44 protein-coding genes, 2 tRNA genes and 1 pseudogene (1 of these 47 running past the window's edge) are annotated in these 57,671 nt (G+C 54.5%); 11 read left to right on the top strand and 36 right to left on the bottom strand.

All coding sequences use genetic code 11. The features are described from left to right. Together QT231_RS14755 and QT231_RS14750 are read left to right on the top strand one after the other, a co-directional pair. A pseudogene (locus tag QT231_RS14755) lies at positions 1-427 on the top strand (IS5 family transposase); it begins 310 nt to the left of the window's first position. A gap of 748 nt (positions 428-1,175) precedes the next feature. Next, the gene (locus QT231_RS14750; RefSeq protein ID WP_308337612.1) at positions 1,176-2,105 is read left to right on the top strand and encodes a hypothetical protein; all 930 of its coding nucleotides are present in this window, start codon (positions 1,176-1,178) and stop codon (positions 2,103-2,105) included. 9 nt (positions 2,106-2,114) lie between these two features. Here QT231_RS14750 and QT231_RS14745 read toward each other — a convergent pair whose 3' ends face one another. From QT231_RS14745 to QT231_RS14715, 7 genes are all read right to left on the bottom strand, one after another. Next, positions 2,115-2,345, bottom strand: coding sequence for a DUF4351 domain-containing protein (locus QT231_RS14745; protein ID WP_308337611.1), 231 nt, complete (start codon positions 2,343-2,345; stop codon positions 2,115-2,117). A 98-nt stretch (positions 2,346-2,443) separates the two neighbouring features. Then, the gene (locus QT231_RS14740; protein ID WP_308337610.1) at positions 2,444-3,241 is read right to left on the bottom strand and encodes an HAD family hydrolase; all 798 of its coding nucleotides are present in this window, start codon (positions 3,239-3,241) and stop codon (positions 2,444-2,446) included. A 131-nt stretch (positions 3,242-3,372) separates the two neighbouring features. Further along, positions 3,373-5,088 (bottom strand): N-acetylglucosamine-specific PTS transporter subunit IIBC, encoded by a 1,716-nt coding sequence (nagE, locus tag QT231_RS14735; protein ID WP_308337608.1) that lies wholly within the window; start codon positions 5,086-5,088, stop codon positions 3,373-3,375. Position 5,089: 1 nt separating this feature from the next. Further along, the gene (gene ptsP / locus QT231_RS14730) at positions 5,090-7,678 is read right to left on the bottom strand and encodes a phosphoenolpyruvate--protein phosphotransferase (RefSeq protein WP_308337607.1); all 2,589 of its coding nucleotides are present in this window, start codon (positions 7,676-7,678) and stop codon (positions 5,090-5,092) included. 50 nt (positions 7,679-7,728) lie between these two features. Beyond that, entirely contained in the window at positions 7,729-8,748 is a 1,020-nt protein-coding gene (locus tag QT231_RS14725) for an SIS domain-containing protein (protein WP_308337606.1), read from the bottom strand. Beyond that, the gene (nagA, locus tag QT231_RS14720) at positions 8,748-9,851 is read right to left on the bottom strand and encodes an N-acetylglucosamine-6-phosphate deacetylase (protein WP_308337605.1); all 1,104 of its coding nucleotides are present in this window, start codon (positions 9,849-9,851) and stop codon (positions 8,748-8,750) included. Before nagA ends, QT231_RS14725 begins: the two co-directional genes overlap by 1 nt. 8 nt (positions 9,852-9,859) lie before the next feature. Then, positions 9,860-10,594, bottom strand: coding sequence for a GntR family transcriptional regulator (locus QT231_RS14715; protein WP_308337604.1), 735 nt, complete (start codon positions 10,592-10,594; stop codon positions 9,860-9,862). Between the two features lie 255 nt (positions 10,595-10,849). Between QT231_RS14715 and QT231_RS14710 the strand changes: the two genes are divergently transcribed. Beyond that, a complete protein-coding gene (locus QT231_RS14710; RefSeq protein WP_308337603.1) occupies positions 10,850-12,790 on the top strand; it encodes an exoribonuclease II in 1,941 nt (646 codons plus the stop codon). A gap of 88 nt (positions 12,791-12,878) precedes the next feature. On the opposite strand, the gene rfbC is transcribed toward QT231_RS14710, so the two are convergent. The 7 genes from rfbC to QT231_RS14675 all read right to left on the bottom strand — a co-directional run bounded on the left by rfbC (position 12,879) and on the right by QT231_RS14675 (position 20,642). Then, positions 12,879-13,427, bottom strand: a complete 549-nt coding sequence (gene rfbC / locus QT231_RS14705; RefSeq protein WP_308337602.1) for a dTDP-4-dehydrorhamnose 3,5-epimerase — start codon at positions 13,425-13,427, stop codon at positions 12,879-12,881. A 3-nt stretch (positions 13,428-13,430) separates the two neighbouring features. Then, complete coding sequence (locus QT231_RS14700; RefSeq protein ID WP_308337601.1) at positions 13,431-14,777, bottom strand: NAD(P)-dependent oxidoreductase; 1,347 nt, start codon at positions 14,775-14,777, stop codon at positions 13,431-13,433. A gap of 7 nt (positions 14,778-14,784) precedes the next feature. Continuing rightward, positions 14,785-15,561 (bottom strand): glucose-1-phosphate cytidylyltransferase, encoded by a 777-nt coding sequence (rfbF, locus tag QT231_RS14695; RefSeq protein WP_308337600.1) that lies wholly within the window; start codon positions 15,559-15,561, stop codon positions 14,785-14,787. A 15-nt stretch (positions 15,562-15,576) separates the two neighbouring features. After that, positions 15,577-16,677, bottom strand: coding sequence for an NAD-dependent epimerase/dehydratase (locus tag QT231_RS14690; RefSeq protein ID WP_308337599.1), 1,101 nt, complete (start codon positions 16,675-16,677; stop codon positions 15,577-15,579). Positions 16,678-17,221: 544 nt separating this feature from the next. Then, a complete protein-coding gene (locus QT231_RS14685; RefSeq protein WP_308337598.1) occupies positions 17,222-18,844 on the bottom strand; it encodes a methyl-accepting chemotaxis protein in 1,623 nt (540 codons plus the stop codon). Positions 18,845-19,055: 211 nt separating this feature from the next. Continuing rightward, complete coding sequence (locus QT231_RS14680; protein ID WP_308337597.1) at positions 19,056-20,156, bottom strand: PHB depolymerase family esterase; 1,101 nt, start codon at positions 20,154-20,156, stop codon at positions 19,056-19,058. Positions 20,157-20,225: 69 nt separating this feature from the next. Continuing rightward, entirely contained in the window at positions 20,226-20,642 is a 417-nt protein-coding gene (locus QT231_RS14675) for a CopG family transcriptional regulator (protein WP_308337596.1), read from the bottom strand. 201 nt (positions 20,643-20,843) lie between these two features. Here QT231_RS14675 and QT231_RS14670 point away from each other — a divergent pair, with 201 nt between their 5' ends. Then, on the top strand, positions 20,844-21,962 hold the full coding sequence (locus QT231_RS14670) for a glycosyltransferase family 1 protein (protein WP_308337595.1): 1,119 nt from the start codon (positions 20,844-20,846) through the stop codon (positions 21,960-21,962). After that, entirely contained in the window at positions 21,940-22,965 is a 1,026-nt protein-coding gene (locus QT231_RS14665; protein ID WP_308337594.1) for a lysylphosphatidylglycerol synthase transmembrane domain-containing protein, read from the top strand. Before QT231_RS14670 ends, QT231_RS14665 begins: the two co-directional genes overlap by 23 nt. A 75-nt stretch (positions 22,966-23,040) precedes the next feature. Here the strand turns inward: QT231_RS14665 and sucD are convergent, their stop codons facing one another. The 9 genes from sucD to sdhC all read right to left on the bottom strand — a co-directional run bounded on the left by sucD (position 23,041) and on the right by sdhC (position 34,911). Further along, on the bottom strand, positions 23,041-23,913 hold the full coding sequence (gene sucD / locus QT231_RS14660; RefSeq protein WP_308337593.1) for a succinate--CoA ligase subunit alpha: 873 nt from the start codon (positions 23,911-23,913) through the stop codon (positions 23,041-23,043). After that, positions 23,913-25,079 (bottom strand): ADP-forming succinate--CoA ligase subunit beta, encoded by a 1,167-nt coding sequence (gene sucC, locus QT231_RS14655; RefSeq protein WP_308337592.1) that lies wholly within the window; start codon positions 25,077-25,079, stop codon positions 23,913-23,915. The genes sucD and sucC overlap by 1 nt, the downstream gene beginning before the upstream one ends. Before the next feature lie 179 nt (positions 25,080-25,258). Next, the gene (gene lpdA, locus QT231_RS14650) at positions 25,259-26,698 is read right to left on the bottom strand and encodes a dihydrolipoyl dehydrogenase (RefSeq protein WP_308337591.1); all 1,440 of its coding nucleotides are present in this window, start codon (positions 26,696-26,698) and stop codon (positions 25,259-25,261) included. A gap of 135 nt (positions 26,699-26,833) precedes the next feature. Next, a complete protein-coding gene (gene odhB / locus QT231_RS14645; protein WP_308337590.1) occupies positions 26,834-28,417 on the bottom strand; it encodes a 2-oxoglutarate dehydrogenase complex dihydrolipoyllysine-residue succinyltransferase in 1,584 nt (527 codons plus the stop codon). A 38-nt stretch (positions 28,418-28,455) separates the two neighbouring features. Further along, a complete protein-coding gene (locus QT231_RS14640) occupies positions 28,456-31,290 on the bottom strand; it encodes a 2-oxoglutarate dehydrogenase E1 component (RefSeq protein ID WP_308337633.1) in 2,835 nt (944 codons plus the stop codon). A gap of 388 nt (positions 31,291-31,678) precedes the next feature. Next, positions 31,679-32,389, bottom strand: coding sequence for a succinate dehydrogenase iron-sulfur subunit (locus QT231_RS14635; protein WP_308337589.1), 711 nt, complete (start codon positions 32,387-32,389; stop codon positions 31,679-31,681). A gap of 27 nt (positions 32,390-32,416) precedes the next feature. Then, positions 32,417-34,189: a succinate dehydrogenase flavoprotein subunit gene (gene sdhA, locus QT231_RS14630; protein WP_308337588.1), complete on the bottom strand. Its 1,773-nt coding sequence runs from the start codon at positions 34,187-34,189 to the stop codon at positions 32,417-32,419. A 3-nt stretch (positions 34,190-34,192) separates the two neighbouring features. Continuing rightward, positions 34,193-34,540: a succinate dehydrogenase, hydrophobic membrane anchor protein gene (sdhD, locus tag QT231_RS14625; RefSeq protein WP_308337587.1), complete on the bottom strand. Its 348-nt coding sequence runs from the start codon at positions 34,538-34,540 to the stop codon at positions 34,193-34,195. Next, on the bottom strand, positions 34,534-34,911 hold the full coding sequence (sdhC, locus tag QT231_RS14620) for a succinate dehydrogenase, cytochrome b556 subunit (protein WP_308337586.1): 378 nt from the start codon (positions 34,909-34,911) through the stop codon (positions 34,534-34,536). Before sdhC ends, sdhD begins: the two co-directional genes overlap by 7 nt. A gap of 504 nt (positions 34,912-35,415) precedes the next feature. Between sdhC and gltA the strand changes: the two genes are divergently transcribed. After that, positions 35,416-36,702 (top strand): citrate synthase, encoded by a 1,287-nt coding sequence (gltA, locus tag QT231_RS14615; protein WP_308337585.1) that lies wholly within the window; start codon positions 35,416-35,418, stop codon positions 36,700-36,702. 618 nt (positions 36,703-37,320) lie between these two features. Here gltA and QT231_RS14610 read toward each other — a convergent pair. The 3 genes from QT231_RS14610 to gltX all read right to left on the bottom strand — a co-directional run bounded on the left by QT231_RS14610 (position 37,321) and on the right by gltX (position 39,190). After that, a tRNA-Glu gene (locus tag QT231_RS14610) sits at positions 37,321-37,396 on the bottom strand. Positions 37,397-37,495: 99 nt separating this feature from the next. Then, positions 37,496-37,571: transfer RNA gene (locus tag QT231_RS14605), tRNA-Ala, on the bottom strand. A gap of 134 nt (positions 37,572-37,705) precedes the next feature. After that, on the bottom strand, positions 37,706-39,190 hold the full coding sequence (gltX, locus tag QT231_RS14600) for a glutamate--tRNA ligase (protein ID WP_308337584.1): 1,485 nt from the start codon (positions 39,188-39,190) through the stop codon (positions 37,706-37,708). Between the two features lie 304 nt (positions 39,191-39,494). Here gltX and QT231_RS14595 point away from each other — a divergent pair, with 304 nt between their 5' ends. Beyond that, positions 39,495-40,019 carry a helix-turn-helix domain-containing protein gene (locus tag QT231_RS14595; protein ID WP_308337583.1) on the top strand — a complete coding sequence of 175 codons (525 nt, stop codon included), beginning with the start codon at positions 39,495-39,497 and terminating at the stop codon, positions 40,017-40,019. 5 nt (positions 40,020-40,024) lie between these two features. Here the strand turns inward: QT231_RS14595 and QT231_RS14590 are convergent, their stop codons facing one another. Continuing rightward, positions 40,025-40,621: a hypothetical protein gene (locus QT231_RS14590; protein ID WP_308337582.1), complete on the bottom strand. Its 597-nt coding sequence runs from the start codon at positions 40,619-40,621 to the stop codon at positions 40,025-40,027. 140 nt (positions 40,622-40,761) lie between these two features. Here QT231_RS14590 and QT231_RS14585 point away from each other — a divergent pair, with 140 nt between their 5' ends. Beyond that, on the top strand, positions 40,762-41,574 hold the full coding sequence (locus QT231_RS14585) for a sulfite exporter TauE/SafE family protein (RefSeq protein ID WP_308337581.1): 813 nt from the start codon (positions 40,762-40,764) through the stop codon (positions 41,572-41,574). 55 nt (positions 41,575-41,629) lie between these two features. Here QT231_RS14585 and QT231_RS14580 read toward each other — a convergent pair whose 3' ends face one another. Beyond that, positions 41,630-41,992: a helix-turn-helix transcriptional regulator gene (locus tag QT231_RS14580; protein WP_308337580.1), complete on the bottom strand. Its 363-nt coding sequence runs from the start codon at positions 41,990-41,992 to the stop codon at positions 41,630-41,632. Between the two features lie 17 nt (positions 41,993-42,009). After that, a complete protein-coding gene (locus tag QT231_RS14575) occupies positions 42,010-42,261 on the bottom strand; it encodes a type II toxin-antitoxin system RelE/ParE family toxin (protein WP_308337579.1) in 252 nt (83 codons plus the stop codon). Positions 42,262-42,652: 391 nt separating this feature from the next. On the opposite strand from QT231_RS14575, the gene dusA reads away from it, so the two are divergent. Then, positions 42,653-43,690: a tRNA dihydrouridine(20/20a) synthase DusA gene (dusA, locus tag QT231_RS14570; RefSeq protein ID WP_308337578.1), complete on the top strand. Its 1,038-nt coding sequence runs from the start codon at positions 42,653-42,655 to the stop codon at positions 43,688-43,690. Between the two features lie 46 nt (positions 43,691-43,736). On the opposite strand, the gene QT231_RS14565 is transcribed toward dusA, so the two are convergent. Then, positions 43,737-45,191 carry a catalase gene (locus tag QT231_RS14565; RefSeq protein ID WP_308337577.1) on the bottom strand — a complete coding sequence of 485 codons (1,455 nt, stop codon included), beginning with the start codon at positions 45,189-45,191 and terminating at the stop codon, positions 43,737-43,739. A 205-nt stretch (positions 45,192-45,396) separates the two neighbouring features. Then, positions 45,397-46,428 (bottom strand): succinylglutamate desuccinylase/aspartoacylase family protein, encoded by a 1,032-nt coding sequence (locus QT231_RS14560; RefSeq protein ID WP_308337576.1) that lies wholly within the window; start codon positions 46,426-46,428, stop codon positions 45,397-45,399. Between the two features lie 216 nt (positions 46,429-46,644). Here QT231_RS14560 and QT231_RS14555 point away from each other — a divergent pair, with 216 nt between their 5' ends. Both QT231_RS14555 and QT231_RS14550 read left to right on the top strand, forming a co-directional pair. Next, positions 46,645-47,256, top strand: coding sequence for a TetR family transcriptional regulator (locus QT231_RS14555; protein ID WP_308337575.1), 612 nt, complete (start codon positions 46,645-46,647; stop codon positions 47,254-47,256). 77 nt (positions 47,257-47,333) lie between these two features. After that, complete coding sequence (locus QT231_RS14550) at positions 47,334-48,266, top strand: alpha/beta hydrolase (protein WP_308337574.1); 933 nt, start codon at positions 47,334-47,336, stop codon at positions 48,264-48,266. A gap of 107 nt (positions 48,267-48,373) precedes the next feature. Here the strand turns inward: QT231_RS14550 and QT231_RS14545 are convergent, their stop codons facing one another. From QT231_RS14545 to QT231_RS14525, 5 genes are all read right to left on the bottom strand, one after another. Further along, positions 48,374-49,060 carry a hypothetical protein gene (locus tag QT231_RS14545; protein ID WP_308337572.1) on the bottom strand — a complete coding sequence of 229 codons (687 nt, stop codon included), beginning with the start codon at positions 49,058-49,060 and terminating at the stop codon, positions 48,374-48,376. A gap of 167 nt (positions 49,061-49,227) precedes the next feature. After that, a complete protein-coding gene (locus QT231_RS14540) occupies positions 49,228-52,416 on the bottom strand; it encodes an efflux RND transporter permease subunit (RefSeq protein WP_308337571.1) in 3,189 nt (1,062 codons plus the stop codon). After that, complete coding sequence (locus QT231_RS14535; protein WP_308337570.1) at positions 52,416-53,696, bottom strand: efflux RND transporter periplasmic adaptor subunit; 1,281 nt, start codon at positions 53,694-53,696, stop codon at positions 52,416-52,418. Before QT231_RS14535 ends, QT231_RS14540 begins: the two co-directional genes overlap by 1 nt. Before the next feature lie 77 nt (positions 53,697-53,773). After that, on the bottom strand, positions 53,774-55,243 hold the full coding sequence (locus tag QT231_RS14530) for a TolC family outer membrane protein (RefSeq protein WP_308337569.1): 1,470 nt from the start codon (positions 55,241-55,243) through the stop codon (positions 53,774-53,776). A gap of 248 nt (positions 55,244-55,491) precedes the next feature. After that, positions 55,492-57,423 carry a sigma 54-interacting transcriptional regulator gene (locus tag QT231_RS14525; protein WP_308337568.1) on the bottom strand — a complete coding sequence of 644 codons (1,932 nt, stop codon included), beginning with the start codon at positions 57,421-57,423 and terminating at the stop codon, positions 55,492-55,494. Positions 57,424-57,671 lie beyond the last annotated feature (248 nt).

Here is a 57,671-nt window from a genome sequence, read left to right as displayed (position 1 = left end):
CTGCCACAGAGGAAGCACAAGCCATTGGTAAAAGCCGTGCAGGCAACACAAGCAAAATCACCTAGCCGTTGACGCTTATGGGCTGCCGATTGCCTTCAGGATCACCGGAGGTGAGGTGCATGACAGCACCGAGGCACAGGCGCTGATTGATGAGTTGCCAGCAGGTGGGGCATTAGTAGCTGGCAAGGGGTATGACAGTGAGCGTATTCGTGAGCAGATCGAAACCAAGGGTATGGAGTCGGTCATTCCACGCAGGCGCAACTCAAAAGCAGGCAATAGCAATTTAGACAGAGCGTTATATCGCTATCGTCATCTTGTTGAGAATGCCTTTGCTCGATAGAAGCCGTATCGCGCCATAGCGACGCGCTACGACAAGCTCAAGCGAAACTACGAAAGCATGATGGCATTGGCCTGTGGCTTTTTATGACTGCCCATGTGAAACGTCAACAGACCCAAGAACCCCCAGCAATTTATGCTTGGCGGAGGCTCGTTAGCTTTATTGTAATTAGTGAAAGCTACATTTTCACAACACAACTCCATTAAAAGAAACAAAACAACACAACTTATTGCTAATGTTTTTACCAGGATGCCGATACATTACATAAGATAATTAACTTACCTTAATACACTAGCATCAGACACAATTGAAAACCTACCAATTTTTATTAGGGGAACGGTGTGAAAATTTTTAAATCGGCATTATTAGGGTTAGCATTTGTAGGGGCAAGTATCTCAGTCAATGCTCACGCTACTGATGCTTCCATTACAACTGAAAGCACCCCAGGCCGGATGCTAGTGCTTGGTGGTGAAGGTATTGGAGGAGTAACTCGATCACACCTTCGTCCAGCGAGACACGACTTTCCAAAAGATTCGGGATTGTCGAGTAAAAGAGTTACAACCATAGAGTGGCAAACTACTTGGTATCCTGAAGCAATTGAGCAGAGTGTCGAGCTCTGCTATTTCCGGCCTTATTCTAGAAACCACGTAGGCTGCATACAGGTATCCCCTAACTCTTCGGGTAGCACGACGCACTTCAGTGGCCAGCGGTTTAATGAAGGAACTGAAGTTCAACTTGTATATAGAGCAAAAAGTGCCACAGGAGTTCTCCCTAGGCACGTAGCACCTGCTGGAAAGGATAGGGTCGTTTTTCATTTTAGTTACTGATTGGAGAGGACATGGAAATCCATAGCTCAGGAAATAGTGTAGGGAGTAGGTATCTCACCAATTCCACAATAACGCCTAAAACATATGAAGCTGGCAAAAATGCCAGCTTCACTGAAAATAAAAACACTAACGTCATTAACGATAAGCAAGATCAAGCAAGTAGCACGGTGTCAATAAGTGGTCGTGCTCTTATGATTGCTAAACTGTTTGGCTCTGGTGCCAAAGAGCCGCCAGTGTTGCCAAGCGTTCGCACTAATGGGGATTATCTGGGGGTTTCACCTCAACACTTTTTGACCCATGAGGATCGAAATCTGCTAGCAGATATGTATGAGTTAGCGCAGGAACAAGGGGCAGATTTAAGGTACGTCAGCATGCTAGCAGGGGATCTTGGTTCATATCGACAGCATGATAATGGCAGTATGATGGGGAATTTTAATGACGGTCATCAATACGATAGTGAGGGACGTTTAACCACGGTCAGCTTTACCGATGCAGACGCTACTACGGCTGAACGTATTCAGAATAGCGATGCTATTAGCTCCACGCGGATAGACAAAGGTTTCCTGAGTTATATCCTAGACCCTGGTCACAGTATTGGTCGCAGCAGCAATTTTGAGTTTCTTGAGCAGATGGTTTCTAGATTTTCAACCAATGGCAACAATACCACCCCGCTCGACCCGAAGTTCTCCACCTTTGCTTATAACGAAAACAAATACATCATGCATACGGCGGATGAGGTAACGCTCAATATCCCCCGAGACACTTCCAGCGCTGAAGAAGACACTTCACGCGAAGCGCTCATGGCCGATGCCAAAGACTTACCTCAACGGCTTAACTTAAGCCTGTTAGAAGCTTTTATTGGCAAGAACGATGAAAAACCTTCCGAGCGCGGTTTTTTAACGAAATTGTTTGATTGGTTGAAACCGCCAGCGAATAAGTAAAGCGTAACATTAGTCTTTGAACAGCTCATCAAGGGAGTTGGCGGTCAAGATAGCAGCCGACCACTCCTCCAACTGCTCAGGCGTTGCCTGCCCTAAGCGCTGTTCCTCCCAAACAGGCAGCTCGCCAAATTTGAGGCCGAGTTGCTTGCGCAGGATACGCTGGGCTTCTTTTTGTCGGCCTTCTTGACGACCTTCCAAACGCTCTTTTTTTACCAAGTTCTCTAAGTTCTCTGCCAACATATCTTTGTCCTCCACCAAACTGTTGAGCTGGCTCAGATTGACCTCAGCCCCAAGCCGCTGCAAGTGATTAAGCAAAGAGACCTAAAGAATACGAGTCTCTACAACCCAAACCGCTGTTTCAGCCACTGCGCAACGGCGGCTTCGCCGTGATGGCCAATGCGTTCAGCGCCGGTGACACGGTCAAACAGGTCAGGGTGGGCGTTGGCCATTACCTGGGCCTCTCCTGCTAAATCGAGCATTTCGGTATCGTTAAGATTGTCACCAAATGCTAAACACTCTGCGGGCGTTAAGCCCAACCGTTCCAACAGTGATGACAGCGCCACGCCTTTATTGACCCCGCCCGCCATAATTTCCAGTGAATCAATCGTGGAGTAGGTAATATGCAGCGCGTCGCCGTGGGCGTCATGGGCCTCTCCTTCCAGCTTTTTTAGCGCCTTTGGATCGCCCAGATAAAGCACTTTGCCCACGCCGTTAGTATCCATCTGCTCAGGCGGCACGACTTGATAGCCAAAGCCGGTAGTGGCGTGGAGCGATAAAAGGTGTGGAGCCTCTGCATCAATATGCCAGCCGCTCTCGCGGTAGAGATTCAACCGTACCTGGGGCGGACGCGGCAGACCGATCAGCGTCTTGGCATGCTCGGGCGCGAGGTGATTAGCCGCCAGCAATGCATCTTCAGGATCATGAACATAGGCACCGTTGGTGCTGATAAGATGCGCGGGAATATTTAACTGATCGCGAAACACCTTCATATCGTGGTAGTGGCGACCCGAGGCGAGCGCGACATGATGCCCCTGCTCCACCAATGCCCTTAGCACCTCTACAGTGCTTTCGTGTAGGGAGTGGTCGCTTCCTAATAGGGTGCCATCCAGGTCAGAAACAATCAGCCGAGGTGTCATAGCGCGCTCCATAAGTATGTAACTTTAGCTTAACCGATTCATCCCTGACGCTCCTAGACAGATCGAGATTAAACAACCAGACCGAATGGAAATGGCCGCCCTTACTCCTCTGGGGCGGCCTGATCGCTAAATTAGGGCAATGATAGCCCCAAGGCCACCGAGTTTGCCCGTTCACCGATTAGCACATGGATTACCCCACGCTCCAAACGCTGCACGCCGTGAGCGCCCAGATTAGTCAGGGCCGCCTCGTCTAGCGCAGCGGCATCGGCCAGCTCCAAGCGCAGACGAGTGGAGGCAACTGCCGTCGCGCTGCGCACATTCCGTTCGCCCCCCAAAGCCTGCTGCCAAGCCAGTCTATCCTGAGAGTCAATAGGCGCTACATCGGTTGCTGAAGTTGCTTCGGCATTAGAATTTCCTTGGACGGCCTGCCGCTCAGGTGCTTCCCCGGCAGCGTCTAGTACGGCGCGTATTTCATCAGCTACGCCGTCTGCAATCGGCCCTACGATGACCTGAACACCACCACCTTGAAGACGCAGCAGCCCCCGCGAGCCCAGTGCCTTAAGGGAAGCTTCGTCGATAGCGTCAGGATTCTCTAACACCAAACGCAGCCGAGTGGTACATGCACCAACGCTTTTTAGGTTGGTTGCCCCGCCCAGGGCCGCAACAAAGGCTGGGCCACGGTCACTAGGAGCGTTTTCCGTCACAACGGGCGCGATTATCTCGGGGTCACGGCCCGGCGTAGGTAGGTCGAAACGTACAATCGCCCAGCGGAAAATCGTGTAGTAAATAACGAAATAGGCCAACCCTACCGGCAGCATCAGCCAACCATTGGTAGAAAGCCCGTACGAGAGCGCGAAGTCGAAGGCCCCTGCAGAGAAAGTAAAGCCCAGCTTAACGTCGAGCCAGTGAAGCAAGGCTACTGAGATACCGGTTAATAAAGCATGCAAGCCATAAAGAAGCGGCGCCAGGAACATAAAGGTGAATTCGATAGGCTCGGTAACACCGGTAAGGAAGGCGGTCAACGCCAGCGACAGCAGCAGACCGCCCACCTGGACACGCCGGCCCTTCGGCGCGGCATGGTACATGGCCAGCGCTGCAGCTGGCAGACCGAACATCATCACCGGGAAAAAGCCTGCCATAAAGCGGCCTGCGGTAGGATCACCCGCGAAGAAGCGATTAAGATCCCCGCTTACTACCGCCCCAGACGCCGTCTCAAAGCTGCCAAAAACAAACCATACTAAGCTGTTGAGCACATGGTGCAGGCCGGTGACTATTAATAGCCGGTTGAGCATTCCATAGACGAATAGCCCTAGCTCGCCGGCATCGATCAGCCACTGGCCTAATAAGTCAATGCCATGCTGAATGGGCGGCCAGGTGATCCCAAAGGCGACACCGAGAACCACAGCGGTAAGACCTGTGACAATAGGCACAAAGCGCCGCCCGCCGAAAAAAGCCAAGTAGTCTGGCAATTGAATGGTGTGAAAACGGTTATAAAGCAAACCCGCTATACTGCCGATGATGATGCCCGCCAGCACGCCCATATCAATCTCTGGATTCAGCGAGTTCAGCACCGCATCAAGCACCAGGTAGCCAATCACACCGGCCAGGCCGGCAGCACCGTTACTGTCATTGGCGAAGCCTACCGCCAAGCCGATGGCAAAAATCAGCGCCAAGTTGGCGAATATCGCTTCGCCCGCGCTGGCGATAAAAGCAATATCCAGCAGATCAGGCTGGCCCAAACGTAGCAGCAGGCCAGCGATGGGTAGCACCGCAATGGGCAGCATCAGGGAACGGCCCAGTTGCTGTAGCCCACCCATCAGGCGGGCCCCAAAGGTCATAATAGCCATATCAGCACCTCACTAGGGGAGTTGTTGTCGACGTTGTTATTGGCTGATTTTTATCATCCCGGGCGACCAGCTCAGCGAGGCGCCGACGCACGGCGGCGGCATCAGGGAGGGCCAGCAGGTCGGGGAGTTCAGCCGCCAGGTCGGCGGCGTCCAGGCGACGCAAAGCCGCTTTCACTGCTGGTATGCGTGCAGACTCTACAGAGAGTTCATCAACGCCCAGAGCTACCAACAGAGGAGCGGCTAGGTCATCACTGGCGGCACTCCCACATACGCCTACCGGGCAACGCCCTGCTGCTCCAGAAACAGTAGCCTCAATCAGCCGCAGTACTGCCGGGTGAAGCACATCGGCACGGGCGGCCAGAAACGGATCTTCTCGATCCATGGCCAGCGTGTACTGGGTCAGGTCATTAGTCCCGATAGATAGAAAATCTGCCTCGGCAGCGAGGCTGGCAGCGCAGAGCGCAGCACTGGGTACTTCGATCATGGCGCCAAGACGTGGCCGTTCGTTGAGGCCCAGCTCAGTGGCCAGCGACTCCAGGCGCCGACGTACCTCGCTTAGCTCAGCGGCTTCGCTGACCATGGGTAGCATGATATGCAGCGTTGAGAGCGGCGTGATGGCGAGCAAAGCCCTCAGTTGGGTCTCCAGCAGCTCGGGCTGGCTCTGCCATAGGCGAATACCGCGCACTCCTAAGGCGGGATTGGGTACGTTAGGCAAGCGCAGATAGGGAAGCTGCTTGTCGGCGCCAATATCCAGCGTGCGGATAACGACCGTCCTGCCGCCAAGGGCATCAAGAACCGCCTGGTACTCTGCACGCTGTGTCGCCTCGTCGGGAGCGCTATCGCGCGCCAGAAATAGAAATTCACTACGCAGCAAGCCCACGCCATCGGCACCGTTCGATGCTGCTAGACGCGCCTCTTCGGCACCGCCAATATTGGCGCACACCTCAACCTTACGCCCGTCCAGCGTGACCACTGGCTCATGCGCTTTAGCCCGCGCCTGCTCGGCTTCATACCGGCGATCCTCAATCCGCTCCGCCACCTCAGCCAGTTGGGTAGAACTTGGTTTCAACGCCAGATAACCGGTCTCAGCATCCAGAATGACGCTTTCATCTGAAGCATCGCTAGCTGACTCCAATAGCGCTTGCCCCATGGCGACTAGACAGGGGATGCCCCGCGCCCGAGCCAGTATCGCCACATGAGAAGTGGTGCCACCTCCTGCAAGACACAGCCCCGCGGGGCGCTGGTCGGCAACAGCCACCAGCTCAGAAGGGGTCAAGTCCTCGGCCACCAAAATGGCGCCTTCGGGCAGATCAGGAGCTGCCGCATGATGGTCGTCACTCAGCGACGCCATCACCCGTCGCTGCAAGTCGCGCAGGTCAGCGACCCGGGCAGCCAGCAAGTCGTTACCAGTAGCGGCAAGCCGCTCTGCTTCAGCGTCTAGTGCCTCCCGCCAGGCTTGACCGGCGCTGCGACCATCACCAATATATACCTCTGCCGCTGACACTAGGGCCGGATCCTCCAGCCAGGCGCTATGGGCAGCAAAGATTTCCGCCTCAGCGCCTTGATCTTGGCTCGCCGCCTGAGCTTCGGCTTTCGTTAAATCTTTAGCGACACGGCTTAATGCATGTTTAAGGCGCGGAGCTTCTACGCTCTCCCCTTCGCCGTCGTATGGCACCCCAGGCAGTGGCGGACAATAGATAGCCAGCGGGCCAATCGCTAGCCCCTGGCTGGCCACTAGACCAGCCAACTCCCCCACTCCCAGGGCATTGGTCAGCGCCGACTTGGATTCGGCTGCGATTTGCTCGTCTGCTTCGGGGGTTGTCAACAGCGTCTCAGCGGCGTCCAGAGCTGACTCGCCTCGAGCGCCTTGGGCACTCAGACGTAAAGCGCTTCCCGCCACCAAGCCCAGGTTCATCAACGCACTTAAGCTTTCGGCGCTAGCGCTAGAACGTTCGGTTGCTCCCTCATGGTGTACTTCCAAACTAACACCATACTCCCGGGCGATGGCTCTTAGCCGCGCCGCAGGGCGGGCGTGTAGCCCTGCTGCAAGGGCTAGCGTCAAGTGTCGTTCAACCAGAGGGCCTTGTGTCGGTGCCTCAACCGGCTTCGCTGTGCTGAGAGCGAGTACCAGCAGGTTCTCACCAAGCGCAATCCGCGCGCCTTTGTCATGGTGTGACGGCAGCAGATGCCAGCCCGCGGCCTCCGTAACTACAAGGGGCGTAATCAGCGCAGAGGCCGCTTGTGCTAACCTATCGGCATCAAAGCGACACAGCGGATCACCAGCGCGCACCCTGTCACCCACTGACACCATCAGCTCGATGCCTTGACCCTCTAGCTCGACGGTATCCAGCCCCAGGTGGAGCAATAGCTCCACCCCGGCGTCTGTTCTCAGGGTCAGAGCATGGCGGGTGCGGGCGCACTGCACTATCTCACCATCGCAGGGGGCATGAAGACACTCGCCGAGGGGATCAATGGCGATACCTTCACCCAGAGACAGACCGGCGAAGACCGGGTCGGGCACCTCGCTTAGGGGAACCACAACCCCCTCCACAGGTGACTGCAAGATTAAGGTTTGACTTGGATCGGACATGGGGAAACTCCCGCGTTGTCTTTATTATGAAGCTATTGATTTATTTATCTTTACAGAGTGCAGGTGACCTTATTTAGGTGCTGGGGGCGATCCGGGTCACTGCCTCTGGCCGCCGCTAAGCCGGCCACCATGATGTAGAAGCTCTGGATGACAGATAGCGGCTGCAGAGCCTCGTGGCCTGCCTCCACCACCGTTAATTGGCGCTCAGAGACGTTCTCATCGGCGGCTAACAGAACGCGAGCACCAATGCTTTCAAGCCACTCGGCTAACGCCAGCAACCCAGCCTGCTCTGGCCCTGGAGGCGCAAATATCAGCACTGGATAGTCGGGGCCAATCAGTGCCATGGGGCCGTGGCGTACTTCGGCGCCACTGAAGGACTCGGCCTGAATAGCGCAGGTCTCCTTGAACTTAAGCGCCGCTTCCTGGGCCACCGCCAAGCCTGCGCCGCGACCAATGACCATAAGTCGATCAACCCCCTGCAAGGCCTCAATGGCGGGGGCCCAGTCCTGATCCAGAGCGCTTTCCAGGCGTCCTGGCAGTTCATCCAAGGCACCCAGCAAGCGGCGATCCTCATTCCAGTGGCCAATCAATTGGGCCATGGCGGAGAGCGTGGTCAGATAGCTTTTAGTGGCTGCCACACTCTTCTCTTCGCCTGCATAGAGCGGAACCTCATTGTCGCTAGCCGCGCTCAAAGGTGACTGTGGCGTATTAATCAGCGCTAGTGTTTGAGCGCCAGCGGCCGCCAGTGCTTGCTGAGTGGCGACCAGATCAGGGCTCTGCCCCGACTGAGAGACCGCCAAGGCCAGTTGCCCTCTAACGCGCCAAGGCGCCTTGCTCAATGTGGTCAGGGAGGGCGGCAACGAGGCTACCGGGATGCCGCATTGCTGCATGCAGAGATAGGCAAAGTAGCTGGCAGCATGATCGGAGCTGCCCCGGGCTACCGTCACTACGGCAGAAGGCGGCGTCTGGCGCAGTTGCTCGCCCAATGCGGCCAGGAGGGGGGCATTACGCTGCAACTGACCACGAATACGCACCGGCGCGTTGCGGGCTTCCAAGAGCATCTGGGACATCAGGCATCTCCTTGAATGGCGCGGCCTTCGACGAAGACCGCTTGGAGTTGGAGCTGGGGATCAAGAACAATCAGGTCAGCTGAGGCGCCTTCCTGAAGGCGACCAATACCGCTAATACCCAGGAAATCCGCCGGGTAGCGAGAGAGGCGATCGGAGGCCTCGGCCAGAGAGAGACCTAGGGAGACCAAATTGCGCAGCGCCTGATCCATAGTTAGCGTACTACCTGCCAGGGTACCGTCGGCTAGCCGCACGCCGCCTAGGCACTTAGTGACGGTGTGCTCCCCCAGCCGATAGTCGCCATCAGGCATACCCGCTGCGGCCGTCGAGTCGGTGACCGCATAGAGATTGGGGATACAGCGAAGGGCTGTACGAATGGCGCCTGGGTGGACATGTAACAGGTCAGGGATCACTTCGGCGTACTGAGCATGAGCCAGCGCCGCGCCCACCATGCCAGGCTTGCGATGATGCAGGCCAGTCATGGCATTGAACAAGTGAGCGAAGCCACTAGCACCGTGGGCCAGGGCCTCGACGCCTTCTTCGTAGCTTCCCAATGTGTGACCTAACTGCACCCGTACACCGCGCTCGCTAAGGTGGTGAATCAACGCCAAGTGGCCAGATAACTCTGGGGCCAGAGTGATCAAGCGAATCGGCGCCAGCGCACAGAGTTCGTCCAACTCCTCTGTTATTCCAATTCTTGCATAGGCTGGCTGGGCGCCCAGCTTGCCTGGGTTAATGTAGGGCCCCTCCAAATGCACGCCCAACACCTTGGCAGCTTGGGGTACTGGTGCTTCCATATAGGCAGCGACTTCGCGCAGTGTCCGCCTGATATGGGCGTCTGGCGCCGTCATGGTAGTAGCTAGCAGCCGCGTGGTTCCAAAGCGCACATGGGTGCGAGCCAAGGTAGCCAGTGCCTCGCCTCCCTCCATGACATCTGCACCGCCACCACCATGCACATGTAAATCGATAAAGCCGGGCAGCACGCGGGGATGTTCATTGGTGTCGGGATCTACCGGATCGCCGCTAATACGACTGATACGCCCCTCCTCCCAGTGAATTTCTCCCAATCGCCAGCCCTTGGGGGTATAAAGATTACCGAATTGCATAGCGTCTCCTAGCGAGTCAGCTCGACCATAAAGTCGTAGTAATCGGTGCGGCAGTAAGTAACCGTGAGCTCTGCTGGCGTGCCATTGGCTAAGTAGCCTAGTCGAGTAATCTTAAGCAGCGCCTGCCCCTCGGCTACTTCAGCGAGTGCCGCTAGCTCTGCGTCCGCATTGATGGCTGTGACGTGCTGCAGAGCTCGAGTCACTGATTTACCGCTGGACTCCAGTACCGCATAGAGAGACGTTTCTACTGACAGAGGATCGGGCAGCACTGAGACAGGTAGACAGCTATCTTCTACCGCCATCACCACATCATCGGCCAAGCGTAAGCGCTTCAGGCGCGAAACTTGGGCATCGGCCCCCAAGCCAAGACGCATGCTCTCTTCCGCATTGGGATTTGCAAGCCTGCGCTCTAACCATTGAGAACTTGGCGTAAAACCGCGCTGAGTAAGCAGCTCGGTGAAACTCACCAACCGGGTTAACGACTGATTGAGACGCGGCGTAATGAACGTTCCGGAACCGCGACTACGACGAATAAGCCCCAGCTCAGCCAGACAGTCCAAAGCCTTACGCGCGGTAATACGAGAGACATTGAGGGTATCGGCCAAGTTGCGCTCTGAAGGCAGCGCCTCACCGCTCTCCCAAGTGCCAGTCTCAATGGCATGCTCCAACTGGCGGGCCAACTGTTGGTAAAGAGGTGTCGCGCCCTTAGGGTCAAGGCGCAGCTGGGTAAAGCGTGAATCCATGGATCTCTCCTGAAGACAAACAAGACCAATTAGATACCAATATAGTCAATAATTAATACCATTCAAGTACCAATAATCCACGAACATGTTTTGGTAGGGACACTTTCTTCATTTAATAAGGAGATGACACGACTGGCAGAGGGGATGTAGGTTATTGATAAATTGAGATCAAAGAGAACTTCCCATGGTGACAATTGGCGCAGCCCTTGGGAATCCGTATAGTGGCACCCTAACTCTCGCCAACTGATTGAGCTCATGCTTCAGAACAACGCCATGCTTGCCCAGCTCAAGCAACAGATTCGTCAAACCACCCCCCGTGCTGAAGGGGTGATCAAAGCCACCGACAAAGGTTTCGGTTTTCTCGAAACCGACGACGGTGAATCCTATTTCGTGCCGCCGCCCGCTATGAAGCAAGTGATTCATGGTGATCGCGTGGAAGGTGTGATTCACGAAAACGGTGACAAAAAATCCATTGAGCCGGAAAAGCTGATCGAAGCTGGGCTGGATCGGTTTGTCGCCCGCGTGCAGAAGCGCGAAGGCCGCCTGGCCGTCGTGCCTGACCATCCGTCGATTAAAAATGTTATTAAGGCGCGGATTAAGAACAGCCTTGATGAAGACAGCATTGCTGACGGCGACTGGGTGGTTGCCCGCTTGGTACGCCATCCGCTAAAAGCCGACGACCGCGCTTTCTTTGCCCAGATTGATGAGCTGGTTGCTAAGAGCGATGATCCGGCGGTGCCGTGGCGCGTAACGCTTGCCCGCCATGCGCTGGAGCAAGAGTGCCCCGATGCGGGCACCGACTGGCCGCTGATGGATGAAGGCCTGACGCGCGAAGATTTAACCGCAACGCCCTTCTTCACCATCGATGGTGAGAAGACCCGCGATATGGACGATGCGCTGCACGTCGCGACCCGTTCTGAAGGCGGCTGGCAGTTGAGCGTAGCGATTGCCGATCCCACGGCTTACGTGGCAGAGGGCCATGCGGCGGATTTAGAAGCCCGTACCCGCGCCTTTACCGTTTATCTGCCGGGCCAGAACGTCACAATGCTGCCGGAGCAGTTAGCGGATGATCTCTGCTCGCTGTGGGAAGGCAAAGAGCGCCCCGCGCTGGCCTGTACGCTGGATATCAATGCCGACGGCAGCCTGGGCGATTACCGCTTTTTTGCCGCCAACGTTAAATCCCACGCCAAACTCGCCTATGACAGCGTCTCCGACTGGATCGAGGGTCAAGGCGACTGGGCACCCGCAGATGAGATCGCCGAGCAGCTCACCGCGCTGCGCGATTTGACCGAGGCGCGCACCGCCTGGCGTAACGAACACGCCCTGGTGTTTAAAGACCGCCCCGACTACGTGTTCGATCTCGATCCCGCCGGTAATGTATTGGCGGTGCGTACCGAAGAGCGTCGCATTGCCAACCGCATGATCGAAGAGTCGATGATTGTGGCCAACGCCTGCTGCGCGGATTTCCTGGCCCAGCATATCGGCCACGGTATCTTTAACGTGCACCGCGCCTTTGAGCCGGAGAAAGCCGAAGCTGCGCAAGAGTTCCTGGCAGGCCAGGAGATCGTGGTCGAGCGCGAAGCATTGACCGAGCTTGCCCGTTACACCGAGCTGAAGCGGGCGCTGGAAAGCCGCGATGACGCCTGGCTGGATGCGCGCCTACGCCGTTTCCAGGGCTTCACCAGTATGTCGGCCCAGCCCGGCCCGCACTTTGGCCTTGGCCTGGCTGCCTACGCCACCTGGACGTCGCCGATTCGTAAGTATGGCGATATGGTCAATCACCGCTTGATCAAGCGCGTGCTGAAAGGCGAGCAGGCACCTGCCGAAGCCACCCAGCAGCTGACCGAGCAGCTGACCGAGCGCCGCCGCCTGAACCGTATGGCCGAGCGCGATGTGAAAGACTGGCTCTACGTGCGTTACTTAACGCCCTCCGCGCAGAACCAGGACACCTTTGAGGCCGAAATCATGGCCATCAACCGTGGCGGTATGCGCGTTCGACTGCTGGAAAATGGCGCGACGGCGTTTGTACCTGCCCCCTTGATGCACAGTGACCGCAGCAAAGTGGTCATTGACGATAAAGAGGGGCGTATTCAGATCGAAGGCGAAGAGCGTTACAAGCTTGGCGATCCGTTACGCGTAGTGCTGACGGAAGCGCGAGAAGAGACCCGTTCGCTGGTGGCAAAGCCTGCTGATTGATGGGGCGTCTAGCCATGCATTACCTAAAGGGGCCGCGATCACGCTGCCCCTTTTTTAGTGCGTTGCACGCAACTGGCGTCGCTAACAGTTAAAAAAGCGCTTCGTCTCGCTCACTGATTAAGGGCCAGTTAGCGTCTTTTTCAGATACCACCGTGGGCGGAATGGGCCACTCGATGGCAAGGCGTTCATCGTTATAGCGCAAGCCACTTTCAGCTTTGGGGTGATAAGCCGCCGAGACAAGATAGCTGACTTCAACATCGTCGGTCAGCGTCAGAAAGGAGTGCGCAAAGCCTGGCGGTACATAAAGCTGGTGACGGTTTGCATCGGATAATTCAAACAATTGGTGATGCAAGTAGGTTTCTGAGTCTTTACGGATATCCACGATGACATCGACAATCGCGCCTCGAATGCAGCGTACCAGTTTGGCTTCGGCATGGGGCTGGCGCTGATAATGCAACCCCCTTAGAGTGCCTCGCTGAGCCGAGAAAGAGGTGTTCTGCTGAACAAAGTTACTCAGCAGGCCATGGCGCTCAAACTCCGCATGGCACATGGTGCGGGCAAAAAAACCGCGCTCATCACCATGTGGCTCAAGCGCTATCAGGCGGGCATCCTTGAGGTTCGTTTGATGAAAAAGCATGTTCTACTCCGTGAAAGTAGTCGCGACACCCGATATCGACTCCAGGGCAAACATGGCTTCCTGTTCGGCATACAGGCGGTCGATCAAGCGCCCTGGCGGTATATGCACATCATTAAAGGTCAGCGCCGCATCCTTTTCCACATGGTTCACTAGCTGGCAGCCCAGCGCTAGCCCAATAGGCAACAGCCGCTCCCTACGTATTACCTCGATGTTTTCCGCCACCCCATAGACTTCAAAACCGCCGAGCTCTTCGATGGTCTCGCCCACCTGCAAGGTCTTCTTGGCTATGGCGATGACCCCAACACTTGGGCCCTCTAAGGGAGATAACACCGGATCACGGAACAGCACGGCGCGGGCAACGGAGGTGGGTACTTCGAAATGGCAAAGGTGATAAGGCGTTGTGAAGCAGTAATACGGCCCCTCGCCCAACTTGTAGAGTTCGAGATAGTGCCGCTGGCGTGGGCTATCGATAGTTCCCAGCACAAATACGCCCGGCCCTGGCCGCGCTCCAACAACATAATCAACCAAACCCGGCCCCTCTGGGTTCAGGTAGGGCTCAAATGCTGACACCGCCTGCTCGATGGGCACTAAGGGCCCACCGGCTAGGCCACCAGAGAAATCAGGGCCCAGCATGCCCCGCTGTGCCACTTGCATACCGGTGCCGTTGGCAATGATCGCCTGCTCGAACGATATTTTGGTGCCATCCGCAAAAGAGGCCACCATTGCCGGTTTTTGCCCCCAGCGTTTGGCAAAACTCTCCTGCGTAGCGGGGTTACGATAGGGGTCATGCAAACCTTTAATGTTGCCACACAGCACCGGCTTAATACCTAGCCCAGCAACAAACCGATAGAGATTCATCTGCACACCAGGCTGGTCGCCATCAGCAAAACTGTAGACAACCCCTGCCGCATCGGCTTTCGCTTTTAAGATAGGGCCGATCGTACCGTCGAGTTCTGCATTCATTTGGATAACGTCTTTACCGCTTTCCAACGCCGCCAGGACAGCATGCGCCGCGAACTCCAATGAGCCGGTAACTTCAATGATCGCATCCAGCCCTTCAGCGCGCGCCAGTGCCACCGCGTCCTCAGTGACTGCTGGTCGCCCAGCCGCAATTGCCGCTTCAAGTTCCTGCTGAGTCTCACAGGCGACTGGCTCAATCTCAGCTTGCTGGAAGACATTGACCGCGGCATCGAGATGGCGGTTGGCAATGGCACAAAGTCGCATTCCGGGCGTCGCGGTCATAATCTGCAGGGCGATACCGCTAGCTTGAAACCCCGCCCCGACCATCCCCACTCGAATGGGATGACCTTGCGCCTCTCGTTTAGCAAGCGCGGTATCAACAATAATCATCGATGGTTCATTCCTTCCAGAGCTTCCAGGGGGCGCCTTCTGCCCAAGCGGTCTCGAGCACCATTCTGTCTCTCAACGTGTCCATGCTTTGCCAGTAACCGTTATGATGGAAGTAGCCCAATTTACCCAGTTCAATCATCCGGTTCATGGGCTCGTTTTCCCATACGGTCTGGCTATCATCAATCATCTCGAACACTTCCGGGTTACAGACGAAAAAACCGCCATTGATCAGCCCTCCGTCTATTTCGCCCTTTTCACGAAATCCCTCTACCTGGCTATTGCCCTCTTTCAAACGCAGCGCGCCATATCGGCCCGGCTGCGTTACTGCTGTTAGGGTGCACCAATTATTCGAGGCCAGATGTGAGTCAATCAGCGCATTAATATCTAGATCACTTAACCCATCGCCATAGGTCAAACAGAAAGGCTCGCCTGCCAGGTAGGACATGGCCTTCTTGAGCCGTCCTCCGGTCATGGCATCGGCACCGGTATCCAGCACGGTAATTTTCCAGTCATCATTGACACTCTGAAGCCAGTCGACGTTGCCTGTCTTCAGGTCAATGGTGTAATCGACGCGATTGCCGCGATAATTGAGGAAATAGTCGCGGATGTACTCCACCTTATAGCCACCTAGAACGATAAATTCCTTTAAACCGTGATGGGCGTACATCTTCATGATGTGCCAAAGAATCGGCCTACCACCCACTTCTACCATAGGCTTGGGGCGAATCGCAGTTTCTTCACTTAAGCGCGTTCCAAACCCTCCCGCGAAAATTGCGACTTTCATAGTCAAGCCTCCGTTTCAGGCCTCAAGGTTAACGTGGGTAGTAACGGGCAAAGCACTCGGGGTAACTGCATCGCACCTTTGCCAGCGCAGGCTTTCAGATAGCCGTCCCGCAGCAATATGAGCCTGTAGCGCATGCAGACGCATATAGCGCGAGGCGCGGAACTGGGCATCCGAAAACTCCATGCTTTTGAGCCCATTGATCAACCCCCTGATCGAATCCAAAAGCGTCATTTGCGGTTGATGCTCGGGGGCTAACTTGGCAAACAGACTGAAATCCACTTGATAGGAACGGCTGTCCGCGGGGGCTTGGGTGTTGATACTCAGCGTGGTGCCGGGAACCGCTTTGGCCACTGCGGTGGCTAAGTCTCGCACTTGATGATTGCGTGCGTTCGAGCCGGTATTGATATTGAGGATGCGCCCGCCGTTTTCAGGCTTGCGCTGTACTGCCCAGTCGACAGCGCGGGCCATGTCGGAGACGTCGATCAAGGGCCGCCAGGGAGATCCATCGCTAAGCACACTAATATGCTGCTGGCTCAGGGCTCCAGCGACGAAATCATTGAGCACCAGATCCAGCCGTAAACGTTCTGACATTCCGCAGGCAGTCGCAAAGCGCAAACTGGTAATCACCATGTCGCCCGCAATGCTCGCCAACGCCTCTTCAGCGGCTATTTTCGAGCAGGCATAGGCGGTAACAGGAGCCACGGGATCTAATTCACTGCGCGGAGCTCCTAAAGCGACGCCATAAATGCTGCAACTTGAGGCGAAAACGAAGTTTTCTACCCCCGCTTGAGCCGCCGCCTTGGCAATACTAACCGTCGCTTGCTGATTAACCTCATCGGTCACTGCGGCGAAACGATCCCCCATGGGGTCATTGGAAATCGCCGCCAATTGAACCACTGCCGTATAACCCTTAAAAAAATTAGCCGGGATATCTCGCACATCCCCCATAAACTGTTGGTCGAGATAACGCTCTGGAAGAAGCTCGGCCCCCGTTAAACAGTGTGCGAAGTAGGCAGTGTCATACCCATGAAGCGTGGCGGATGGGTGACGCAAGGCTAACTCCCGTACCACAGCGGGGCCAACATAGCCCATGTTCCCCACGATTAAGATTTTCAAAACACCACCTCATTAATGATTAACATCATTATTATAAAATTTTTATTTCTCTTAATTAAACATTAAAACCCAACCACTACTAATAACTATCCATTTAACAGCGATCTATCTAACAGCTATTTATTACTAGCCATTAACTAATTATTTACCCACGTGCCTATTTACTAATCATTATCAAAAACAAACAACGGCACCAGACACTCACATTTTGAAACAAAAACAATACCAAAACTTACATTAAAAATAAGAGACGGCACTTTTACTGTCAAGAGTAGAGGCGGTTTAAAAATCTAGTCTGGAGTACTATTTTTTTCATCCGACAACACGACAAAAGGAGTGACTTTTCAGACACTCCTTCTTTTTTCAGCGGTAGGTTTTATATAAATCCTGCCTATAACCTGACTGTATCCGGATCAAGAATGAAGAGCGTTTAAGCTTAGGAAGAGATCTGCTTGCTGATGGCCCAGCCGCGGTTAAACTTTACTAGGCCATGACAAATGACAACAGCGCCCTTAAGGCGCTGCTGCTATCAACTTATCCTGGATTAAAACTCTGCTTGTCTTGTCTTTGAGGGCAAGGCCTTTGCGGGTTTGTATTCTGAAGCCTTTTTCACGATAGCTTCATCTATTTGAAAGGCAGCCACCAGCTCGCGGAGACGCCCAGCCTGATCTTCCAAGGAAAATGCGGCGTTAGTCGATTGCTGAACCAGGGTACTGTTTTGCTGAGTGGTAGAGTCCATTTCAGTAATAGCCGTATTGATCTGCTCGATACCACTACTCTGCTCCCGAGTGGCAGAGGATACCTCGACCATCAACGTAGCAAGGCGCTGGATCACCGCTTCCGTCTCACCAATAGTGGCAGCTCCTCGCTCCGCTTGCTCAGAACATAGCTTTATTTTGCTACGCGTATCATCGAGCATAGTGCGAATCTCACCGGCTGACGCGGCACTGCGGCTTGCCAACGCACGAACTTCTGTCGCTACTACCGCAAACCCACGGCCTTTATCACCAGCCCGCGCCGCTTCAACAGAGGCGTTTAAGGCCAGGATATTGGTTTGAAACGCAATGGTATCGATGGCCTCGACGATCTTATCCATGCTAAGCGATGCGGCGGTCACTTCGCGCATTAATTCCACGCTATGGGAGACTTCTTGACCACCACTTTGCATCTGTTGCGACGCATTATGAGCCAGCGTATCAGCCTCTTTGGTTGAGTCGCTATTCTGACGAACCGTTGCCGTCATCTCCTCCATGCTTGAAGCAGTTTCCTGCAAGGCCGCTGCCTGCTGCTCAGTACGAGCGGCAAGCTCTTGCCCACCCTGAGCAATCTCATTGGCTCCGTTCAAGACACTCTCGCTAGAGTCACGTAGTGATGCAACCAGGGTAGTGAGCGCTTGACTCATTTCAGCCATAGAGGTTAACAACTGTGCTGTTTCATCACGACCTGTGGCTACGATATCGTGTCGCAGATCTCCTTCTGCAACGCGCTGGGCAACCTCAACGGCTCTCCGCAAAGGCAGTACAATACTACGCGTAATGGCAACGGCTAGTCCCAGCGCCATCAACAAAGCCACCCCCGCGAAGATACACAGCTGCCAAAGGGCTAAACGGTACTCAGCGTTTATCGCTTCATTAGCAATTTCAACGTTCAAGTCCGCTACCAGACTGATTTCATCAGCCAATTCCGCCAACCGATAGATGCTTTCTTTATGTTCACTAAACGCCTGATTAGCTTGCGCGGCATCAGAAAGACTGCCTCCCTCAATCTGTCGATACACCTGCATGAAGCCCTCCTCATACCCCTGAAGAGCGCTTTGAGCCTGTAGATAGAGAGAATCTAAACTATCTTGATCCGCAAGTTCTTCTCCCTCCTGAAAGGCAGTCCGAATTGCCTCTATGGACGCCGCCCAACTTTGCTGATCCTCTGCCCGTTCGGGACTGTCGATCTTGATAAATACATCCTTTTCAAAGCGCCGTGCAAGCAATGCCAACCGCTGAATCTCAGCCGCATTGCTTGCCAGGGCCACATCCGTGTCCAAGGTTTTTTGAGCCGTATCTTTAGTGACGGTGATACCTACCACCCCCGCCACTAACGTCCCCAAAAGAAATAGCGAGACCAAACCAAAAGCCAGCGCTAAGCGTGTGCCGATCTTGAACCGTGAAAGCATGGAAACTTCCTAATAAGTAAGAGAGGTATGGTTATCGGCACCAAAAACATAACCTTTAGTTCTATATGCATACAAAAGATTACTAATACACGCAATGTATTAACTTTCATTAGCACTAATAATGGCTACTCCTCGCGATATATTTTCTTGACGCGTAAAACACTCAGTATGCTTTAGTTTGCTACTACTGCTACGCAGCAGACCGACGGTGTTACCGACGATGTTGCAAAAAGAAACGCAGCATCTCTTTGGTGGCATCGGGGCCTTTCGGGTCGGTATAGCTGCCTTTCGTGCTGCCTCCTGACCAAGCATGGCCCGCCCCATGGATACGCCACTGCTCTAAACATGGCTTACCTGAAGCATCACGGTGGGTGGTACAGGTGTAGCCGTGGCCATTGACGACCTTCCCCTTCTCTACCGTCTCCCCTGCTTGACGCGATGTACTGTACTGGGCTCCCACACTATCCGCGTTACTGGGATGCACGGTCGTGTCACGGTCGCCATGAAAGATAATCGCTGGAACGCCCGACGCCCATCCGGCTTCTTTGGTTTTATTCCCGCCCCCCAGGGGCCCGGTACCGCCCTGCATCACCCCTAAAGCATCGGGGAGGCTCTTGGCCACTCCGTGGGGCAGGCCAGAGTGCACGCCCACCGCGGCAAAGAGATCCGGGTAGGTCATTGCCAGTGTGGTCGCCATGGCTGCACCTGCCGAGAGCCCTGCCACATAGACACGGGTAGCATCGAGCCCATAGGTGTCGATGATCTGGCGAGTCATGCCCGCCAAAATTGCCGGCTCACCGCCCTCGCGCTGCTGGTCTTCAGCCTTGAACCAGTTCCAGCACTTGGAGTGGTTTGCGGTCATCGGCTGAGCAGGATAAAGCACGCAACACGGCTGCTCTTCGGCCAGTCGGTTCATTTCGGTGCCAGCAGCGAAATCGTCAGGATTCTGCGTGCAGCCATGCAGCATAACCACCAGTGGCAACGCTTGCCCGTGATAGCCGCTAGGCACATACAGTTTATAATCACGCGTGCCTACTCGATTGCTGAAACTACCCGCCGTAAAGGCGCCCGTAGCAGATCGTGCCTCCGACTCAGGCTTCGTTACCGTGTCTTCTTTACCAACAACCTCCCAGATCCCATCGAAGGTATTGCCGCCCTGGTAAACATTATTCGGCGATTCTGAACGTCTAGTTTCTGTACTTCTCGCTTCGGGCACGCTGCCCTGGAGGAGGGCCATGGCCTCGTGCAGTTTTCCCGCGCGCGTGAGCCGCGTCGCTTCTTCCATTCGTTTCGACATAGCGGCGTCGATCATGATTAATATCCCTATTTAATGATTCAGTGGTGGCCAGTTGAGAGGCCGGTAGCTGTTTGCTGGCGTGCTTCAGTGAATGCGATCCGCTAGAGCGGCCTTAACCGCTTTACTGGCATTTAAAGCCCCCAACACCACCACCGACTCGATAGTGGCAAGGGCAAGCTCCGGTGTTACATCGTCGGCAATACTGGCCATGCCCAACACCTGAATCTGCAACTTTTCCCCTGCCGACTGTAAAGCCTCCAGATCCGAGCGACTGTAGTGCTCAAGCCCGAGTACAAACGACTTGCGAGTAACCGTCTCTCTGACGACATCAGCATGTTTCGCCAATTGATTGCGAATGGCTGTTCGGATCAGATCGGTTCGGTTGGAGTAGAACCCTTCCTGTACCAGCAGATCGATCTGCCCCAGATCAACCACGCCCAGATTGATAGTGATCTTCTCGCTGGAGTCGCCGCCCTTGCGGCGCAGTTCATGCACGCTCATGTGTGAAGCCTCGTTGTGCTCGTCATTGAACATCTCATTGGCACTATAACACTCAAATAGGCTCCACATACCATCCATATGGATGGTATTTATACTATCTTAGCTTTAGAACTAGCCCAGCGCACCGGTTCAGGTGTCGTCGAACTGACTTATTTCTCCTTTATGGTGAAACGATGACACTTTGTAGGGTTGGAGGTTAGCTTGCACATTGCCGATGTGACGATGTTTCATGCCCCCGCCAGCGGCGGCGTGCGTACCTATTTGCAGGCCAAGCATCGCGTTTTTTCGCGCATTCCTCAGTTGCGTACCAGCCTGCTGGTGCCGGGAGCGGAGCGCGATAGTTTGGGCGACCATCACACCTTACCGGCACTACACCTGCCCCTGGGCCAGGGCTACCGTTTTCCGCTACGTAGTTCACCCTGGCGCGATACCTTGATTGCTCTAAGGCCTGATCTGATTGAGGCTGGCGACCCGTACGTAACGGCATGGGCAGCGCTGGCCGCGGGTCAGCGGCTCGGCGTACCGGTGGTGGGCTTCTATCACTCTGATCTTCCGCGCTTGATGGGGGATCGCTTTGGGCGCTACGTTGAGAAACGCTTAACCCACTATGTCACGACACTCTATAGTCAGTTTGATAGCGTACTGGCCCCCTGTAACGCCATGGCGAACCGCCTGCGGGATTGGGGCATCGATAACGTTCGCGTTCAGCCATTGGGAGTCGATTTGGCACAGTTTAATCCCCAGCAGCGTGACCCTGCTTTTCGCCAAGCCATGGGCATACCCAACGACAAAAAGCTACTGATCTTTGTGGGGCGTAACTCCCGCGAGAAAAATATTGACGTACTGCTGGCGACGATGCGCCAGTTAGGCAGCAATTTCCATTTGCTGCTGATGGGGCCCGGCATGCCGCACCAGACACCCAGCAATGTCACCATTGTCGACCGCTGCTGTGGCGCCCACGAGGTGGCCAAAGCCCTCGCCAGTAGCGATGCGTTGCTGCATGCTGGCACCCGCGAAACCTTTGGCTTAATTGCCCAGGAAGCCATGGCCAGTGGCCTTCCGGTAATAGCAGCAAATGCGGGCGCGCTGGCAGAAAACGTGCCGTTGGGGGCGGGCATTTTATGTAAGCCGCTTGACCCGACGGCCATGGCTGAGGCGTGTGTGGCGCTGTTCAGTAATGATATTGCTGCCAGCGGTCACTACGCGCGCCGCCATGTGGAGCGCCACTTCAACTGGGATGGCGTTATGCATTCACTGCTTGAGCACTATCAGCATCTTTGCCACGACAGCCAGCCGTATGCACTCAACCAACACCACTAATCGTCACCAGCTACTCAAGTGGCGCCCCATCCATAGCGTAATGATTGCCTTGGCGCTGATGGCACCACTGGTGCTTACCGCCTGGCTGGGCGGCGCAGAGGCGTTACAGCGGGTAAAGCAGTTTCCACTCGAACTGTTGCTATTAATGCTTTTGTTAGCGTTTCTATGCTGGAATTTTAATGCGATGAGAATGCGCTTGATGCTGGATGGTCGAGCCGGCAGGCTAGGTCAGCGCGGCGCACTGGGTATTGAGCTGGCGTCCAAGTTTGCGCTATGTGCCACCCCAGGCGGCAGCGGTGGCCCGGTCACCCTACTGATGCTGCTTGCCCAACGTGGCTTTCCGCCTGCCAAGGGCGCGGCAATGTTCCTGATTGATCAAGGCTGTGACCTACTGTTCTTCCTGGCGATGCTGAGCGGTCTGGTGCTGTTTTCGTTGCTAAGCGACACCCAATGGCCACATCAATCTTTAGTGCAGTGGGCACTGGCCGGTTTAGCCTTTATGGCCACATTGATGATTGTGGTAATGCGCTATTTACCTAGCCTATTGCGCTCAACCAGTGTGAACACGCCCTGGCCAAGCCGCTATCGGCGACGCTGGCTGGCACGGCGCCTTTTACGCTGCCGGCATGCATTAAAGGTGACGCTTGAGCTGCCCCGCACTACGCTGTTCGCGATGCTACTACTGACCACTATGCATTGGCTGATGCGCTATAGCTTGCTCTATTTAGCAGTGCTGGGGGTAGGCGGCCATGCAGATTGGATGTGGACGTTTCTAACCCAAATGCTGGCCATGGCTGCCAGCCAGTTCAGCTTTCTGCCCGGCGGCGCAGGTGCTGCGGAGGTGGGCGTGGGGACGCTATTGCTGCCGCTGATGGAACGCGAACAAGCCGCTGCAGCGGTACTGGTATGGCGTTTGGTGAGCTACCATCTTTATCTAGCGGCGGGCGCACCGCTGTTTATTTTATATAGCTGCCGCATGCTGCACCGTTCACCCACTCCATAGCAATATTTAATGACCTGGAATGAATAAGGGCGCCCCTAGGGGCGCCCTTATAGCGTGCAGCAGAACGTCGATGGCTTACCAGCCAGTGACTTGTTTCAGCGCGTCGCCGATTTCAGCCAAAGAACGCACGGTTTTGACACCGGCGTCTTCAAGAGCAGCAAACTTCTCATCAGCAGTACCTTTACCGCCAGAGATGATGGCGCCCGCATGGCCCATACGCTTGCCAGGGGGTGCAGTCACACCGGCAATGTAGGAAACCACAGGCTTGGAAACGTTGGCCTTGATGTAAGCCGCCGCTTCTTCTTCAGCCGTACCACCGATTTCACCGATCATGACGATGGCTTCGGTTTTCGGATCCTTCTCGAACATCGCAAGGATGTCGATGAAGCTAGAACCCGGGATCGGGTCACCGCCGATACCAACACAGGTAGACTGACCGAAACCGTGATCAGTGGTCTGCTTAACGGCTTCGTAAGTCAGGGTACCCGAACGCGATACGATACCCACGCGACCCGGCTGGTGAATGTGCCCCGGCATGATGCCGATTTTGCATTCGCCCGGAGTGATAACACCCGGGCAGTTCGGGCCAATCAGGCGAACGCCCAGCTCGTCACACTTCACTTTGGCTTCGAGCATATCGAGCGTAGCGATGCCTTCAGTGATACACACAATCAGCTTGATACCGGCGTTAGCCGCTTCCAGGATTGAGTCTTTACAGAACGGTGCCGGTACGTAGATAACGCTGGCTTCCGCGCCGGTTTTCTCGACCGCTTCTTTCACGGTGTTGAAAACGGGCAGGCCGAGGTGCTCCTGGCCGCCTTTACCCGGTGTAACACCACCGACCATTTGCGTACCATAGGCAATCGCCTGCTCGGAGTGGAACGTGCCCTGGCCACCGGTAAAGCCCTGGCAGATGACCTTGGTGTTCTTATCGATCAGGATGCTCATTACTTGCCCTCCGCCGCTTTAACGACCTGCTGAGCCGCGTCGGTCAGACTGGTAGCCGCGATGATGTTCAGACCGCTAGACGCTAATTTCTCAGTGCCCAGCTCGGCGTTGTTACCTTCAAGACGTACAACAACCGGTACGTTGACACCTACTTGCTCAACGGCACCGATAATGCCTTCAGCAATCATGTCACAACGTACGATACCGCCGAAGATGTTGACCAGTACGGCTTTAACATTGTCGTCAGAGAGGATGATCTTGAACGCTTCTGCCACGCGCTCCTTGGTAGCGCCGCCACCAACATCCAGGAAGTTAGCTGGCTTGCCGCCGCTCAGGTTGACGATGTCCATGGTACCCATGGCCAAACCTGCGCCGTTAACCATGCAGCCGATGTTGCCATCAAGCGCGACATAGTTAAGTTCCCACTTCGCCGCATCGGCTTCACGCTGGTCTTCTTGAGACGGGTCGCGCATGGCCTGCAGATCGGGGTGACGGTAAAGCGCGTTGCTATCCAGACCCAGCTTGGCGTCCAGGCAGTGCAGGTTGCCTTCTTCGGTCACGACCAGCGGGTTGATTTCCAACAGGGCAAGATCTTTCTCGTGGAACAGCTTGGAAAGACCCAGGAAGATCTTGGTGAACTGCTTGATCTGGTCGCCTTTCAGGCCCAGCGCAAAGGCTAGCTCACGCGCCTGGTACGGCTGTGCGCCGACCAGCGGATCGATTTCAGCTTTAAGAATCTTTTCCGGTGTCTCTTCTGCAACCGTTTCAATTTCTACACCACCTTCGGTAGAGGCCATAAAGACCACACGGCGGGTAGTACGGTCGACAACGGCACCGAGATACAGCTCGTCGGCGATATCAGTGCAGGTTTCAACCAAAATCTTGGCAACTGGCTGACCTTTTTCATCAGTCTGGAAAGTCACCAGGTTCTTACCCAGCCACTGCTCAGCAAAAGCTTTGGCTTCAGCCGGGTCTTTAATCAGCTTAACGCCACCCGCTTTACCACGGCCACCGGCGTGCACCTGGGCTTTAACCACCCACATGTCACCACCGATTTTTTTGCAAGCCTCTTCGGCTTCTTCGGGAGTGTCGACTGCAAAGCCTTTAGACACTGGTAAACCATAATCGGCAAACAGCTGTTTACCTTGATACTCGTGAAGATTCATCGATTCATGCCATTGGTTGCATGTGACTCGAACGGTGACCAGTTTTCTTTTAAGAACCGTCTTACAAGAACGGTCTTAAAAGAGCTGGTCACCCCCGTTCTTTCGATCTTTGTGGATTAAGACAAAGCCGAAAGTTTGCGCCACCTTTAAAAGGTGGCGCTTCGTTGTTGCTGACTGAATTACTTACGCTTCTTACGATTGGCCATATGAATCGCGTGGCCATCGACAGCAAGCGCTGCTTCGTGAATTGCTTCAGCGGTCGTTGGGTGGGCATAGCACGTCAATGCCAAATCCTCAGCGCTGGAGCCGAATTCCATGGCAATCACACCCTGGGCAATCAATTCGCCAGCGTGTTGACCCACAATGTGCATACCGAGAATACGGTCAGTTTCCGCATCGGCAATGATCTTAGCCATGCCATCTGAAGCATTATTGGCAAGCGCCCTGCCATTGGCTGCAAACGGGAAAGAGCCCGTTTTAACCTCAATTCCAGCAGCCTTGGCTTCCTGCTCGTTAATACCGACCCATGCCACTTCTGGTGAGGTATAGATCACGCTAGGGATGGTGTCGTAGTTCATCTCGGCTTTATGGCCTGCAATAATATCCGCCACCATAACACCCTCTTCAGAGGCTTTATGCGCCAGCATCGGGCCGCGAACACAATCGCCGATAGCATAAATGCCCGGTACGTTGGTACGGCACTGGTCGTCAACAAAGATAAAGCCTCGCTCGTCCAGCTCAACGCTAACGCCGTCGTCAATTACGCCCTTGGTGTATGGGCGACGACCAACACAAACGATGAGTTTATCAAAGGTCATCTCTTGTTCGCCGTTGGCATCAGTGTACTTCACAACGACTTCTTCGCCTTTGACTTCAGAACCGGTAACGCGTGCGCCGAGTTTGATCTCCAGGCCCTGCTGCTTGAGCAGCTTCTGGGTCTCCTTGGCGATAGCGGTATCCACCATTGGCAGGAAGGTGTCCATTGCTTCAAGCATAGTCACTTCACTGCCCAGGCGACTCCACACACTGCCCAGTTCGAGACCGATGACACCTGCTCCAATCACGCCCAGACGCTTAGGTGCTTCGGTAAATTCAAGCGCACCACTAGAGTCAACGATCAAGCCTTCGGTCATCGGAGTCGGCGGGATTTCAACCGGCACAGAGCCCGCTGCGATAACGATGTTGTCAGCGTCATAAGTGGTTTTTTCACCATCATGACCAGTAACCTCTACCTGCTTAGACGCTACTACTTTACCGGTGCCTTCAAGGGCGGTAACACCATTGGCTTTGAACAACGCACTAATACCACCGACGTTCTTGGCGATGACCTGATCCTTGAACTCAAGCATCTTGGCGATGTTCGTTGACACATCGCTGATCTCAATACCAATCTCGGCGTAATGGTCACGGGCCTCAACAAACTTGTGCGAGGTTTCCAGCAAGGCCTTCGAGGGAATGCAGCCCACGTTTAGGCAAGTGCCACCGTGAACCGTCTTACCTTCCTTGTTAACCCATTTTTCGACACAGGCCGTTTTTAGGCCCATTTGTGCTGCGCGAATGGCGGCGACGTAACCACCAGGGCCGGCACCGATAACGATCACATCAAACTTATCAGCCATGTTGGCTCCTTTAGCTTGCTGGCCTCCCCCCGTTATTGACCAAAACCGGGCGAGAGGCTGTGTGCAATTGCAGATATATCCTGGTTAAGCCGTAGCGTAATCAATCACTATTACAATCAATACGACGCTTATGCTTTAGATATCCAGCAACAGACGTGCCGGGTCTTCCAGCAATTCTTTCAAAGTGACCAAGAATTGAACGGCGTCTTTGCCGTCGATCATACGGTGGTCGTAAGAGAGCGCCAGATACATCATCGGGCGAATCTCGACCTTGCCGTTGATTGCCATCGGACGATCCTGGATTTTGTGCATGCCCAAGATAGCGGTTTGCGGCGGATTGATGATCGGGGTCGACATCAAGGAACCGAAGGTGCCGCCATTGGTGATGGTAAAGGTGCCGCCGATCATGTCGTCCATGCCCAGCTTACCGTCACGACCACGCTTGCCGAAATCAACAATCGTGCGCTCGACGTCAGCAATTTTCATGCTGTCGGTGTCACGCAGTACCGGCACGACCAGACCACGATCGGTGGATACGGCAACGCCGATATCCTGATAGCCGTGATAGACGATGTCGGTGCCGTCGATGGAGGCGTTCACATCCGGATAACGCTTGAGCGCTTCTGAAGCCGCTTTAACAAAGAAGCCCATAAAGCCCAGCTTGATATCGTGAGCTTTTAGGAACGTATCTTTGTATTGCGCACGCAGGGCCATGATTTCAGTCATGTCCACTTCGTTGTACGTGGTCAGCATCGCCGCAGTTTGCTGCGCTTGAACCAAGCGCTTGGCGATGGTTTGACGCAGGCGGCTCATGGGAACACGCTTCTCGACGCGCTCACCTTCGGCAGCCGGTGCAGCGGCTGATTTCGCCGGTGCGGCAGCAGCTTTCGCAGTTTTCTTGGCGGAACCATCTTTAACCGCTTTCTGAACGTCTTCCTTCAAGATGCGGCCACCTTTGCCGGTGCCCTCAATCTTGGCAACATCCAGATCATGCTCGGCAACCATTTTACGCGCAGCCGGGGCGAGGATCTTGTCGCCCACTTTCTCATCGGCGCCATCGTCATCGCTGCTGTCTGCTTTTGCGGACGCTGATTCGCTGCCGCTATCGTCACCGCTGTCGCCACCCGCGCCTTCGGTGAAGGTCGCAAGGATGGCTTCAGATTCCACCTGGCTACCCTCTTCGGCTTTAATTTCAGCCAGGGCGCCATCGGCCGGTGCCACGACTTCCAGCACAACCTTGTCGGTTTCGATATCGGCCAGCACGTCATCGCGCTTGACCGCTTCGCCGACTTTTTTGTGCCAGGTAGCCACGGTGCCTTCCTGAATCGACTCAGGGAAGCTGGGGGCTTTTACATCATGCTGCTTGCCGCCACCGCTGGCTTTTTTCTCTTCTTTCTTGCCTTCAGATTTCTCTTCAGATTTTTCAGCGCTGTCATCGCCAGAAGATTTCTCTTCTTTCTTGCTGCTGTCGCCAGACGCGCTGCCTTCACCGATTTTGCCCAGCACCTGCTCTGACTGAACGGTATCGCCCTCTTCGGCCATCACGTCGGTCAGGGTACCCGCTTCCGGTGCGACGACTTCTAGCACCACTTTGTCGGTTTCGATCTCAACAATCAGCTCGTCACGCTCAACGCTGTCACCCGGCTTTTTATGCCACGCCGCCACTGTGCCTTCGGCAACGGATTCCGGAAAGGTTGGCGCTTTGATCTCAGTAGCCATGTCGTTTCCCTTATGTGTTCTCTAAATCCAGTGGCCGCTTATAAATTAAAAGCGTCTTCCACCAGCTGGCGCTGCTGTTCAGTGTGGACGGACATATAGCCAGCTGCTGGGGCAGCAGAGGCAGGACGTCCGGCAAATTTCAACTCGCGACCGAGGCCATCTTTAATCATATCGGCCACTGCACGCATATTGTGCTGACTGGAGTACCAAGCCCCCTGATTGAGCGGCTCTTCCTGGCACCACACAATATCCTCTACGCTGGTATAGTCTTGCAGCGCTTCCAGAAGCTCTTCTTTCGGGAAGGGGTAGAGCTGTTCAAGACGTACAATTGCCGTGTCATGACGCTCATTCTCAGCGCGCCACGCGGCTAAGTCGTAGTAGACCTTGCCAGCACATAGCACAACGCGGGTGACCTTCTCCGGCGCGAGATCTGCCTGGTCGGCGAGCACCATGTGGAACTTGCCGTGGGCCAGATCTTCAAGGCTCGACGTCGCTTCTTTATGACGCAGCAGCGATTTAGGTGTCATTACCACCAGCGGCTTCCGCAGCGGACGAATCACCTGACGACGCAGTAGATGGTAAATCTGCCCGGGCGTGGTGGGTACACAGACCTGCATATTGTGTTCAGCACACATTTGCAGGAAGCGCTCCAAGCGCGCCGAAGAGTGCTCAGGCCCCTGGCCTTCATAGCCGTGTGGCAACAGCATGGTTAAACCACACACCCGGCCCCACTTGGTTTCACCTGAGGAGATGAACTGATCCACGACTACCTGGGCGCCGTTGAAGAAGTCACCAAACTGGGCTTCCCAAATCACCAAATCATTTGGCGCGGTGGTTGAGTAGCCATACTCAAACGCCAGCACGGCTTCTTCTGACAAGAAGGAGTCGTGGATAGTGAAACGCGGCTGACCATCGGCCATGTTCTGTAGTGGCACATAGGTAGTGCCGTCTTTCTGGTTATGCACCACCGCATGACGGTGGGAGAACGTACCGCGTCCCACGTCTTGCCCGGTAATTCGGATTGGGTGGCCTTGATCAAGCAGCGTGGCGTAGGCCAGCGTTTCCGCAAAGCCCCAGTTAAGCCCCAAGCCACCGGCCTGCATTTTACGCCGGTCTTCATAAATCTTGGCCACTTGGCGCTGTACTTCGACGCCATCCGGCACCTCGCACATGCGCGCCGCTAGCTGCTGCAGACGCTTCATATCAAAGGTCGTGTCGGCATCGCCAGACCATTCGTGGCCCAGGTAAGGCGCCCAGTCAACGAACAGCGAAGCGTTGGGCTCTTGCACCAGAGCATTGGCAACGTGGTTGCCTGCCACCAGATCATCACGATAGGTTTCGACCATCGCTTTGGCGTCTTCTTCGGAGAGCACGCCTTGCTCAACCAAGCGCTTGGCATATAGCGAACGCGCAGAAGGATGATCTTTGATCTTGGCGTACATCATCGGCTGCGTGCCTGACGGCTCGTCAGCTTCGTTATGGCCACGACGACGGTAGCAAACGAGATCAATCACCACGTCCTTCTTGAACTGCTGGCGATAGTCGAGAGCGACTTGGGTGGCGTGTAGCACTGCGTCTGGGTCATCGCCATTAACATGAAAAATAGGCGCTTGAACCATCTTGGCAATATCAGTGCAGTACTCGGTAGAGCGCGCATCCAGCGGATGCGAGGTGGTAAAGCCCACTTGGTTGTTAATCACAATGTGGACAGTGCCACCGGTTTTATAAGCACGGGTCTGGGACATCTGGAATGTCTCCATCACCACACCTTGACCGGCAAACGCCGCGTCGCCGTGGACGTTGATCGGCAGCACTTTGCTGCCCTCTTCGTCGTTACGGCGATCCTGGCGGGCACGCACCGAACCCTCTACGACAGGTGCGACAATTTCCAGGTGCGACGGGTTAAACGACATCGCCAAATGGACTTCACCGCCCGGGGACATGACGTTTGAACTGAAACCCTGGTGATATTTCACATCGCCTGAGCCGCGCTCGATGACTTTCTTGCCGTCGAACTCATCGATCAAGTCAGCTGGGTTTTTACCCAAAATATTGACCAACAGATTGAGTCGCCCACGGTGCGCCATACCGATGACCACTTCCTTGGTGCCATAACCGCCGGCACGCTGGATAAGTTCGTCCATCATCGGCACAAATGACTCACCACCTTCCAGACCAAAACGCTTGGTACCTGGATACTTGGATGCCAGGTAATTCTCCAAACCTTCGGCGGCCGTCAAACGCTCCAGCACGTGCTTACGCACATCAGGGCTGAAATCAGGCGCACTGCGTACCGACTCAAAACGCCGCTGCAACCAGCGCTTCTCTTCGGTATCGACGATATGCATGATCTCGCAGCCGATGGAGCGGCAGTAAGTGCGCTCCAACGCATCCACGATGTCGCGCAGTGGCGCTTTGTCGATGCCTAAAAAGAAAGAACCGGTTTGGAACTCGGTGTCCAGATCAGCTTTTGAGAGCTGATGAAAGGACAGATCGAGATCGGGGACGGGGGTAGGATTACGCAGTCCTAGCGGGTCAATATTGGCCTTTTGATGGCCACGGAAGCGGTAAGCGTTAATCAGCTGCAGGACTTTTACCTGCTTCTTGTTTTCACCGCTATCGGCAGCGGCGACTACACGGCCCGGACGACTTTCGCGCCCCAACTGGTAGAACTGATCACGGACTGGGCTTAGTGGTACATCGTGGGAGGCACTGCCCTCGGGGCGCGGCAACTGGTCAAAATAGCTGCGCCATTCGTCAGGGACAGACTCAGGATCGGCGAGGTACTGCTCGTAAAGCGCTTCCACGTAGTGAACATTGCCGCCACTAACGTGAGAGGAACGCCACATCAACTCCATTATGCCTTGTTGCATCTCTCGGTCACCCTGCACTGATGGGGTGGTATCGGTATCGTCGCAAAGGTGCGGCGACATCGCTATTGCCCTGCCGGCGGGGCGGGACATTTGCCGGCGGCGCCGGCCAACGGCCGGAAACCCTGTTCGTCTAGCTATTCATCATCTAGCACTTCATGCCACATCTAGCGATCATTCAGTGTTTCTAGCGGTCATACTGTGTTTCGTCTTCAGTTCATGCTCGAAAGCCGGTACCTCAGGCACCGGCTTTCAAACTTGTCTGACCAGCGGTGCGACGTGACGCCGCACCGCGTGACAAACCCTATGATAACAAGCCTAGCGCCATGATTTAAGTGGCATTATTGCCCAACTTAAGTGGCATGCGCTTTTTTACAAATATCTCATAGGCTTAGGTAGCATCAGCAAGTAGCATTTCGCGAATTTTACCAATCGCCCGAGTAGGATTAAGCCCTTTCGGACAAACCGCTACGCAGTTCATGATGCCACGGCAGCGAAACACCGAGAACGGATCTTCCAGGTTGCTCAACCGCTCACGGGTGGCGGTATCACGCGAATCGGCCAAGAAGCGGTAAGATTGCAGCAGCCCTGCTGGGCCCACAAACTTCTCTGGGTTCCACCAGAACGACGGGCAAGACGTTGAACAGCAGGCACACAGAATACACTCATACAGGCCATCTAGCTTGTCGCGTTCCTCCGGCGACTGCAGACGCTCAATAGCCGGCGCGGGCGTATCGTTCTGCAGGTACGGCTGAATACGCTCGTACTGCTTATAGAACAGCCCCATATCGACGACCATATCGCGAATAACCGGCAAGCCTGGCAGCGGGCGCAGGATCAGCTTGTTGTTTTTGACAACGTCTGACAGCGGCGTGATACACGCCAAGCCGTTTTTGCCGTTCATGTTCATGCCGTCAGAACCGCAGACGCCTTCGCGGCAACTGCGACGATATGCTAGCCCGCTGTCTTGTTCTTTCATCATATGAAGAACATCCAGCACCATTACATCGCGGCCTTTGGTATCGACCTGAAACTCCTGCATGTAAGGTGCGGAGTCGGTTTCCGGATTGTAGCGGTATACGGATACCTGAAGATTGGACATAGTGACTCCCTCTCGTCTATGCGGCGTTTAGTAGGTACGAACCTTAGGCTCGAACGTATCAACAGTTTTCGGCTTGAAGTTAACGTCGCGTTTTTTCAGCTCTTTCGTCGCCGGGAAGAACAGCGAGTGCTTCAGCCAGTTGACGTCATCACGGTCTGGATAGTCGTAGCGCGAGTGGGCGCCACGGCTCTCTTTACGCTCAAGGGCAGCGATCGCCGTCGCTTCAGCCACTTCCATCAAGTTATCCAGCTCAAGCGCTTCTACGCGGGCAGTGTTGAAAGCATTGGACTTGTCCGGCAGGTGAGCATTGGCGATGCGCTCACGCAGCAGCGCTAGCTTATCGACGCCTTCCAGCATGTTTTTCTCTTCACGGAATACGCCGAAGGAGGTCTGCATGATGTCCTGAAGCTCAGCCTTGAGCGCAGGAATGCTTTCGCCACCTTCCGACTCGTTCCAGCGTGTGATCCGCTTCATGGCCGACTCAATGTCAGACTCGGAAGCGTCCAGGTACTCAATGCCTTCGTTCAGCGCACCTTCGATAAACATGCCGGCTGCGCGGCCAAAGACTACCAGATCCAGCAGCGAGTTACCGCCCAAGCGGTTGGCACCGTGAACCGATACACAGGCCGCTTCACCACAGGCAAACAGACCGTTAACGATATGATCGTTACCGCTTTCATCCATGGTAATCGCCTGGCCATGAATGTTGGTCGGAATACCGCCCATCATGTAGTGACAGGTCGGTACAACCGGGATCGGATCTTTCGCTGGATCGATATGCGCAAAGGTCTTAGAAAGCTCAACGATACCGGGTAGGCGCTTGCCAAGTACTTCTTCACCCAGGTGATCGAGCTTCAGGAAGACGTGGTCGCCCTTTTCGCCACAGCCACGGCCTTCCAGAATTTCCATGACCATAGATCGGGCGACAACGTCACGGCCCGCCAAGTCTTTGGCGTTGGGCGCATAACGCTCCATAAAGCGCTCGCCATCTTTATTGATCAGGTAGCCACCCTCACCGCGGCAGCCTTCTGTGACCAGCGTGCCCGCACCGTAGATACCGGTCGGGTGGAACTGCCACATTTCCATATCCTGCATCGGGAAGCCCGCACGCAGCGCCATGCCAATGCCGTCACCGGTGTTGATCAACGCATTGGTCGTAGAGGCGTAAATACGCCCGGCTCCGCCGGTGGCCAGTACCGTGGCCTTGGATTTAACGTGCACCACTTCGCCGGTTTCGATACACATGGCAATACAGCCGACCACGTCACCGCTGGCGTTTTTAACCAGATCAACCGCGTACCACTCGTTCAGGAAAACGGTGTTGTTCTTCAGGTTGTTCTGATAAAGCGTGTGCAGTAGCGCGTGGCCGGTACGGTCAGCCGCTGCACAAGTACGTGCTGCCTGGCCGCCTTCACCAAAGTTCTTCGACTGGCCACCAAACGGGCGCTGATAGATACGGCCATTATCTAAACGCGAGAACGGCAGGCCCATATGTTCGAGCTCAAATACCGCTTTCGGGCCTTCTGAACACATATACTCTGCCGCATCCTGGTCAGCGATATAGTCGCCGCCTTTAACGGTGTCGTACATGTGCCAGCGCCAGTCATCGTTCGGGTCATCGGACGCGATGGCACAGGTGATACCACCCTGAGCAGAAACGGTGTGAGAGCGTGTCGGGAACACTTTTGATAACACGGCCGTCTTTTTACCGGACTTCGCCAGCTCAAGTGCGGCTCGCAGGCCGGAGCCGCCACCACCAATGATAATGGCGTCAAACGTCAGGCTACGCAGATTAGACATGTATCAAGCTCCCCACAAAATTTGAATGCCCCACACCAAGTACACGAAAATGCCCAGGAGAATGACAGCTTGGACACCCATGCGCAGGCGAGTGGACTTGAGATAGTCGGTGGTCACGGTCCACAGACCGATCCAGGCGTGTGCCGCTAAGGCGATAAAGGCCAGCAGCGAGAAAATTCGCATCCACGTCTGGCTGAATAGACTGCTCCACGCGTAATAATCGAGGTTCGGGTTAAACAGCAGGAAGGCAACGATAAAGACCGTGTAGAGGGCCAAAATAACAGCGGAAACGCGCTGCATCAGCCAATCGGACAGCCCACTACGGCCAAAACTTGTAATGTTAGTTACCATACCCAAACTCCTGCCAGAATAATCAGAACGGCGCTGACCACGACAGTGATCTGCGCTTTTTTAACGCCGCCCTCAAGGGTTACCCCTATGTCGGCATCCATCAGCAGGTGCTTGATACCTGCTACAAAGTGAAATGCCAGTGCGGACAACAGCCCCCAAGCAATCAACTTAGCCAAAAAATTATTGGCCAGTGCATCGCTAACGGCGTCGAAACCCGCAGGAGATGACAAGGATTTGCCCAGCGCCCAAAAAGCGAAAATCAGGCCAACGAACAGGATGACACCCGTGATGCGGTGGGTAATCGAGGTCAGCGCTGGCAGTGGAAAATGTATGGTGGAAAGGTCTAGGTTTACGGGTCGTTTACTATTCACGGCTTTGTACACACTCTCTTGGTCCGCTCTGAGACAGGTCGGGCATAGCCCGAGCGGGCGGTGGTTTCGGGAAGGGGCTCGGCCGTTGCCAAGTTGGGCACGACCTACTACCTGCCGGTCGCGCGCCGTAGATTATAAGAACCTTCGCCCTCGCTTACAAACCGAACTCAGGCCTAACTCGACTATGGTGCAAGAAAATTATCTTCATCTCGAGTCGATTTTGCGCTGCAGCATGGTTATAGTGGCAAGAGACTAGCAGCTTGATAAGCCTGTTAACAAATTATGTTAGTATGCAGGCCAAAAATCTCTGGCGGCTTGCTACACTGCACGCCCATAATTCTATACAAAAATTACCCACAACAACAATACTTGTACAACCCGCAGCTAGCGCTTAGGCTAATTGACAAAATGTCGCACGCTTCTATAGTGGGCGAGCCTTTTCGCCGGCGCGGTATGCGCAGCAATGACTTTAACGTCCCAACCCGAATTCGAAAGGAGGCCAGCATGGCTGACAGGAAAGCGACATTGACGGTAGACGGTCTGGATAAATCGATCGAGCTACCCATGTATTCCGGCACACTAGGCCCCGACGTCATCGACGTACGCGGCTTAGGCGCCGAAGGCCTGTTCACCTACGACCCCGGCTTCATGGCCACCTCTTCCTGCCAGTCTGCTATCACCTATATTGATGGTGGCAAGGGCGTACTGCTTCACCGCGGTTACCCCATTGATCAGTTGGCCAAAGAGTCTAATTTCGTGGAGGTATGCTACACCCTGCTATTTGGTGAGCTCCCCAACGACGAGCAATACGCGGATTTTGAATCGCGCATTCGTAACCACACCATGGTTCACGATCAAATCAATAACTTCTTTAAAGGGTTCCGCCGCGATGCGCATCCGATGTCTATTTTGTGTGGCGTAGTAGGCGGCTTAGCGGCCTTCTATCACGACCACATGGACATCACTCAAGAAGAAGATCGTGTCATCAGCGCAATCCGCTTGATTGCCAAAATGCCGACGCTGGCGGCCATGTCGCACAAGTACAATGTGGGTCAGCCGTTCAACTATCCGCGCAACGACCTGAGCTATGCAGAGAACTTCCTCTACATGATGTTCAGCAATCCGTGCGAAGAGTACAAAATCAACCCGGTATACGCGAAAGCCATGGACCGCATCTTTATGCTGCATGCGGATCACGAGCAGAACGCCTCCACCTCGACGGTACGCCTGGCAGGTTCTACGGGAGCCAACCCATTTGCCTGTATTAGCGCAGGTATTGCGGCACTTTGGGGCCCCGCTCACGGCGGCGCCAACGAAGCTGTTCTAGCCATGCTTGACGAAATCGGCGAAGACTCCGAAGAGAACATCCAGCGCTTTGTTGATAAAGCCAAGGATAAAGACGATCCGTTCAAGCTGATGGGCTTTGGTCACCGCGTTTATCGCAATTTCGATCCGCGCGCCAAAGTAATGAAAGAGACCTGCGACGAAGTTCTTGCAGAACTCGGCCTGGCCGACGATCCGCAGCTCAAAATCGCCAAGCGCCTTGAGCAGATCGCCCTTGAAGATGAGTACTTCATTGAGCGTAAGCTGTACCCGAATGTCGACTTCTACTCAGGCATCATTTTGAAAGCCATGGGTATCCCCACCAATATGTTCACCGTGATCTTCGCGGTATCGCGTACTATTGGCTGGATCTCGCATTGGCACGAGATGCTCAGCGAAAGCTACAAAATTGGCCGTCCGCGTCAGCTCTATATTGGCCACGAGCAGCGTGACTATCCAAAAAAATAAACCTCCCCGTTTGATAGTACGATCAAAGGCCACCTTCGGGTGGCCTTTTGCGTATGAGCTGATTAACACTCTGGCTCAATAGGCCAGCACGGGCCGCCACAAGCCTTCGCGGCCAATCACTAACCTCCAGATGACTTGAGCAAGCTTTCCCCTTAGAGGCTACCCCTTGCCCTTTCTGAGCCTAGGCCGCTGCGATTGTCAGATGCACCATTGAAGGACTTCAAAAACGCCGAATTCGACCCTATTATCGCTTGACTTTTTTGCTTCTGGATCTGGCTCAGGGTTTTCCACACTATCTGTGGATAACCCTGTTCACAACCACTTCAAAACGTCCCGAAATCGCCATGGGCAGTGGGCCAGCCTTAAATTGGTCATTTTTTAACCTACTTTAAGTTATTGTTTTTAAACAATTTAAGTTCTGTTATAGATTTTTTGCGTCAACAACAAGGGGTTGTGCACAACCTTTAAACCAGAATCGCAAAAGTGGACAAGTCAAGCACAAAATCGTCCAAAAATTGACGATTTGTAGCGCTTTTGTGAACGAGAGGCAGACAAAAAATTAGCAGATGAGAAACTCATTGCCAGGGGAAATAAACGATTAGGAGGGTGCTGAAGTAGTGGCGTCCCATAGGGGGTTCGAACCCCTGTTACCGCCGTGAAAGGGCGGTGTCCTAGACCACTAGACGAATGGGACGTGTGACACTGTCTATTTGGCGCTTTGAAGCAATATAACACTTAAAGCATGACTTCTTGAGCTGCTATCCACACGCTACGATTAAGTAGCCATATGAATTGGTGGAGCCTAGCGGGATCGAACCGCTGACCTCAACACTGCCAGTGTTGCGCTCTCCCAGCTGAGCTAAGGCCCCACATGTCGCGAAGACGGAGCGTATAATACTGATTCCACTGACCTTCGTCAACTGCAAAAACGCCAATTTCCTGAGAATAGGAAATTGGCGCTAACGCTTTATCAATCGCGGTTATGCGACTTCACGAAGCTATTTCACAAAACTATTTCACGAAACTCTTTTTCAAAGCGCTTCGCCTGTTTTTTCGAGACGCCGCCCAATACCTCTATCGCACTGCGCAGGCGTGCCCGGGTAACGTCTGAACCCAGAATCGCCATGGCATCCATGACCGAGGTGCTGGAGGTGCTACCGGTAATGGCAATAAACACCGGCGCCAGAAAGGCTTTCATTTTCAAGTCAAAGTGCTCAGCCAGCGTCTTTACTTCGCTCAGCAGCGCCTCTTTGTGCCAAGCCGAAACGCCCTCGAACCGCCAGACAAGGAACTGAAGCAGTTTGACCAGCTCCTCTTCCTCAAGCTTCACGCTATCAAACGACGCTTTTGTCAGCACAGGTAAACCCGAGAAGAAGTGCCCTGCCAACGGCATCACCTGGGAGAGCGTCTCTACCCGTGGGCGTACCTGTGGCAGTATCTGCTTAACGTAGGCTTCGTTGAAAGCCCAGTCGCGAAGTGCGCGCAACAGTGCGTCGTCGTCCAGGTCTTCGCGGATATACACACCGTTCAGCCAGGTCAGCTTCTCCAGATCAAACACCGGGCCACCTAACGAGACACGCTGCACGTCGAACTCTGCCATCATCTCATGCAGGCTGAATTTTTCGCGCTCATCGGGCATCGACCACCCCATTCGTCCCAAATAGTTGGTAACAGCCTGGGGTAAAAAGCCCATTCGACGGTAGTAATTGATAGAGGTCGGGTTCTTGCGCTTAGAGAGCTTGGATTTATCCGGGTTGCGCAGCAGCGGCATGTGACAAAGTTGCGGCATTTCCCAACCAAAATACTCATACAGCAATTGGTGCTTTGGTGCTGAGTTGATCCACTCTTCTCCGCGCAATACATGAGTGATTGCCATTAGATGATCATCGACCACATTGGCTAAATGGTAAGTGGGCATGCCATCTGATTTAAGTAGAATTTGTGCATCCACCTGCGCCCAATCGACTTCAATAGTGCCGCGCAGCATGTCATTGACCACACAAACGCCTTCTGCGGGTACGTTCATACGCACCACATAAGGCCAGCCTTCCTGCTCACGGCGGGCTTGCTCGTGGCTATCCAGCGCCAAATCAGCCGGTTTTAATGCCAATTGTAGGCCCGCTGCTTTGCGGGTTTCGCGCAGTTCATCCAGCTCTTCGCTAGTGCGGTAACATTTAAAGGCATGCCCAGCATCCAATAATTGCTGGGCGTATTGGGCATAAATATCGCCCCGCTCGCTTTGCCGATAAGGGCCGTGGGGGCCACCAACGTCCGGGCCTTCATCCCATTCAAGACCCAGCCAGCGCAGTGAATCAAGAATCATCTGTTCCGACTCAGGCGTAGAACGCACCCGATCAGTGTCTTCAATACGTAGAATAAATTGACCACCATGCTGACGCGCAAAACACAGGTTAAAAAGCGCAATGTAGGCCGTGCCAACGTGGGGGTCTCCAGTGGGAGAAGGTGCGATGCGAGTACGTACGGTCATGAAAACGTCCTATTGGCAAAAATGCATGGCGATATTATACGCACCTTAGGCGCAACCAACAGCGTTGCCTAGGGAACGACTAGCGCAAGAAAGCGTCAGAGAAATTAACTCAACGTTATTTGTCCACTAATGCGCGCTAAAGCACAATCGCTTAGTATGGCTCTGCAGCAAAACCTTGGGCACATACCCCAAGCTTGAGACAGACCAATAACGTATGTTCATAGCGCCACTATCTATATTAGAAAATATTATTGTAGTGGAAGTCATTCAACGAGCATTTTTCGCTCATTATCAGGAAGACGAAATGGAATCGCTAGGCTCACGTATCAAGCAACTGCGGCTTAGGGCCAAGCTCAACAAAGCTGCCCTCGCGCGCAAAGTTGGCGTGTCAGATGTCACCATTTCATATTGGGAATCTGGGGCGATCAAACAGATCGGTCACGAACGCCTTGTGGCGCTCGCTGATGCCCTCGACTGCTCCCTGGCAACACTGTTGGAAGGTGATAGCGCGCCCGAGCTATTAACGTTGACCCATACCGGCCCCCTCCCCTGGGAACAGGTACAGGCAACAACCATTAAAGTGCCCAGTCATCTCCCGCTGAACATTGACTGGAAAGCACCGTGTGTAATGGCAACACCTGCCCAAGGAACAGATTTTTCACCCGTTAACGCTGGTGACCTTCTGCTACTCGGGCCGACTCATGTGTTTCACAAAGCGGGCCACTATGTAGTGCAACGCGACGATCGTTTCGTCATTGAGCACTTCGCCAAAGCCCCGAGCGACACATCGATTCATGCAGTACTGTTAGCCCATTGGCATCCTGCCTAAAGCGTCTACCTCCCCGGACTCTCTAGCACCTCCACCTGGTCACGCGTTTGCCTTGGCTCACTCCCCACCAAGAAGCGACGTGAGTAGGTGGCCACTTGGCCCAGCCCATGGCGGGATTGTCTAACCAACTCTCCCGCCAGGTGCTGGCCCTGGTGGCCAATAAGGGCCTGAACGGCTTCCGGCTGCACGCTGCCTTCGGAAACTTCAACCCTCACTATATAGCCACCATCGGGCAAGCCACTGCCAGGGCCAAATGGCCCCGCAGCAAACACGCCATCGTCTACTCGTGTTCGCTCGCGCCAACGTACGCTGCTAATCTCACGCTCGACAATAACCTGTACCAGTGTGCCATCTGGTAAGTTGCTTTCGCCTTCCACCATTAGACGCCGGTCGCTACGCAGGGACACATGCGCCACTATCTCGACGGCAAGTGGTGTCACTTCTTCCGTTTCAGCCACTTCTATCTCGGCGGCTGACGGTTCAGGGGCTGAAGTTTGCTCTGCGGTTGCCGCCGTCTCATTCGGTGCGTCTGTTTCACCACAGCCTGTCAGTAGCGCAGCGGTTACCATCAACACGCCAACACTGCTTATTACATTGCGCATACGAACTCCGAAATATTACTTGTTCTGCAGCTTACCACTGCATTGCCGCCACCACAGTGGAATACTCGTTTTTGACCCCGCTGCTGGCAACGCTTCCGGTACAATGTGCTTATCATGCTAACAAGACACTTCTAGGAGCAATGGCTTTGGACATCATTTGGTGGTTGGCTTATGTAGCACTGGGCGGCTTTGTGGGCCTGATGGCGGGTTTATTGGGGATTGGCGGTGGCGGCATTATGGTGCCGATTTTGACATCCCTTTTTGTACTTCAAGGCGTGCCCCACGATCACCTTGCCCACTTGGCATTAGGCACTGCCATGGCGGCCATTATTCCTGCCTCTACCGCTAGCTTATTTTCCCACCACCGGCACGGAGCCGTTCGCTGGGACATCGTGCGCTTTATTACCCCAGGCATATTAGTCGGCACCTTTTTAGCGACTTTTATCGCGGCGCTGATTCCCACGCGAGGCCTTGCCATCTTTTTCGCCTGCTTTATGGTGCTAATGTCGCTTCAGATGCTGGCCAACATCAAGCCCAAACCAAGCCGCGGCCTCCCCGGCCCTATCGGCATAAGCGGTGTCGGCCTGGGCATCGGCGGTATCTCAGCGCTCGTCGCCATTGGCGGTGGTTCACTGACAGTCCCCTTCCTAACCTGGTGCAACGTCAAACTCCCCCGCGCGATTGGCACCTCCGCAGCCGTAGGCCTGCCAATTGCCGTCGCCGGGGCACTGGGCTACATAATCAATGGCTGGTCTACTCAAGGGCTACCCAGTGCGGCTCTAGGCTACGTTTACCTGCCTGCGTTACTGCTAATGGCGCCTTTTAGTATCCTTACGGCCCCCATCGGAGCAAAGTTAGCGCATAAGCTACCCGTCAAACTCCTCAAACGGGTATTCGCGTTTATGTTGATGGGGTTGGCACTGCAGATGGTGTATGCGGTGTTTACGGCGTGAGGAGGAACGAGCCGCTAGGCCTTTTGGGCTGGCTTGCGCATGTGAATGGAGATCTTCAGGTGAGATCCATTAACTCAACATTCAATGCTTGAGCGATACGCTGGAGCACACTTAGCGACCCTGTCTTTTTGCCTGACTCTATTTCGGAGAGATAGCCTTGGCTGATACCTGCTTTCGCGGCCAGCTCGCCCGCCCGCAAACCCCGGTGCTCGCGGTACACTTTAACCGGTGCGACACCGTCTAAAAGCGCATCAACTACCGCCACAGGAAAGGACTCTTCACCACGCGCCACCACGGCATTAGCCGCGTCGATATCATTCAGGTCTTCCAACCGCTCCAGCAAAGCGAGGTAATCTTGCTCCGCTAACACCACAAGCCGCTCCCCGGTTGGGGTATTAATAATTTGAGGTGCGCTCATGCTGCCTCCTATTGTCATCATGGGTAAATTCCACCACGGGCACCAATATTAACGATATCCAATACATCGCCATGTTCGTCGATGATCACCCGCCAATCGCCTACCCGCAGTCGAATGTAGTCACTGCCCTTTAACGCCTTCACATTATTGAGCTGGCTTGCAGGGTCTTCCGCGTAAGCCTTGATTTTGCTCTGTATACGCTGAGATTCCGGCCGCGGAATACGCTGCAAGACCTTTAAGGCGTTTTTCCGGTATGTGATAGTCTTCATCAGAACAATTATAGCTATAAGCTAAAATAAAGCGATTTTTTAGCCAATAGCTAAAAATAATCGCATAGGGTCAGACTTTAAAGAGTAGAGCTATGCCGTTATTGTCGTGGTGTACACTACGCTGTATGCCGATGAGTAATTCTTTTTACTGCATCTCCTACCCTTCGCATAGATATTTTTTGAAGTTGCTCCAACTCTGTGCTGGGCGCCCTTTCTTACGTACAATAGCGCGTATACAAAGTGCTATTGCTGAAAAGCTCTTAAGGTGTACCTGAATTTTCGAGTCATTAGCTAATAAGGCTGCTTGGTAGACTTTGGGTACATCGAGTGCGTTAATTGCGTTATTAAGAGGCAATATAGCTGTATTTTGCACATCCACCGACATTACTAAATGACTAATTTATATAAAGAAAACAGTGCAAATCGGGGTCGTCTATTTTCTGTGGCACCCATGATGGACTGGACCACAAGGGACTACAGAGCCTTCGCACGTACCTTAACCAAGCGTGCGCTGCTGTATACCGAGATGGTCACTACCGGTGCGATTTTGCATGGGACGCCCCGTGAGCGCTTTTTGGGCTATAGCGAGGTGGAGCACCCGCTTGCGTTGCAGTTAGGCGGCAGCGATGCCGGTGAGCTAGCAGAGTGCGCGGCGATTGCCGAGGCCTGGGGCTATGATGAGGTGAACCTGAACGTCGGTTGCCCGAGCGACCGCGTGCAGAACAATATGATTGGCGCGTGCTTGATGGGTTATCCCGAAAAGGTCGCCGATGCGGTGCGGGCGATGCAGGACGCAGTGTCTATTCCGGTCACGGTGAAGTGCCGTATTGGTATTGATGATCAGGATGAAGATGCCGACCTTGAGCGGTTTATCGCTATCGTTGCGGATGCAGGCTGTGAAGTGTTTACCGTCCACGCCCGTAAGGCGTGGCTGCAGGGGTTATCGCCAAAACAGAACCGCGATGTGCCACCGCTCAACTACCCTCGCGTCCATCGCTTAAAACTAAGCCGCCCTGAGCTGCATATTGGTATTAACGGCGGGATCAAAACGCTGGCGGAGTGCCAAGAGCAGCTTACCCAAGTGGATAGTGTAATGGTGGGTCGTGAGGCTTATCAAAATCCGTGGCTGCTCGCCGGGGTTGATGAGCAGCTGTTTGGAGAAAAAGGCCCGGCAGCAAGCCGCTTGGATGTCGCGATTGCTTTCCGGCCTTATATTCAACAGCGCCTGGATGAAGGCGCGAAGCTGAATCACATTACCCGCCACCTGCTGGGTCTGTTTCAGGGCTGCCCTGGCGGCAGGCGCTTTCGGCGTCATTTGTCGGAACACGCCCATAAAGAAGGCGCAGGATTGCGCCTATTTGATGAAGCATTAAGTTTAGTGCGCGAGCCAGAGGCCCAAGCCACACAGCCCGCCACCGTTGTTGCTTAACGTTAAACGTTGAGGCGGCGCGCCGTGTACTTAAAAGCCGCGCTCGTTAGCCGCCTTTCACGCCCTTAGCGATACGGTCACCGACTTCTTGGTCGATATTGCGCCAATACTCAAACGCACGCTGAAGCACGGGCTCCGTAACGCCATCCGACAAGTGCCCGACGACGTTTGAAACCAAGCGGTCACGCTGGGCGTCGTCCATCACTTCACGCACTAGTGTGTGCGCCTGCCCCCAATCGTCATCATCCCGGCGCAGGGTATAAGCCGTGCGCACAAAATCGCCGCTGACTTCCCAGGTATTATCCATCGGGTAGCGTTCGGCATCGGCCGAGGGGCCGCCTTTTGAGTTGGGCGCATACACCGGATCGGTCACGTTTTGCACGCGCATTGCGCCATCTTTGGTGTAGCTGTGCACCGGCGTTTTAGGTGAATTCACCGGGATCTGCTTGTAGTTCACCCCTAACCGCGCCCGGTGGGCATCGGCATAAGAGAACCCACGCGCTAGCAGCATTTTATCAGGGCTCAAACCCGTACCCGGCACCATATTGTTGGGCTCAAATGCCGCCTGCTCAATCTCGGTGTGATAATCCGTGGGATTACGATCCAGAATCAGCTTACCCACTTCAATCATCGGGTAGTCCCCGTGGGGCCACACCTTGGTCAAATCAAAGGGGTTATAGCGATAGGTCTTCGCCTCTTCGAACGGCATAATCTGCACTTTCAGCGTCCAGCTGGGGTGGTCGCCATTCTTGAGGGCTTCGTAGAGATCGCGGGTATGGTAGTCAGCGTCAGTACCGGCCATTTTGTCCGCTTCTTCCTGGGTAAGGAAGTCGATGCCCTGGTCGGTTTTAAAGTGGTACTTGACCCAAAACCGTTCACCCTCTTCGTTGATCCACATATAGGTATGGCTGGAATAGCCGTTCATATGGCGCCAGGTTTTCGGAATACCCCGGTCGCCCATTAGCCAAGCCACTTGGTGAGCCGATTCAGGCGACAGTGTCCAGAAGTCCCACTGCATATCATGGTCGCGCAGGTTGGTATCCGCACGGCGCTTTTGCGAGCGGATAAAGTGCTGGAACTTCATCGGATCACGCACAAAGAACACCGGGGTATTGTTCCCCACCATATCGAAGTTGCCTTCTGTGGTGTAGAACTTGATCGAAAAGCCGCGCGGGTCGCGCCAGGTGTCTGGGCTGCCCCGTTCGCCTGCCACGGTTGAAAAGCGCATCAGCGTTTCCGTCGTTGTGCCCGGCTGGAATACCGCTGCTTTGGTGTACTTACTCACATCGTGAGTCACTTCAAAACGCCCAAAGCCACCGCCACCTTTGGCGTGAGGCTGGCGCTCAGGAATACGCTCACGGTTGAAGTTTGCCATCTGCTCAATCAAGTAGTGATCGTTGAGCAGAATAGGGCCATTGGGCCCAATGGTCAGCGAGTGTTCATCACTGGTGACCGGTATGCCCGCATCCGTCGTGGTGTGCTTGGGTTTATCGCTCGTCATCGCTTTTCCTCCATGTCACGGTAGACGTGGCGTTTGATCGCCACTCGTTCGAGTACGATGAAAGCTTAGCTGTTTGTTTTAGTTGTCATCTTTAGCAGCCGCTAACAAAGCCCAACCTTAGGTATAGTCAAACGGTTGCTAACTTGCCATTTATAGTAGCGAGTTCTTAACTATCAAAGCGATAGTTTTTTATTATCAAAACTGATTAATAAAACGAATCAGGCGGCGGTACCAAGCTTGAATTAAAGCTCTCAATAGCCGTTTCAGCCTCATCAATTTCATTAAAACGAGCAATATGGAAGAGTGCCTCGCCTTCATTGGCCAGCGGCAAGCGACTCATACCAATCACGATACCATCGGCGACGGCGCGCACTTCGCCCTCATCGTTACCAAAGGGGTCAGCGACTTTGCCTAGCACCTCGCCTTTGGCCACGCGTGCACCTAGGCGCACCTTGGGACGTAAAATGCCATCGATAGGCGCACGTGCCCAGCTTGACCCTTTGGCCAGCTCCGCGGGTGCTGGCGTGCGGCGGCGCTGCTCACCTGTCAGCATGCCTAGTCGACGCATTACCCGCAGTACACCACGAACCCCAGGGGCAATCGCCCACTCGTCAAAACGCAGCGCTTCACCGGCTTCATAGGTGAGTACTGGAATCCCGCGGGTCTGGGCGTAGTGGCGCAAGCTACCTTCGCGCAGCTCCGCATTCAGGATCACAGGCGCACCGAAAGCATCGGCCATTCGCTCGGTTTCGCTGCCGGTTTGCAGCTGAGCACGAATTTGCGGCAGGTTGGTGCGGTGAATAGCGCCAGTGTGGAGATCGATAATATGCGTGGCGTGATCAACAATTTTTTCACGAAATAGCGCGGCGATACGGCCACCTAAGGAGCCCGACTCACTGCCCGGAAAGCAGCGATTGAGATCACGCCGATCAGGCAAGTAGCGGGTTTGCTGTAAAAAGCCAAATACATTGACGACCGGCACAGCGATCAGGGTACCGCGGATGCTATTGATTGCTTTCGCACGCAGTACCCGACGGACAATTTCCACGCCATTAATCTCATCGCCGTGAATGCCGCCGCATACCAACAGCACCGGGCCATCCTTGCGACCATGGACGACCTCGACAGGAATATGCAGGGGCGTATGGGTATATAAGCGCGCCACCGGCACATCAATTTGTAAGCGTTGGCCGGGCTGAATGGTATGTTCGCCCAGCTGAAAAGGAGCTCGCGCCATGCTTTCTTTCCTGTATTTTTTAATCCGTTTTGCTCACGACGCTAGTACGCATGTGGCTGGTTTCATAACCTGTTTATACGCTTTTGGTGGCGAAATGACGAATTTGTTAACTTACGTTATGAGGTAGGTCATTTATCCATACAGTTTTGAATGTAAATGTGCTTCAGCTTAGGTTAAAATGTGACCATACAGTGTCGATTATGAGGTTGCATTTCCATGGCAAGAAAGACCAAAGCAGAAGCGGCTGCTACCCGAGAAGCGCTGCTTGAAGCTGCTGAAGAGGTATTTTTTGCCAAAGGTGTGGCACGCACTTCCCTCGAGCAAATTGCTCGCCATGCTGGCCTTACCCGCGGCGCCGTTTATTGGCATTTCAAGAATAAAGGCGACCTGTTCATGGCGCTGGTTGAGCAGGTGCGCATGCCGTTTCAGTCGTTGATGGATGAGGTCGACAAAGCTGACGCCGAACTATCGCCGCTAGAAACCATACGGTTAGCTTGCCATGCGGGCCTGGTGCGCCTTGAGCAACCCTCTTACCAGCGGATACTGTCGATTTTACTGCATCGCTGCGAATTTTTTAGCGATATTAATCCGTTAGAAATGCAGGACAAGATCGGCAACGAGTGTTTTGAAGAAATGCTCGACGTCTTCGTGCTAGCTAAGCAACAGAAGCTATTGCGCGAAGATCTCAGCCCCGAAATGGCGACGCGGATAATGCAATCCATGCTAGGCGGCCTTTTCCACGACTGGCTACGTAACCCCGAGGCTTTTTCGATTCGTGAACGCGGTGGCGAACTGATTGATGCCGCTATTCTTATGATGCAGCGCTAAACACCTCCCCCTGCTCTCGCTGCAATGCAGCAGGTATGCTTATACTGGCCCTACTGTTATAGCCGTGTGAGCACACTATGGATGCCTTGGAATTTGTCCGCGTACGCGAATTGGAAGTGGCCGTACGCATTTGGAACCCTACCGCCCCGCGCACGTTAATCGCTTGGCATGGATTTGCCCGTCACGGCGGCGACTTTAGCGCACTGGCACGAGAGCTCGGCAGTGAATGGCGGATTCTTGCCCCGGACACCCCCGGTCGCGGGTTATCCAGCTGGTCGCTGTTTCCTGCCCATGACTACCTTTATAGCCATTACGTGTCGGTAGCGATTGCACTGCTCGATCACTTTGAACTCGATTACGTGGATTGGTTGGGCACCTCAATGGGTGGCCTGCTTGGTATGTTGATCGCTGCTGACCCACAGCACAGCTTGCGTATTTCCCGGCTGATTCTTAACGACGTAGGCCCCGAACTGAACACCCAGGGCCTTATAGGTCTTTCCAGCTATTTCGGCGTCACCCACCGTTTCTCTACTTTTAGCGAACTCCAACAAGAGCTCAACCAGCACTACGCCAGTTTCGGTATTACCGCTGAATCTGCTCGGCGCGAACTAGCGCTCAACAGTGCCCGACGGTTACCAGATGGCAGTTGGACGTATCACTTTGATCCCCGCATTGGCGAGCAGTTTGTGCACGATACGCCGCGGGACATGTGGGCTGACTGGGCGAAAATTCGCTGTCCGCTGATGGTTATACGCGGGGAGGAATCGACGCTTCTAGACCCGGAAACACTGCCGCGGATGGCCGAGGTACAACCTAAACTTGTTACCCTAAACGTGCCTAACTGCGGTCACGCGCCTATGCTGGATAAGCCCGCACAGGTTGATCCCATCCGCGACTTTTTAAATCGCCCCGCTCCTCGTCCAGCCCCAGTGGATAAAACGCACAACGCCACTGGCTGGCAGCGTGCAGTGCAGTGGCTGGCGCAGCTGTGGCGACGGTGGCGGAAGTAGACCGGGATGCTTAAGCTATTTGCCTCCCGGTTAGGGCCTGTTGACGGTTCAGCGCGGCCGTGAGTGAAACGTCAACAGGCCCTGGCATCCGCAGTGAAAAGAGTGTATCAGTGAGAAGTAGAGTAATGGGTTGAATGGCGGTTTTTCTGGTTTAGCCGCAATTTATTTAAGCGAACCCGCGTTTCGAGATACGCCTGCTCGGAGACGCTGCGGTAAGCACCCTCTTCAGGTAAATACTTCACCAGCACTCGGCGCTCCCCCTGCACAGGCAGGGCATCACGTTTGCTAAGTAGCTTCACCGTGCTGTTAGGCTCATTATCAATCACCGCAAACGCCTGTTCCCCCGCGCCTTGGCGCTCAGTCACGATGACCGTTTGGCCCAGCAGGCAACGCCGGGTAAAGGGGCGATACCGGTGCAGTGCACTGTGCAACGCCTGGCAGAGCATCGCCGCTACGGGCGAGGCCACCACCAGCGAGCCCCATAGCACCAACACCCCTACCGGTATGCGTATCAAGCCAAGCGGCAGCCAACGTAACACCAGCAGCTCGATCGCCAGTGTAATCACCGCAGCAATGGTTAAAATTACCGTTAATGCCAGCGTGGCGAGAACACCGGCGAAACCTAGAGATACCAGCGTACTGGCGAGATGATCCTCTTTTAAGCTATCACGCTCAAACAGCTCCAACGGGGCTAGACGAATAATCACTAAGAGCCAATAGAAACCTAACAATCCGATAAGCAACGTAAAGACGATGGTCGGAAATTGGATAGCAGCGTGCAGTAGATCATTCATGATGACACCTCCCCCGGTACTTAGCCGGTGATGTATTGTTACTTCCAGCTTAGTCCAGGTTAGCTTTTGAGCGCCACCTCTACCTTGATCTCGGTCAGATCCATAAAAAAACAGATGCCATCCGAAGATGACACCCGCTGTTTTTGCTCGTGATTAATCGCTAAGGATTAGTGTTTGTCATGCTCAAGTGCCGGTTGCGGGTCATCATGCTTATGCCCTTTCATCTTGCGACTTAGCCAATCAGAAACAGTTGCAATCATGGCATAGAAGCTGGGAATGAACAGGCTACCCAAGGTGGCAACAGAGAACATACCCATAGCAACCGTGGTGCCAATGTGGTGGCTGCTCACGTCGCTGGCACCAGTTGCCAGTGCAAGCGGCAAGGTACCAAAGATAAATGCCAGGGAGGTCATCACGATGGGACGGAAGCGCAGCTCCGCTGCGGTAATAGCCGCCTCACGAATTGATTTTCCCTGCTCCTTACGCTGCAGTTCGGCAAATTCAACGATCAGGATCGCGTTCTTCGCCGCCAACCCGACCACCACCAGCATGCCGATCTGCACATACACACTGGTGTCCAGCCCGCGCAACGCGATACCACCAATCCCTCCCAGGAAAGCAAAAGGCGTTGCAGTCAATACCGCTAGCGGTAATGACCAACTCTCATACTGAGCCGCCAGGATCAGGAAGACCATCAATAGGCCGAAGACAATCGCCAGCGTCGCGGCACTACCCATATTGGACTCTTGGTATGCGGTACCCGTCCAGCCCATGCCCCAGTCGCTACCCAGCGCTTCCTCCACGACTTCGTTCATCGCTTCGATCGCCTGAGCTGAGCTATAACCAGCTGCTGGCTCACCCTGGAACATTGCACCGGCGTAAACCCCGAAACGGGACACTACCGACGGACCGGTTTGGCGCTCAAGCTCGACAAATTCAGAGAGCGGGATACGTTCGCCATTTCCACCACGCACGTAAACGCTGCTGACGTCTTCCGGCGTCTTGCGGAATTCATCTTCGTTTTGCAGATAAACCTGGAAATTACGGTTTTGGTAGCTGAAGTAGTTCACAAAGCCGTTACCAAAGGTATTGCCCAGGGCCGAATTAATGTTCTCCAGCGCCACGCCGTAACTTAATGCTTTTTGCTGATCAATGTTGGCACGGTAGGACGGTACATTAACGTTGAACGTGGTAAATACCCGGTTCAAGGCAGGGTGCTGGTTAGCTTTCTGCATGATTTGCAGCGATGCTTCATACAGCTCACGGGGCGATGCCCCATCAAAGGACTGCAAGTAGCCGGTAAAACCGCCGGTGGTCGAAAGCCCCATGATAGGTGGCAAGTTAAAGGCCATCGCGGAACCGCCATCAATACTGGCGCCCAACCCCATAATACGCCCTACGAGTTCGGTGGCCGTAAGGTCACGCTCAGACCAAGGGCTTAGATTGATAAACATTACCCCCCGAGCGGTATTCACGGCACTCGACAAAATGTCGTAGCCCGCCACCGCTGAGGAGTATTCCACGCCGGGAATATCTTCAATGGCCGCACTCAGTTTTGCCATATAGCGCTGGGTGCGATCCAGCGACGCGGCGTCGGGGAGCGATACACTCACCAACACAACCCCCTGATCAGTTTCCGGCACCAGCGTCGAAGGTGTATTGGCATAGAGCCAGTAGGAGCCCACCCCGGTAAGCACCGTTAGTGCTAACGCTAACACCCATAAACGCACCAGGCCTTTTACTACCCACATATAGGCGGCAGTAATACCAGCAAACAGTCGGTCAAACAGGCGCAGCGGTGTGTTCAAGGCACGCTTAACTTTGGACTGTCCTGCTCCCGCGATTTTATGCTTGATAAAAATCGCCGACAGGGCGGGCGTAAAGGTCAACGCCATTAGCGCCGAAATGGCTACCGAGATGGCGACAGTGATCGCGAACTGCTGGTAAATTTGACCGGTAAAACCGCCCAGAAACGCCACGGGTACAAACACTGCGGCCATAATCAGCGACGTCGCAATGACCGGCCCGCCCACTTCTTTCATCGCCCGAATAGTAGCGTCGCGAACGCTAATATCGTCTTCTTCACTCAGCACGCGCTCGACGTTCTCTACCACCAGAATGGCATCATCGACCACTATCCCTATCGATAAAACCAAGGCAAACAGGGTCAGCAGGTTGATCGAAAAACCAAACACATAGAAGCCAGCAAACGTACCCACAACAGCGACCGGTACCACCGACATGGCGATCACGGTGAAACGCCAGTTCTGCAGGAAAATAAACAGAATGACGATAACGATCAGAAAAGCTTCAATAAAGGTGTGGAGCACCGTTTCCACAGAGGCATCAATAAACAGGGTTGTATCATAAGGGGCAACATACTCGAGCCCGGGAGGGAAGCGTCCCGACAGCTCCTCCATCGTGTCCCGCACACCCTGAGCAGTTTCCAGCGCGTTTGCACCGGGCTGTTGGTTAATAATAATCGGCGTCATGGTTGAGCCGTTCAAACGCGCATCAACCCCGTAGAAAGATGCCCCAAGCTCAATGCGCGCGACATCTTCCAGGTGCAGCGAAGAGCCGTCGCTATTGGTACGCAGGTAAATATTACGGAAGTCGTCGACATTACTGAGGCGACCGCCAGCGGTAATCGTATAGGTGTACGCCCGCGGGTCACTTTGCGGCGTCGAGGCCAAGTTGCCCGCCGGTACTTCAGTATTTTGCGCCCTAATCGCGCTGGCCACTTCACTGGGCGTCAGGTCGTACTGGGCCAGTTTATCCGGATCCATCCAGATACGCATGGCAAACTCACCGCCGCCCAGCACTTCTGCATTACCCACACCCGGCACCTGACGCAGTTCATCAAGCACGTTCAACGTGGCGTAGTTCTGCATATAGATGTTGTCGTAGTCACCATCAGGTGAGGTCAACGCGATAAACATCAAAATAGAGTCAGAGCGCAGCTCAACGGTGACACCTTGTGACTGCACGGCTTCAGGTAACTGCGAAAGTGCCCCCTGAACCCGGTTGTTAACGTTGATGGTGTTAATATCACCGTCGGTGCCGATATTGAAGGCAACACTCAGGCTCATAAGGCCGTTATCAGCGCTATTAGAGGTCATGTAGAGCATGTCCTCAACGCCGTTAATGGCTTCTGCAATGGGGGCTGCCACCGTTTGTGCAACGGTTTCGGCATCCGCCCCAGGGAACTGCGCCTGCACCGATACCGTCGGCGGCACCACACTGGGGTACTGCTCAATCGGCAGAATCCGCATGGACATCACGCCAACCAACGTCACGATAATCGCCAGTACTGTGGCAAATATCGGGCGGCTGATGAAGAAGTTAGAGAAGTTCATTATTGCGCACCCTCTTCCCCTTCAGCGGGCTGACCATCTGCTGCTGGCCCCTCTTCCATTGCCTCTGCCGCTTCAGCCTGCTGTTGCGTCTCTTCTTGCTCCACATCTTCAACGATGTTTTCAGCGTTGCCATCAAACGGTTGAGGATCAATCGTCACGCCCGGCTCTAAACCAGCAGGGTCGCCGACCACCACACGATCCCCCCGCTCTAGCCCCTCACGAATTAACTGCCACGGACCAGCCACTTCACCCAATGAAACAGTCCTTTCGCGGGCTTTGTTGTCCTCATCCAAGACAAATACCTGCGGGCCCATTAACCCTTGGGTAACGGCAATTTCCGGCACGGCCATGACATCAAAACGTTTCAGGCCTTCAATACGCACACGCACAAATTGGCCAGGCAGCACAGCCGCATTGGGGTTTTCAAAGGTGGCGGACGCTTGTACGGTGCTGGTGCCGCTATCTACCCGCGACCCGAGGAAGTCTAAATGCCCTTCCAACTCAGAATCGCTGCCGCCACTCACGCCTGGGATGCTCAACCGCGCACGAATATCCGACGTATCACCGCCGTCACGCAACTGGCGACGCAGTTCAAAGGCATCCCGCTGGGGAAGTTGGAAACGCACCTCAAGTGGATCCAACGGCGTGATTGTCGCTAATTCCGTACCGGAGGTAACCAGATTGCCCACGTTGATTTGGCTCAACCCGATCATGCCCGATACAGGGGCAGTCACCTGGGAGTACCCCAGATCCAGGTTAGCGCTGGAGAGCGCCGCCTCAGCCTGTGCCACGCTCGCCTGGGCGACCCGCTGGTCTGCCAGTGCCTGATCATACTGCTGACGGCTCACCGAGTTCTGGCTGAGCAGCTGCTCAAAACGTTGAGCGTCGCGCTGGGCGCGGGCAAGCTCGGCACGGGCACTCTGTAGATCTGCTTCACGCTGATTGACGGTTGCCTGGTAAAGATCCGGTTCGATGGTGTAAAGACGATCGCCCTGCTCCACTAACTGGCCAGGTTCAAAGTGGCGCTCCTCCAGAAACCCATTGACACGGGCGACCAAAGTGACTTCAGCATCACTGCGCAGCAGTGATGGGTACGACTTATCCAGCGGTATATCCTGACGCGCCATTTCAGCCACTTCGACCTTATGGGGAGGGGCTTCTTGCTGGGCACCTTGGCCCTGTTGAGGCGCTTCGTTTTGTTCTTGCCCACAGGCTGAAAGTGCCAGCGCAGCTACTAGCGTCACCAGACTCGCTCGGCGAGAGTGAATCATCTTCTTCATACGTTGCATTCCCATATATCTTTTTTAAGGTGACCGATAGCACATGCGCACCTGAATCACTTCCAACCAACGGGCAATTAGGTGCCAGGCTGGGGCGGTGCGCCGATGTTGAGCGCCGGCTCATAGCGGTCATTGCCAATGCTTTCTGGCAAGGTAAAATTCACCTCATCACCGGTTAACCACGCATTAACTTCCTCAATGGCGTCCACATCAAGTCGTCCTGCCTGCTGACGCAGCGAGAGCAGATTAACGACATAGTCGTAGCGAGCCTCTGCGTAGTTGGCGATGGCGTTATACAAATTCTGCTCAGCATTCAAAACATCCACGATGTTACGAGTGCCGACCTCGTAGCCAGCGCGGGTGGCTTCCAGCGCGCTGCGGTTCGAGACGATCGCCTGCTCACGGGCCTCGACGGTTTCCACATCGTTGCTGACTTGCGTATACAGCGAGCGAACCTGCTGGATCGAGGAGCGACGCTGAGACTCGAAATCATACTGGCTACTCTCCAGTTGATAAGTCCCTTGGCGGATGCTGGCGCTGGTACTGCCGCCGGTGTAGATGGGTAAATTAGCGCGTATGCCTACCTGGCTAGAGGAGTCATTCCCGGTGGCGTTATCAATATCACTGTCGCCATACTGATAGTTGCCAAAGGCTGAAAGAGTGGGCAAACGACCCGCGCGGGCAATTTCCACACCGCTGCGTGATACCTCAATCCCCGCCTGTTGCGCCAATACCTGAGGATTACGCTCAATGGCTTGCTCTACCCAGTAGTCGCGGCTGCTTGGCTCAGGGAGTGCAATCGGCATGCTGTCGCCCAGGGCTTCGATACTGGCATAGCGCTGGCCGGTCAACTGCTCGAGTGCCTCAAAAGCTACCTGCAGACTGCTCTCTGCGGCAATCCGGTCAGCACGTGACTGGTCAAAGGTGGCGCGAGCCTCTTCGACCTCGGTAATCGCTATTAAGCCAACCTCAAACTGCTCGCGCGCCTGCTCGAGCTGGCGTCCGATGGCACGCTCTTGGGCAAAACGCGCTTCGAGCACTTCGTGAGCACGCAAAATGTCAAAATAGGCGCTGGCCACGTCAATTAGCAGCTGCTGTTCGGTAGCTGCGAGCAGATATACCTGCTGGTCGATCTGGCGCTCGGCCTGGGTGACTTGTTGGCGTGTCACTTCATCATAAAGCGCTTGGGTGGCTTCAAGGGTGAGCGATACAGTGTTGTAACGGTCATCACCGGCACCCACACGGCCCGCGCCCGCGCCAGCACCCGCTCCGGCTTGGGAGGAGCCCTGGCTTTCATACTGCTCGTTGTGCGCCACGGTGCCCGAAGCGTTAATTTGCGGGAGCAACCCACCTCGTGCCACGTCTCTGCCTGCCTCAACACCCAGATACGTCGAGCGCGCCGAAGCAAGCTCAGCGTTGTTGTCTAACGCATCACGGGTAATGGTGATGAGATCGGCAGCTTGAGCAGGCAATACAAAAGAAGCGGTTAATACCGCCAGCAGTAGGGGTCGTAAAGGGGCATTGACTGCCCAGTGTGCCAGTCGCATGGGATTGCCTCTAGATATCAGTGTCAGATGGTAAACGCGCTTAGTCTCTCAACTTACTTGATTTGTGCTACAGAAAACTAAGCCAGTTAGCGCGCTAAATCACTCGAAATACGGTGCCATTCAGAAAGATGAGCATTATAGTTACATTCATGTATGTATGCTAGCCTTGAACAATCTAAAAATGTGTGAACAGCCTATTGTCAAGTCGCTTCCAGCTTACCTTAGTCCAAAGCATGATGGGTTGGCGATTAATGCGGCGCTCTTTTGCGAAAATCACGCGTGTCGATACCCCATTTATTTAGCCGTGAGGCCAGGGTAGTGGGCTTGATACCAAGCAGCTCCGCCGCGCCCCCTGCCCCAGAGACCTTACCTCGTGCCTGCTCCAGAGCGGCAATCGTGCTCGCTCGCTGGCGCTGGCTAAGCGCCTGTTCGGTCAGCAGGGTTGCTCTGCTCTGGTTCTCGCAGGACTGGGGCGGAGGCGGCATCGATTTAGTAACCCCCATCGAGCGTGGCGGCTCCCCCAACAGCAGGTCATCAAACATCAAGCGTCGATCCTGGGTCACGATGACCTGGCGCTCAATGATGTTCTCCAGTTCACGAATATTGCCTGGCCAAGGATAGCGCTGCAGGATCTCCAGCTGGGCTGGGGGAATCCGCACCCCAGGCTTATTAAATTTCAGGCAGGCGCGCTGTAAAAAGTGCCTCGCTAGCAGCGGTACATCCTCAATTCGCTTGCGTAGCGGTACCGAATCAATGGGGAACACGTTGAGACGGAAATAGAGATCTTCACGAAAGTGGCCTAAATCTATCATGTCGCGCAGTTCGCGATTGGTGGCGGCAATCACCCGCACATCCACTTCGCGGGTACGGTTATCGCCCACGCGCTCAAACTGCTGATCCTGCAGCACTCGCAGCAGCTTGCTCTGTAGCTCCAGGGGTATTTCACCGACTTCATCCAAAAATAGCGTGCCCCCGTGGGCAAGCTCAAAGCGCCCGGTACGATCCTGCACGGCACCGGTAAAAGCGCCTTTCACATGGCCAAAGAATTCACTTTCAAACAGGTCACGGGGAATAGCTGCGCAGTTCACGCGGATCAGCGGTCGATCGCTACGTGTACTACCGGCATGAATGGCGCGGGCAATCAGCTCTTTACCGGTGCCCGACTCGCCGCTAATCAATACGTTAGCGCTGGTGGGGGCCACCAACTCAATCTGCTGGATCAGCTTTGCCACCGCCGGGCTATCGCCCACAATATCGCGGTGATTGAGCTCTGCTTTTATCTCTTCTTGCAGGTACTCATTTTCAAGTTCAAGGCGCTGCTTGAGAGACCCCACTTCAGCAAGGGCATCGCGCAGTTGCTGCTCGGCGCGTTTGCGCTCGCGAATATCACGAAACAGCACCACCGCCCCGACCAGTCGCCCCATCTCGAATATCGGTGTACTGGTGTACTCGACGGGTATCGCCTCGCCATTTTTGTGCCAGAACACTTCGTTATCGACGTGATGTACCTGGCCGTCGCTAAACGAGGCGTGGATAGGGCACTGCTGCACCGGAAAATGGCTGCCGTCAGCATGAGTGTGGTGGAACATTAGGTGCGCATCGTGGCCCACCATATCCTCGGTACTCCAACCCAGAATGCGTTCTGCTGCGGGATTAACGAAGGTGGTTTTGCCTTCAGCGTCCAGCCCGTAAATGCCCTCCCCCGCTGCGCCCAGAATAAGCTGGTTCTGCTTTTCAATCCGCTCAAACACCTGCTCAACCCGCTGCCAGCCCACTTCCCCCTGGCGGTGCTGGCGGCCTAGCTCGGCCTTGGCACGCCGCTGCTCGGCCTTATTGCGGTCAATCACTGTTAATAACAGCTGAGAAGAGTCGTCGATACGCTGAGCATAAACCTCAACGCGATACGGCTGACGGAGCATATCCAGCATTACCAAATCATCCGACCAGGCCGACTTTTGTGTCAGAGCCTCGTCGGTAAAGCTCACCCAAAGCGGCAGTGAAGCACTCAAGCGGTGGCTAAACGGGGCCGCTAAAGGCAGCGTTTGATCAATATTGAGCATCTCGCAGGCAGCTGGGTTAGCGTCCAACAACTGATCGGCAAAAGGATCAATCACGATCATTGCAAGCGGTGAAAAATCGCCCATTAGAGCTGCGGTGTGAGTACGTTCTTGTTTACCCATTGGCACATAACTCAGGTTTCAAGGTGGTCTCCACTTAACCATTCAATTCCCACGCCACTTACGACTTTTCGTCAATAAAACAACGAAATATCGTTAGTTACGATTTTTCGTGACCATCTAGCCCGAATTTCTCACGAGGCATAAAAGGAAGCGGCTGAAAGTGTTAAAGTTTCAGGGCCTTACACCAAAAACCAACACCAACAGCCGCTTCCAAAATGGTACCTGAAAAACTGACCTTCTCGCCACTC

Source organism: Halomonas sp. SpR1 (assembly GCF_031010175.1).
Classification (GTDB): domain Bacteria; phylum Pseudomonadota; class Gammaproteobacteria; order Pseudomonadales; family Halomonadaceae; genus Vreelandella.
This window is presented reverse-complemented; position numbering and strand designations above follow the sequence as displayed.

Coding starts and splice junctions, on each gene's coding strand:
- QT231_RS14750 (WP_308337612.1), top strand. CDS start 1,176: ATGGAAATCCATAGCTCAGGAAATAGTGTAGGGAGTAGGTATCTCACC.
- QT231_RS14745 (WP_308337611.1), bottom strand. CDS start 2,345: ATGTTGGCAGAGAACTTAGAGAACTTGGTAAAAAAAGAGCGTTTGGAA.
- QT231_RS14740 (WP_308337610.1), bottom strand. CDS start 3,241: ATGACACCTCGGCTGATTGTTTCTGACCTGGATGGCACCCTATTAGGA.
- nagE (WP_308337608.1), bottom strand. CDS start 5,088: ATGGCTATTATGACCTTTGGGGCCCGCCTGATGGGTGGGCTACAGCAA.
- ptsP (WP_308337607.1), bottom strand. CDS start 7,678: ATGTCCGATCCAAGTCAAACCTTAATCTTGCAGTCACCTGTGGAGGGG.
- QT231_RS14725 (WP_308337606.1), bottom strand. CDS start 8,748: ATGTCCCAGATGCTCTTGGAAGCCCGCAACGCGCCGGTGCGTATTCGT.
- nagA (WP_308337605.1), bottom strand. CDS start 9,851: ATGCAATTCGGTAATCTTTATACCCCCAAGGGCTGGCGATTGGGAGAA.
- QT231_RS14715 (WP_308337604.1), bottom strand. CDS start 10,594: ATGGATTCACGCTTTACCCAGCTGCGCCTTGACCCTAAGGGCGCGACA.
- QT231_RS14710 (WP_308337603.1), top strand. CDS start 10,850: ATGCTTCAGAACAACGCCATGCTTGCCCAGCTCAAGCAACAGATTCGT.
- rfbC (WP_308337602.1), bottom strand. CDS start 13,427: ATGCTTTTTCATCAAACGAACCTCAAGGATGCCCGCCTGATAGCGCTT.
- QT231_RS14700 (WP_308337601.1), bottom strand. CDS start 14,777: ATGATTATTGTTGATACCGCGCTTGCTAAACGAGAGGCGCAAGGTCAT.
- rfbF (WP_308337600.1), bottom strand. CDS start 15,561: ATGAAAGTCGCAATTTTCGCGGGAGGGTTTGGAACGCGCTTAAGTGAA.
- QT231_RS14685 (WP_308337598.1), bottom strand. CDS start 18,844: ATGCTTTCACGGTTCAAGATCGGCACACGCTTAGCGCTGGCTTTTGGT.
- QT231_RS14680 (WP_308337597.1), bottom strand. CDS start 20,156: ATGATCGACGCCGCTATGTCGAAACGAATGGAAGAAGCGACGCGGCTC.
- QT231_RS14675 (WP_308337596.1), bottom strand. CDS start 20,642: ATGAGCGTGCATGAACTGCGCCGCAAGGGCGGCGACTCCAGCGAGAAG.
- QT231_RS14665 (WP_308337594.1), top strand. CDS start 21,940: ATGCACTCAACCAACACCACTAATCGTCACCAGCTACTCAAGTGGCGC.
- sucD (WP_308337593.1), bottom strand. CDS start 23,913: ATGAGCATCCTGATCGATAAGAACACCAAGGTCATCTGCCAGGGCTTT.
- sucC (WP_308337592.1), bottom strand. CDS start 25,079: ATGAATCTTCACGAGTATCAAGGTAAACAGCTGTTTGCCGATTATGGT.
- lpdA (WP_308337591.1), bottom strand. CDS start 26,698: ATGGCTGATAAGTTTGATGTGATCGTTATCGGTGCCGGCCCTGGTGGT.
- odhB (WP_308337590.1), bottom strand. CDS start 28,417: ATGGCTACTGAGATCAAAGCGCCAACCTTTCCGGAATCCGTTGCCGAA.
- QT231_RS14640 (WP_308337633.1), bottom strand. CDS start 31,290: ATGCAACAAGGCATAATGGAGTTGATGTGGCGTTCCTCTCACGTTAGT.
- QT231_RS14635 (WP_308337589.1), bottom strand. CDS start 32,389: ATGTCCAATCTTCAGGTATCCGTATACCGCTACAATCCGGAAACCGAC.
- sdhA (WP_308337588.1), bottom strand. CDS start 34,189: ATGTCTAATCTGCGTAGCCTGACGTTTGACGCCATTATCATTGGTGGT.
- sdhD (WP_308337587.1), bottom strand. CDS start 34,540: ATGGTAACTAACATTACAAGTTTTGGCCGTAGTGGGCTGTCCGATTGG.
- gltA (WP_308337585.1), top strand. CDS start 35,416: ATGGCTGACAGGAAAGCGACATTGACGGTAGACGGTCTGGATAAATCG.
- gltX (WP_308337584.1), bottom strand. CDS start 39,190: ATGACCGTACGTACTCGCATCGCACCTTCTCCCACTGGAGACCCCCAC.
- QT231_RS14595 (WP_308337583.1), top strand. CDS start 39,495: ATGGAATCGCTAGGCTCACGTATCAAGCAACTGCGGCTTAGGGCCAAG.
- QT231_RS14590 (WP_308337582.1), bottom strand. CDS start 40,621: ATGCGCAATGTAATAAGCAGTGTTGGCGTGTTGATGGTAACCGCTGCG.
- QT231_RS14585 (WP_308337581.1), top strand. CDS start 40,762: ATGGCTTTGGACATCATTTGGTGGTTGGCTTATGTAGCACTGGGCGGC.
- QT231_RS14580 (WP_308337580.1), bottom strand. CDS start 41,992: ATGAGCGCACCTCAAATTATTAATACCCCAACCGGGGAGCGGCTTGTG.
- QT231_RS14575 (WP_308337579.1), bottom strand. CDS start 42,261: ATGAAGACTATCACATACCGGAAAAACGCCTTAAAGGTCTTGCAGCGT.
- dusA (WP_308337578.1), top strand. CDS start 42,653: ATGACTAATTTATATAAAGAAAACAGTGCAAATCGGGGTCGTCTATTT.
- QT231_RS14565 (WP_308337577.1), bottom strand. CDS start 45,191: ATGACGAGCGATAAACCCAAGCACACCACGACGGATGCGGGCATACCG.
- QT231_RS14560 (WP_308337576.1), bottom strand. CDS start 46,428: ATGGCGCGAGCTCCTTTTCAGCTGGGCGAACATACCATTCAGCCCGGC.
- QT231_RS14555 (WP_308337575.1), top strand. CDS start 46,645: ATGGCAAGAAAGACCAAAGCAGAAGCGGCTGCTACCCGAGAAGCGCTG.
- QT231_RS14550 (WP_308337574.1), top strand. CDS start 47,334: ATGGATGCCTTGGAATTTGTCCGCGTACGCGAATTGGAAGTGGCCGTA.
- QT231_RS14545 (WP_308337572.1), bottom strand. CDS start 49,060: ATGAATGATCTACTGCACGCTGCTATCCAATTTCCGACCATCGTCTTT.
- QT231_RS14540 (WP_308337571.1), bottom strand. CDS start 52,416: ATGAACTTCTCTAACTTCTTCATCAGCCGCCCGATATTTGCCACAGTA.
- QT231_RS14535 (WP_308337570.1), bottom strand. CDS start 53,696: ATGAAGAAGATGATTCACTCTCGCCGAGCGAGTCTGGTGACGCTAGTA.
- QT231_RS14530 (WP_308337569.1), bottom strand. CDS start 55,243: ATGCGACTGGCACACTGGGCAGTCAATGCCCCTTTACGACCCCTACTG.
- QT231_RS14525 (WP_308337568.1), bottom strand. CDS start 57,423: ATGGGTAAACAAGAACGTACTCACACCGCAGCTCTAATGGGCGATTTT.